Origin of the sequence: Zoogloea sp., from assembly GCF_044344315.1 — a bacterium.
Lineage (GTDB): Bacteria > Pseudomonadota > Gammaproteobacteria > Burkholderiales > Rhodocyclaceae > Zoogloea.
Window position 1 is genome coordinate 1 of sequence record NZ_JBIJDC010000014.1, and the last position, 57187, is coordinate 57187.

At 62.8% G+C, this 57187-nt stretch carries 55 protein-coding genes and 1 tRNA gene (1 of these 56 cut by a window edge); 17 read left to right on the forward strand and 39 right to left on the reverse strand.

Going from position 1 to position 57187, the window contains the following annotated elements; translation table 11 throughout:
- From ACIQ09_RS04750 to ACIQ09_RS04760, 3 genes are all read left to right on the forward strand, one after another.
- Nucleotides 1–784: Hsp70 family protein (locus ACIQ09_RS04750; RefSeq protein WP_398306727.1), on the forward strand; the 784-nt coding region annotated here is incomplete at its 5' end.
- A gap of 114 nt (nt 785–898) precedes the next feature.
- Nucleotides 899–2032, forward strand: coding sequence for a molecular chaperone DnaJ (dnaJ, locus tag ACIQ09_RS04755; RefSeq protein ID WP_398306729.1), 1134 nt, complete (start codon nt 899–901; stop codon nt 2030–2032).
- Between the two features lie 143 nt (nt 2033–2175).
- Nucleotides 2176–3330, forward strand: a complete 1155-nt coding sequence (locus tag ACIQ09_RS04760) for an ABC transporter substrate-binding protein (protein WP_398306731.1) — start codon at nt 2176–2178, stop codon at nt 3328–3330.
- A gap of 71 nt (nt 3331–3401) precedes the next feature.
- Here the strand turns inward: ACIQ09_RS04760 and cysS are convergent, their stop codons facing one another.
- The gene (gene cysS / locus ACIQ09_RS04765; protein ID WP_398306733.1) at nt 3402–4784 is read right to left on the reverse strand and encodes a cysteine--tRNA ligase; all 1383 of its coding nucleotides are present in this window, start codon (nt 4782–4784) and stop codon (nt 3402–3404) included.
- A 222-nt stretch (nt 4785–5006) separates the two neighbouring features.
- On the opposite strand from cysS, the gene ACIQ09_RS04770 reads away from it, so the two are divergent.
- Genes ACIQ09_RS04770 through ACIQ09_RS04790 form a run of 5 tightly spaced genes read left to right on the forward strand, consistent with a single transcriptional unit; the run spans nt 5007 to nt 9205 of the window.
- On the forward strand, nt 5007–6113 hold the full coding sequence (locus ACIQ09_RS04770; RefSeq protein WP_398306735.1) for a tetratricopeptide repeat protein: 1107 nt from the start codon (nt 5007–5009) through the stop codon (nt 6111–6113).
- Nucleotides 6113–7309 (forward strand): murein L,D-transpeptidase family protein, encoded by a 1197-nt coding sequence (locus ACIQ09_RS04775; RefSeq protein WP_398306737.1) that lies wholly within the window; start codon nt 6113–6115, stop codon nt 7307–7309. Before ACIQ09_RS04770 ends, ACIQ09_RS04775 begins: the two co-directional genes overlap by 1 nt.
- 38 nt (nt 7310–7347) lie before the next feature.
- On the forward strand, nt 7348–7917 hold the full coding sequence (locus tag ACIQ09_RS04780; RefSeq protein ID WP_398306739.1) for a peptidylprolyl isomerase: 570 nt from the start codon (nt 7348–7350) through the stop codon (nt 7915–7917).
- Between the two features lie 28 nt (nt 7918–7945).
- On the forward strand, nt 7946–8440 hold the full coding sequence (locus tag ACIQ09_RS04785; RefSeq protein ID WP_398306741.1) for a peptidylprolyl isomerase: 495 nt from the start codon (nt 7946–7948) through the stop codon (nt 8438–8440).
- A 27-nt stretch (nt 8441–8467) separates the two neighbouring features.
- Nucleotides 8468–9205: a UDP-2,3-diacylglucosamine diphosphatase gene (locus ACIQ09_RS04790; RefSeq protein ID WP_398306743.1), complete on the forward strand. Its 738-nt coding sequence runs from the start codon at nt 8468–8470 to the stop codon at nt 9203–9205.
- 6 nt (nt 9206–9211) lie between these two features.
- Here ACIQ09_RS04790 and ACIQ09_RS04795 read toward each other — a convergent pair whose 3' ends face one another.
- The gene (locus tag ACIQ09_RS04795) at nt 9212–10402 is read right to left on the reverse strand and encodes an O-succinylhomoserine sulfhydrylase (protein WP_398306745.1); all 1191 of its coding nucleotides are present in this window, start codon (nt 10400–10402) and stop codon (nt 9212–9214) included.
- Complete coding sequence (purF, locus tag ACIQ09_RS04800) at nt 10399–11868, reverse strand: amidophosphoribosyltransferase (protein WP_398306841.1); 1470 nt, start codon at nt 11866–11868, stop codon at nt 10399–10401. Before purF ends, ACIQ09_RS04795 begins: the two co-directional genes overlap by 4 nt.
- Here purF and ACIQ09_RS04805 point away from each other — a divergent pair.
- Nucleotides 11800–11952: a hypothetical protein gene (locus ACIQ09_RS04805; RefSeq protein ID WP_398306849.1), complete on the forward strand. Its 153-nt coding sequence runs from the start codon at nt 11800–11802 to the stop codon at nt 11950–11952. The genes purF and ACIQ09_RS04805 overlap by 69 nt on opposite strands.
- On the opposite strand, the gene ACIQ09_RS04810 is transcribed toward ACIQ09_RS04805, so the two are convergent.
- The 24 genes from ACIQ09_RS04810 to fdxA form a co-directional block, all read right to left on the reverse strand.
- Entirely contained in the window at nt 11939–12430 is a 492-nt protein-coding gene (locus tag ACIQ09_RS04810; protein ID WP_398306747.1) for a CvpA family protein, read from the reverse strand. The two genes, ACIQ09_RS04805 and ACIQ09_RS04810, sit on opposite strands and share 14 nt — an antisense overlap.
- Before the next feature lie 10 nt (nt 12431–12440).
- Nucleotides 12441–13214, reverse strand: coding sequence for an SPOR domain-containing protein (locus ACIQ09_RS04815; RefSeq protein ID WP_398306749.1), 774 nt, complete (start codon nt 13212–13214; stop codon nt 12441–12443).
- Between the two features lie 16 nt (nt 13215–13230).
- A complete protein-coding gene (gene folC, locus ACIQ09_RS04820; RefSeq protein WP_398306751.1) occupies nt 13231–14502 on the reverse strand; it encodes a bifunctional tetrahydrofolate synthase/dihydrofolate synthase in 1272 nt (423 codons plus the stop codon).
- Between the two features lies 1 nt (nt 14503).
- Entirely contained in the window at nt 14504–15379 is an 876-nt protein-coding gene (gene accD / locus ACIQ09_RS04825; protein ID WP_299884096.1) for an acetyl-CoA carboxylase, carboxyltransferase subunit beta, read from the reverse strand.
- Complete coding sequence (gene trpA, locus ACIQ09_RS04830; RefSeq protein ID WP_398306754.1) at nt 15376–16188, reverse strand: tryptophan synthase subunit alpha; 813 nt, start codon at nt 16186–16188, stop codon at nt 15376–15378. The genes accD and trpA overlap by 4 nt, the downstream gene beginning before the upstream one ends.
- A gap of 57 nt (nt 16189–16245) precedes the next feature.
- The gene (gene trpB / locus ACIQ09_RS04835; RefSeq protein ID WP_398306756.1) at nt 16246–17457 is read right to left on the reverse strand and encodes a tryptophan synthase subunit beta; all 1212 of its coding nucleotides are present in this window, start codon (nt 17455–17457) and stop codon (nt 16246–16248) included.
- Entirely contained in the window at nt 17444–18067 is a 624-nt protein-coding gene (locus ACIQ09_RS04840) for a phosphoribosylanthranilate isomerase (protein ID WP_398306843.1), read from the reverse strand. The genes trpB and ACIQ09_RS04840 overlap by 14 nt, the downstream gene beginning before the upstream one ends.
- Nucleotides 18068–18072: 5 nt before the next feature.
- Complete coding sequence (truA, locus tag ACIQ09_RS04845) at nt 18073–18870, reverse strand: tRNA pseudouridine(38-40) synthase TruA (protein WP_398306845.1); 798 nt, start codon at nt 18868–18870, stop codon at nt 18073–18075.
- The gene (locus tag ACIQ09_RS04850) at nt 18864–19466 is read right to left on the reverse strand and encodes a CbiQ family ECF transporter T component (protein WP_398306758.1); all 603 of its coding nucleotides are present in this window, start codon (nt 19464–19466) and stop codon (nt 18864–18866) included. Before ACIQ09_RS04850 ends, truA begins: the two co-directional genes overlap by 7 nt.
- A gap of 30 nt (nt 19467–19496) precedes the next feature.
- Complete coding sequence (locus ACIQ09_RS04855) at nt 19497–22430, reverse strand: FimV/HubP family polar landmark protein (protein WP_398306760.1); 2934 nt, start codon at nt 22428–22430, stop codon at nt 19497–19499.
- 133 nt (nt 22431–22563) lie between these two features.
- The gene (gene asd / locus ACIQ09_RS04860; RefSeq protein WP_398306762.1) at nt 22564–23688 is read right to left on the reverse strand and encodes an aspartate-semialdehyde dehydrogenase; all 1125 of its coding nucleotides are present in this window, start codon (nt 23686–23688) and stop codon (nt 22564–22566) included.
- 40 nt (nt 23689–23728) lie between these two features.
- Nucleotides 23729–24790 carry a 3-isopropylmalate dehydrogenase gene (gene leuB, locus ACIQ09_RS04865; RefSeq protein WP_398306764.1) on the reverse strand — a complete coding sequence of 354 codons (1062 nt, stop codon included), beginning with the start codon at nt 24788–24790 and terminating at the stop codon, nt 23729–23731.
- A gap of 51 nt (nt 24791–24841) precedes the next feature.
- A complete protein-coding gene (leuD, locus tag ACIQ09_RS04870; protein WP_398306766.1) occupies nt 24842–25480 on the reverse strand; it encodes a 3-isopropylmalate dehydratase small subunit in 639 nt (212 codons plus the stop codon).
- On the reverse strand, nt 25481–25618 hold the full coding sequence (locus ACIQ09_RS04875; protein ID WP_398306768.1) for an entericidin A/B family lipoprotein: 138 nt from the start codon (nt 25616–25618) through the stop codon (nt 25481–25483).
- A 16-nt stretch (nt 25619–25634) separates the two neighbouring features.
- Nucleotides 25635–27044, reverse strand: coding sequence for a 3-isopropylmalate dehydratase large subunit (gene leuC, locus ACIQ09_RS04880; RefSeq protein ID WP_398306770.1), 1410 nt, complete (start codon nt 27042–27044; stop codon nt 25635–25637).
- A gap of 34 nt (nt 27045–27078) precedes the next feature.
- A complete protein-coding gene (locus ACIQ09_RS04885) occupies nt 27079–27921 on the reverse strand; it encodes a M48 family metallopeptidase (RefSeq protein WP_398306772.1) in 843 nt (280 codons plus the stop codon).
- A gap of 23 nt (nt 27922–27944) precedes the next feature.
- Nucleotides 27945–29102: an MFS transporter gene (locus ACIQ09_RS04890; protein ID WP_398306774.1), complete on the reverse strand. Its 1158-nt coding sequence runs from the start codon at nt 29100–29102 to the stop codon at nt 27945–27947.
- A 74-nt stretch (nt 29103–29176) separates the two neighbouring features.
- Complete coding sequence (locus ACIQ09_RS04895; RefSeq protein ID WP_398306776.1) at nt 29177–29419, reverse strand: YdcH family protein; 243 nt, start codon at nt 29417–29419, stop codon at nt 29177–29179.
- An 85-nt stretch (nt 29420–29504) separates the two neighbouring features.
- Nucleotides 29505–30644 (reverse strand): chorismate synthase, encoded by a 1140-nt coding sequence (aroC, locus tag ACIQ09_RS04900; RefSeq protein WP_398306778.1) that lies wholly within the window; start codon nt 30642–30644, stop codon nt 29505–29507.
- A 79-nt stretch (nt 30645–30723) separates the two neighbouring features.
- Nucleotides 30724–31059 carry an acetolactate synthase small subunit gene (ilvN, locus tag ACIQ09_RS04905; protein ID WP_398306780.1) on the reverse strand — a complete coding sequence of 112 codons (336 nt, stop codon included), beginning with the start codon at nt 31057–31059 and terminating at the stop codon, nt 30724–30726.
- Nucleotides 31060–31078: 19 nt separating this feature from the next.
- Nucleotides 31079–32743 (reverse strand): acetolactate synthase large subunit, encoded by a 1665-nt coding sequence (gene ilvB, locus ACIQ09_RS04910; RefSeq protein ID WP_398306782.1) that lies wholly within the window; start codon nt 32741–32743, stop codon nt 31079–31081.
- A 283-nt stretch (nt 32744–33026) separates the two neighbouring features.
- On the reverse strand, nt 33027–34709 hold the full coding sequence (locus ACIQ09_RS04915) for a long-chain-fatty-acid--CoA ligase (protein ID WP_398306784.1): 1683 nt from the start codon (nt 34707–34709) through the stop codon (nt 33027–33029).
- Between the two features lie 223 nt (nt 34710–34932).
- Nucleotides 34933–35379 carry a CBS domain-containing protein gene (locus tag ACIQ09_RS04920; protein WP_398306786.1) on the reverse strand — a complete coding sequence of 149 codons (447 nt, stop codon included), beginning with the start codon at nt 35377–35379 and terminating at the stop codon, nt 34933–34935.
- Nucleotides 35380–35587: 208 nt separating this feature from the next.
- Nucleotides 35588–35911: a ferredoxin FdxA gene (gene fdxA / locus ACIQ09_RS04925; protein WP_398306788.1), complete on the reverse strand. Its 324-nt coding sequence runs from the start codon at nt 35909–35911 to the stop codon at nt 35588–35590.
- 338 nt (nt 35912–36249) lie between these two features.
- Here fdxA and trxA point away from each other — a divergent pair, with 338 nt between their 5' ends.
- The 3 genes from trxA (at nt 36250) to ACIQ09_RS04940 (ending at nt 38265) form a co-directional block, all read left to right on the forward strand.
- The gene (trxA, locus tag ACIQ09_RS04930) at nt 36250–36576 is read left to right on the forward strand and encodes a thioredoxin TrxA (RefSeq protein ID WP_398306790.1); all 327 of its coding nucleotides are present in this window, start codon (nt 36250–36252) and stop codon (nt 36574–36576) included.
- A gap of 176 nt (nt 36577–36752) precedes the next feature.
- Complete coding sequence (rho, locus tag ACIQ09_RS04935) at nt 36753–38012, forward strand: transcription termination factor Rho (RefSeq protein WP_398306792.1); 1260 nt, start codon at nt 36753–36755, stop codon at nt 38010–38012.
- 168 nt (nt 38013–38180) lie between these two features.
- Nucleotides 38181–38265: transfer RNA gene (locus ACIQ09_RS04940), tRNA-Leu, on the forward strand.
- 105 nt (nt 38266–38370) lie between these two features.
- Here the strand turns inward: ACIQ09_RS04940 and ACIQ09_RS04945 are convergent.
- The gene (locus ACIQ09_RS04945; RefSeq protein WP_398306794.1) at nt 38371–39804 is read right to left on the reverse strand and encodes an aldehyde dehydrogenase family protein; all 1434 of its coding nucleotides are present in this window, start codon (nt 39802–39804) and stop codon (nt 38371–38373) included.
- A 71-nt stretch (nt 39805–39875) separates the two neighbouring features.
- The gene (locus tag ACIQ09_RS04950; RefSeq protein WP_398306796.1) at nt 39876–40781 is read right to left on the reverse strand and encodes a transglycosylase SLT domain-containing protein; all 906 of its coding nucleotides are present in this window, start codon (nt 40779–40781) and stop codon (nt 39876–39878) included.
- 516 nt (nt 40782–41297) lie between these two features.
- Here ACIQ09_RS04950 and ACIQ09_RS04955 point away from each other — a divergent pair.
- The 5 genes from ACIQ09_RS04955 to ACIQ09_RS04975 all read left to right on the forward strand — a co-directional run bounded on the left by ACIQ09_RS04955 (nt 41298) and on the right by ACIQ09_RS04975 (nt 47123).
- On the forward strand, nt 41298–41654 hold the full coding sequence (locus ACIQ09_RS04955; RefSeq protein WP_398306847.1) for a response regulator: 357 nt from the start codon (nt 41298–41300) through the stop codon (nt 41652–41654).
- 84 nt (nt 41655–41738) lie between these two features.
- Nucleotides 41739–43298, forward strand: a complete 1560-nt coding sequence (locus tag ACIQ09_RS04960) for a PAS domain S-box protein (protein WP_398306799.1) — start codon at nt 41739–41741, stop codon at nt 43296–43298.
- On the forward strand, nt 43295–43927 hold the full coding sequence (locus ACIQ09_RS04965; RefSeq protein WP_398306801.1) for a response regulator: 633 nt from the start codon (nt 43295–43297) through the stop codon (nt 43925–43927). The genes ACIQ09_RS04960 and ACIQ09_RS04965 overlap by 4 nt, the downstream gene beginning before the upstream one ends.
- A 233-nt stretch (nt 43928–44160) precedes the next feature.
- Nucleotides 44161–44937: an MBL fold metallo-hydrolase gene (locus ACIQ09_RS04970; protein WP_398306803.1), complete on the forward strand. Its 777-nt coding sequence runs from the start codon at nt 44161–44163 to the stop codon at nt 44935–44937.
- Nucleotides 44934–47123, forward strand: coding sequence for a putative bifunctional diguanylate cyclase/phosphodiesterase (locus ACIQ09_RS04975; RefSeq protein WP_398306805.1), 2190 nt, complete (start codon nt 44934–44936; stop codon nt 47121–47123). The genes ACIQ09_RS04970 and ACIQ09_RS04975 overlap by 4 nt, the downstream gene beginning before the upstream one ends.
- A gap of 21 nt (nt 47124–47144) precedes the next feature.
- On the opposite strand, the gene ACIQ09_RS04980 is transcribed toward ACIQ09_RS04975, so the two are convergent.
- From ACIQ09_RS04980 to ACIQ09_RS05025, 10 genes are all read right to left on the reverse strand, one after another.
- Nucleotides 47145–48131, reverse strand: coding sequence for a DUF6976 family protein (locus ACIQ09_RS04980; protein WP_398306807.1), 987 nt, complete (start codon nt 48129–48131; stop codon nt 47145–47147).
- A complete protein-coding gene (locus tag ACIQ09_RS04985; protein ID WP_398306809.1) occupies nt 48128–48874 on the reverse strand; it encodes a hypothetical protein in 747 nt (248 codons plus the stop codon). Before ACIQ09_RS04985 ends, ACIQ09_RS04980 begins: the two co-directional genes overlap by 4 nt.
- A gap of 165 nt (nt 48875–49039) precedes the next feature.
- A complete protein-coding gene (locus ACIQ09_RS04990; RefSeq protein ID WP_398306811.1) occupies nt 49040–49513 on the reverse strand; it encodes a DUF934 domain-containing protein in 474 nt (157 codons plus the stop codon).
- Nucleotides 49510–51168 (reverse strand): nitrite/sulfite reductase, encoded by a 1659-nt coding sequence (locus ACIQ09_RS04995; protein WP_398306813.1) that lies wholly within the window; start codon nt 51166–51168, stop codon nt 49510–49512. Before ACIQ09_RS04995 ends, ACIQ09_RS04990 begins: the two co-directional genes overlap by 4 nt.
- A 24-nt stretch (nt 51169–51192) precedes the next feature.
- Entirely contained in the window at nt 51193–52551 is a 1359-nt protein-coding gene (gene ccoG / locus ACIQ09_RS05000) for a cytochrome c oxidase accessory protein CcoG (RefSeq protein WP_398306815.1), read from the reverse strand.
- Nucleotides 52552–52606: 55 nt separating this feature from the next.
- The gene (locus ACIQ09_RS05005) at nt 52607–54067 is read right to left on the reverse strand and encodes a PLP-dependent aminotransferase family protein (RefSeq protein ID WP_398306817.1); all 1461 of its coding nucleotides are present in this window, start codon (nt 54065–54067) and stop codon (nt 52607–52609) included.
- 92 nt (nt 54068–54159) lie between these two features.
- The gene (locus ACIQ09_RS05010) at nt 54160–54645 is read right to left on the reverse strand and encodes an OmpA family protein (protein ID WP_398306819.1); all 486 of its coding nucleotides are present in this window, start codon (nt 54643–54645) and stop codon (nt 54160–54162) included.
- Nucleotides 54646–54768: 123 nt separating this feature from the next.
- Nucleotides 54769–55788, reverse strand: a complete 1020-nt coding sequence (locus ACIQ09_RS05015; RefSeq protein ID WP_398306821.1) for a methyltransferase — start codon at nt 55786–55788, stop codon at nt 54769–54771.
- Entirely contained in the window at nt 55781–56386 is a 606-nt protein-coding gene (locus ACIQ09_RS05020) for a hypothetical protein (RefSeq protein WP_398306823.1), read from the reverse strand. Before ACIQ09_RS05020 ends, ACIQ09_RS05015 begins: the two co-directional genes overlap by 8 nt.
- On the reverse strand, nt 56383–57187 hold the 3' portion of the coding sequence (locus ACIQ09_RS05025; RefSeq protein ID WP_398306825.1) for a beta-ketoacyl synthase N-terminal-like domain-containing protein. The gene runs 272 nt beyond the window's last position; only the last 805 of its 1077 coding nucleotides appear in the window; its start codon lies off the right edge, out of view; the stop codon is at nt 56383–56385. The genes ACIQ09_RS05020 and ACIQ09_RS05025 overlap by 4 nt, the downstream gene beginning before the upstream one ends.

Below are 57187 nucleotides of genomic sequence, written 5' to 3' on the forward strand. Positions count from 1 at the left end.
AGGCGAAGTCAAGGACGTACTGCTGCTCGACGTGTCCCCCCTGTCCCTGGGCATCGAGACCCTGGGCGGCGTGATGACCAAGCTGATCCAGAAGAACACCACGATCCCGACCAAGGCTTCGCAGGTCTTCTCCACCGCCGACGACAACCAGAACGCAGTCACCATCCACGTGCTGCAGGGTGAGCGCGAAATGGCCTCCGGCAACAAGAGCCTGGGCCAGTTCAACCTGTCCGATATCCCGCCGGCTCCGCGCGGCATGCCGCAAATCGAAGTCACTTTCGACATCGACGCCAACGGCATCCTGCATGTGTCCGCCAAGGACAAGGCCACCGGCAAGGAAAACAAGATCACCATCAAGGCCAACTCCGGCTTGTCTGATGACGAGATCCAGCGCATGGTGCGCGACGCCGAGGCCCACGCCGAGGAGGACAAGAAGGCACACGAACTGGTTGATGCCCGCAACCAGCTCGATACTCTGGTGCACTCCGTGAAGAAGGCCCTGGCCGAGCACGGTGACAAGATCGGCGACGACAAGGCCAAGATCGAAGCGGCCATCGCCGAAGCCGAGGAAGCCATCAAGTCCGGCGACAAGGCAGCCATCGACGCCAAGAGCGAAGCCCTCGGCACCATCAGCCAGAAGCTCGGTGAGCACATCTACGCTCAGGCCCAGGCAGAAGCTGCCGGAGGCGCAGCTGGTGGCGCTGGAGCATCGGCCAGTGGCGCCAAGGCCAATGACCCGGACGTGGTGGACGCCGAATTCACCGAGGTGAAGGACAAGAAGTAAGCCCGTCTGGCTGAACAACTGATCAGCCGACCCGACAGATCCGGCCGAGCCCCTGCCGGTGCGCCTTGCACCGCTCGGCTCGGCCTTTACGCAATATAGCCAGAGCACCCAAACATGGCGAAACGGGATTTATACGAGATCCTCGGCGTCAATCGTGACGCCTCCGAGGACGAACTGAAAAAGGCCTACCGCAAGCTGGCCATGAAGCACCATCCGGACCGCAATCCGGACAACAAGGACGCTGAAGACAAGTTCAAGGAGGCCAAAGAGGCCTACGAGATCCTGACCGACGCCAACAAGCGCGCCGCCTACGACCGCTACGGCCATGCCGGCGTCGACCAATCCGTGGGCGGCGGAGGCGGTGGTGGCCAGGGCTTTGACGGCTTCGCTGACGCCTTCGGTGACATCTTCGGCGACATCTTTGGTGGCGGCGGTGGTGGCGGGCGTGGTCGCTCCAACGTCTACCGCGGAGCCGACCTGCGCTACAACCTCGAGATCACGCTTGAAGAGGCCGCACGGGGTGCCGAGAAGACCATCCGCATCCCGGCCCTGGAAGAGTGCGACACCTGTCACGGCAGCGGCGCCAAACCCGGCACTCAACCCAAGACCTGCCCCACCTGCGGTGGTGCGGGCCAGGTTCGCATCCAGCAAGGCTTCTTCTCCATCCAGCAAACCTGCCCCAAGTGTCACGGCAGTGGCCGCATCATCCCCGAGCCCTGCACATCCTGCGGTGGTGCGGGTCGAGTCAAACGCCAGAAGACTCTGGAGGTGAAAATTCCGGCGGGCATCGATGACGGCATGCGTCTGCGTCACGGTGGCCATGGCGAACCCGGCGTCAATGGCGGGCCGGCCGGCGATCTCTACGTGGAGATCCACATCAAGCAGCACCCGGTGTTCCAGCGCGATGGTGACGACCTGCATTGCGAGATGCCGATCAGCTTCACCACGGCTGCACTGGGTGGCGAGATCGAGATTCCCACCCTCGACGGTGCGGCTAACATCCGCATTCCTGCGGAGACCCAAAGTGCCAAGGTGTTCCGTCTGCGCGGCAAGGGGATTCGCAACGTGCGCAACCATGCCCCGGGCGACCTGATGGTCCACGTGATCGTCGAAACGCCGGTCAAGCTGACCGAACGCCAGAAGGAATTGCTGCGGGAGTTCGACGAGATCGCCTCAAGCAATGCAGAGCGCCACAATCCGAAAGCCAAATCCTGGATGGATAAAGTGAAGGATTTCTTCAGCGCCTAAAGCACCCCGCATTGCTGCACTGCGACACAAAAAACACTGGCCGCCGCTCCTGGAGCAGCGGCCAGTGTCTTTTACGAAACACTTTCCTTTTTAACCTATACTCGGCTCCGCCAGCATTTCCATCACATTGAGCCACACCCATCATGCTTATCCATTCCATCAAGTCGCTGATCGCCACCGTGAGCACCGGTCTGATGTTCGCCGCCGGCGGAGCAGCACACGCTGCCGATCCGGGTATCAGCGAGGGCACTATCACTCTGGGCATGTCCGCGCCCTTTTCGGGCCCCAACGGCGCCTATGGCAAGGAAATGAAAGAGGGCGCGATGGCGTACTTTGCGCAGCTGAATGCAGCGGGTGGCATCCACGGCAGAAAGGTGGAGCTCCTTGCCCTGGATGATGGTTATGAAACTGAAAAGACGGTTGCCAACACCCGCAAGCTGATCAATGAGCAGAAAATCTTTGCCTTGATGGCTTACTACGGTTCCTCACCCACTACGGAGGCCATGAAGGTCTTCTCCGAAGCACGGGTTCCGCTTATTGGCACCATCAGCGGCGCCGGCAGTCTGCGCACGCCCGTCAATCGCTACATGTTTCACCTGCGCGCCAGCTACGCCGACGAAACTGAAGCCATTGTCAATCACCTTGTCGGGCTCGGCATCACCCAGATCGCGGTGTTCTACCAAAATGATGGCTTCGGCAAATCCGGACTGGATGGCGTGGTCGCAACCCTGGCCCGCCACAAGCTAAAGCCCGTTGCCGTTGGTTCGGTCGAGCGTAATTCTCTTGATGTTGCCACCGCCGTCACACAGATCGCCAAGGGCACCCCCCAAGCAGTGATCATGGCGACGCTTTACAAGCCAACCGCAGAGTTCGTCCGCCAAATGCGCAAGGCTGGCCAGATGCCCCAGTTCTCCACCTTGTCGCCCATTGGTGCCGATCTGCTCGTCGCCGAGATGGGCGCCAAGGAAGCCCATGGAATCGGCATCTCCCAAGTCATGCCCTACCCGTGGAACGACACCACCCCGGTGGTGAAGGAATATCACAAGGCCGTTCAAGCCTATGCCAAACATGGCAACTACAGCTATTACGGCATCGAAGGCTTCCTCAATGCCAAGCTGATGGCAGAGGCGCTGAAGAAAGTGGGAAAGGACCCCACCCGTGAGAAGCTTGTCAGCACCCTGGAAAGCGGCACTTTCGACCTCGGCGGATACCGAATCGGCTACTCCCCCACCAGCCATAACGGATCACGCTTCGTCGATCTGACCGTGCTGGGCAGGGACGGACGCGTCCTGCGCTGACACAGCCAGAACTCTGAAATGAATCAGGCCACCTTCCGTGGCCTGATTCATTTCCACTACTTCAACAGCAATCAGGCACGGCGCCAGATCGTCCCTTGAGCGGTATCTTCAAGGGCAATTCCCTCGGCCAGCAATTCAGCGCGAATCCGGTCGGCCTCAGCAAAGTTCCGCGCTTTTTTGGCGGCAATCCGCGCCTCAATCCGGGCTTCGATGGATGCCGCATCATCGCCGGAACTGTCAGCGCCTCCCTGCAGGAAGGCCGTGGGATCCTGCTCAAGAAGGCCCAGCACCTTGCCCAGCGCCTTGAGCAGACCCGCCACCTCGGCGGACTGGCTCCGGTTTGCCTCGGCGGCAAGATCGAAGAGGACAGACAGCGCCTCTGCGGTATTGAAATCATCGTCCATGGCCAGCTTGAAACGAGCAGCCATGGGTGCGGACCAATCCACTGCGGGCAGCTCCACCGGCGGCACGTTGCGCAGCGCGGTGTAAAGACGAGAGAGCGCATTGCGCGCATCCACAAGGTGGGCGTCGGAATAATTGAGCGGGCTTCTGTAATGGGCGCGCAGGATGAAGAAACGCACCACCTCCGGCGCGTACTCCTTGAGTACATCACGAATGGTGAAGAAGTTGCCCAGACTCTTGGACATCTTTTCGTCGTCCACCCGGACGAACCCGTTGTGCATCCAGTAATTCACGAAAGAGCACTGGTGCGCCCCCTCGCTCTGGGCAATCTCGTTCTCATGGTGAGGAAACTGCAGGTCGGCACCACCACCATGAATGTCAAATTGCGCGCCAAGCAACTCGGAACTCATCGCCGAGCACTCGATGTGCCAACCGGGCCGGCCAGTCCCCCACGGGGAGTTCCATTTGACCTCATCGGGCTCATCTGCGCGGGCATGCTTCCACAGCACGAAATCCAGGGGATCGTGCTTGCCACCGGCCACCTCGACGCGCTCCCCCGCCCGCAACTCGTCGAGAGACTTGCCGGACAGCTTGCCGTAACCTTCAAACTTGCGCACCGCAAAGCAGACATCCTCGTTGTCCGCCTTGTAAGCAAGGCCATGCCCGACGAGTTCGCCGATCAGCTTCTGCATCGGCTCAACGTACTCGGTCGCCCGAGGCTCGTGATCAGGGCGCTGCACCCCAAGCGCGTCCGCATCTTCATGCATCGCAGCAATGAACCGGTCGGTCAGCGCACGAATGCTCTCGCCGTTCTCACCGGCGCGCTTGATGATCTTGTCGTCGATATCAGTGATATTGCGCACATAGGTGACCGTGTAGTCACTCGACCGCAGCCAGCGCACCACCATGTCGAACACCACCATCACCCGCGCATGCCCCAGATGGCAGTAGTCGTAGACCGTCATCCCGCAGACATACATGCGGACCTTACCGGGCTCAATGGGAGTGAACTGCTCTTTCTTGCGGGAAAGGGAGTTATGAATTTTCAACATGAGAGAGACCGCACTGAAACCGTAGGATTAAGGATGTGACCGTATGGCTGCGTGAGCAGATAATCCATAACAGGCCTGCAGAGCCATTCACTGGGCCCTGCATGGAAGAAACCGGGAGGCGCTCATGGTAGGCAGCGGAGCTTCTTGATAAAATGCGCAGCTGGTAATCAACCTGAAAACAACAGCCCCCGCGTGCCCGCGCGCGCCGGCGAATCATATCACATGTCAAAACGAGCCCTGGCCGCCACCCTGCTTCTCGCAAGTCTGATCTGCAGCCCTGTCCGGGCCGACCCCATCCAGGATCTGCAAGCCCTGGTCAAACAGGGACAATTCTCCCAGGCCCTTGAACGCGCAGACAGCATTCTCGCCTCCAAGCCGCGGGACGCTCAGGTCCGTTTTCTCAAGGGAGTTGTACTGTCCGAACTCAACCGCGGTGCCGAGGCCATCGTAGTGTTCCAGACGTTGACCGAGGACTACCCCGAACTCCCCGAGCCTTACAACAATCTGGCTGTGCTGTACGCTCAACAGCGCCAGTACGACAAAGCACGCAACGCCCTCGAGATGGCCATTCGCACCCATCCGAGCTATGCAACGGCCCATGAGAACCTGGGCGACATCTACGCCCGTCTGGCGAGCCAGGCTTATGACAAGGCCCTTGCGCTCGACTCCTCCAATGTCGCGGCCCAGAACAAGCTTGCCCTGATCCGGGAGATGATCAGCGTTGCCGGCAGCAAGTCCGGACGTCCGGCAGCACCGGCAGTCGCTGCGGCGCCGGCGCCCAGGCCCATGACGCCCCCCGTGGCAGTGGCACCGACTCCAGCCAAGCCTGCGCCAGCCGCGATGGCCCCTACCCCCGCGGTCATCGCCTCGGCCAAGCCAGCCGCGACCCCTGCCCCTGTTACGCCTGCGCCGACACCCGCCCCTGTCGTCAAGGAAGAGCCCAAGCCCGTCGCCAAGCGACCAGAGCCCAAGGACGAAACCCCACCCCAGGCAGCCGCCATTTCCAAGGCCATACAGAACTGGGCAGGCGCCTGGGCGCGCAAGGACGTCAAGTCCTACCTGGGCCACTACGCACGCGACTTCGATCCACCCAAGGGGCTGAACCGCAAGGCCTGGGAAGAAGAACGCACCCAGCGCCTCACCAAGCCGGGCACCATCGAAGTTGACCTGGAGAACGTCAAGGTCGTATCCGTCAATGGCGATCGCGCCACCGTCAAACTTCGTCAGCACTATCGCTCCGCGAACCTGTCCACCTCCTCCAACAAGACACTCAATCTCATCAATCAGGACGGCAAGTGGGTCATCCAGCAGGAGCGGGTCGGCGGTTGATGCACCGTTTGTGGGTCACCTTGTGCTCAGGGCTGGCTCTCGCCTTTGTTTGTATCCCTCTCGTAGCCTCTGGCTCGGGAGGCACCGGCGCGACTGCCGCCGATGCAGACGGGGCCCTGGGCGAGGTAATTCGTGCCATCGAGCAGCGCAAGACCGACGAAGCCCTCAAGAAAGTGGACGCGCTGCTGGTGCGCCACCCCAATTTTCGCCTAGCGCACCTGATCCGGGGCGATCTCCTCCTGGCCCGTACGCGCCCCCTGAGCACCTTCGGCAATTCGCCGGATGCCCCTGCCGAGAAACTCGCCGACCTGCGTGAAGAAGCCGTTGCGCGCCTCAAGGCCTACCGCAACCGCCCGCCCAGTAATTACGTCCCCCGCTACCTGCTGCAGATGGAGCCCGATCAGAAGTTCGCGATCGTGGTGGACACCCAGCGCTCCCGGCTTTACATCTACCAGAACGACAGTGGGCGCCCGCGCTTTGTGGCGGACTACTACATCGCCCATGGCAAGCTCGGTGCAGAGAAGACACGCGAAGGCGACAAACGCACGCCGGTCGGTGTTTACCATGTCACCGCCAACCTGCCGCGCCAGAAGCTTTCCGACTTCTACGGCAGCGGAGCCTTTCCGATCAATTACCCCAACGAGTGGGATCGACAGCAGGGGCGCAACGGGCACGGAATCTGGCTGCACGGCACCCCGAGCGACACGTACTCTCGACCACCCCGCGCCTCGGATGGCTGCGTAGTGCTGACCAATCAGGATCTGGATGCCCTTTCCGGCTACCTGCAAGTCGGCCTGACGCCGGTCATCATCAGCAACACCATCGAATGGCTAAGCCTTGACGACTGGGCCAGCGAGCGCAGCGCCCTGAACCGTGAGATCGAGGCCTGGCGCAAGGACTGGGAAAGCCGCGACGTTGATCGCTACCTTGCCCATTATTCCCGGTCATTCCGCAACAACGAAGGCGATTTCGCTCAGTGGTCCCAACAAAAGCGTCTGGTAGCGAAAAGCAAGAGCTGGGTCAAGGTGGACCTGAGCAAGCTCAGCGTCTTCCGTAATCCAGGGAAGGAAGACATGATAGTCGTCACCTTCGAACAGGATTACCGCAGCAACAACCTCTCCAACGTCCTGAAGAAACGCCAGTACTGGATCAAGGAAGGCGGACGCTGGAAGATCATTTATGAAGGCTTCGCCTGACCGCGAAGCGCATAGCACAGACCTCACACAGGACACCCATGAAAAAAATCCTCATCGCCGTTGCCTTGGCCGGCAACGCCCTCCTCGCCGCTGCTGCCAATCCCTTGGTCGAGCTCAAAACCAGTGCCGGCAATGTCGTGCTCGAGCTCTACCCGGAGAAAGCGCCCAAGACTGTCGCCAACTTTCTTGAATACGTGAAGAGCGGCCATTACAACGGCCTGATCTTCCATCGAGTGATCAACGGCTTCATGATCCAGGGCGGAGGCATGAACAGCGCCATGGAAGAGAAGGCGACCCGCGCCCCCGTCGAAAACGAAGGCAAGAACGGCCTCAAGAATGACGCGGGCAGCATTGCCATGGCCCGTACCCAGAACCCGCACTCCGCCACTGCCCAGTTCTTCATCAACCTTGAAGACAACCGGTCCCTCAACTACCCGTCCCCGGACGGCTGGGGCTATACCGTTTTTGGCAAGGTGACGGAAGGTATGGACGTAGTCCGCAAGATCGGCAAGGAACAGACAACCACCCGCGGTTTCCATCGGGACGTGCCGGCCACCCCGATCCTTATTGAATCGGCCCGCCAGCTGCCCGAAAAAGCTGCCAAGTAACGACCCCTCTTTCCAACAGGAGCACCCCATGGCTGTCAAACTCACCACCAACCACGGCGACATCGTTCTCGAACTGGACGCCGAAAAAGCCCCCGAGACGGTCAAGAACTTCCTGGCCTACGTCGAAGCCGGCCACTACAACAACACCGTCTTCCATCGCGTGATCAACGGCTTCATGATCCAGGGTGGCGGTTTCGAGCCCGGCATGAAGCAGAAGCCCTGCGGTGAACCCATCCAGAACGAGGCCAACAATGGCCTCAAGAACGATGTAGGCACCATTGCCATGGCCCGCACCAACGCCCCCCACTCGGCCACCGCCCAGTTCTTCATCAACATCGCCGACAACGACTTCCTCAACCACCGCTCCCCCGACATGCAGGGCTGGGGCTACTGCGTGTTCGGCAAGGTCAGCGAAGGCATGGACGTGGTCGAAAAGATCAAGGGCGTCAAGACCGGCACCAGCGGCTTCCATCAGGATGTTCCCAAGGAAGACGTGATCATCCAGAGCGCGGAAATCATCTAAGCAGATTCACAAAGGGGCGATCGGCGCATGCAAGCTCATTTCATTTCCGACCTGCATCTTACGGTCGACCGCCCCGCGCTGACTGCGGTCTTCGAGCGCTACCTCGCAGGCCGGGCCAGGGATGCCGACGTGCTCTACATCCTGGGTGATCTTTACGAATACTGGGCAGGGGACGACGATCATGACGATCCCCTGAACAGTGCTCTGGCAGCGCAACTGGCCAGGCTGGCCGACGGCGGCACCCGGATCCACTTCATGCCGGGCAACCGGGACTTCCTGATCGGCGCGGACTTCGCGCATCGGGCTCACCTGGAGATCCTACCCGAACCATCCCTGATCCACCTGGGCACGCAGGCAGTGCTGCTGTGTCATGGTGACAGCCTGTGCACGGACGATGTGGCTTACCAGGCGTTTCGTGGGCAGGTGCGCACACAGGCCTACCAGGCCCAATTTCTCAGCCAACCCCTGGCCGCCCGCAAGCAGTTCATCGCCGGCATACGCCAGAAGAGCGAAGCCGCCAAGGCAGTCAAGAGCGCCGAAATCATGGATGCCAACGAAGAGGCCATCGTTGCCCTGCTCCGCGGGCACGGGTATCCGGCCCTGGTTCATGGCCACACTCATCGGCCGGCCCAGCATCACGTAAGCGTGGATGGCCACACCTGCGAACGCTGGGTACTGGCCGACTGGCGGGAAAATGAAGGAAAGGCGAGCGGAGAAGTGCTCGTGTGGGCTGACGGGATGTTCTCCCGTCAATCCCTCGAATGAAGCCAATCAGGCGATAAGTGCCAGACCACGGGCCAGATCGGCCTTGAGGTCATCAACAGACTCCAGCCCCACCGCAATACGCAGCAGACTCTCCCGAATCCCGGAGGCCTCACGCGCTTCAGGCGAGATGCGGCCGTGGGTCGTCGATGCCGGATGGGTCAAGGTTGTCTTGGTATCCCCAAGATTGGCGGTGATCGACACGATGCGCGTCGCGTCCACTACCTTCCAGGCCTCTTCCCGCCCGCCGTTCACCTCGAAGCTGACGATCGCGCCGCCGCTGCTCTGCTGCCGGCAGGCCAGTTCATACTGGGGATGGGACGGCAAACCCGGGTAATGCACCCGGGCCACCTGCGGCTGGGCTTCAAGCCAGCTAGCCAGCTCATGGGCTGCGGCAGACTGCGCCGTCATGCGGATACGCAAGGTTTCAAGCCCCTTGAGAATTACCCACGCATTGAACGGAGAAATGCATGGCCCAGCGGTACGCAGGAACTTGAACACCTCATCCACCAGGGCCTTGCTGCCACATACCGCACCACCCAGCACCCGCCCCTGACCATCCAGGTACTTGGTAGCCGAGTGGATCACCAGATCAGCCCCCAGCTTGAGGGGCTGCTGCAGGGCCGGCGAGCAGAAGCAGTTGTCGACCGCCAGCAACACGCCCGCCTCATGGGCAATGGCGGCCACTGCCGGAATATCCACCAACTCAGTGAGCGGATTGGACGGAGACTCGACAAAGAACAAACGCGTTTTCGGCGTCACCGCAGCGCGGTAGGCATCCAGGTCGGTGGCCGGCACGAAGGTGGTTTCAATACCGAAGCGCGACAGAATGTTGCCAAAGAGCTGCTGCGTGGCACCGAACAGGCCACGGGACGCCACGATGTGATCACCGGCACTGAGCAAGGCCATCACGGTGGACATGATCGCCGCCATCCCGGATGCCGTCGCCACGCAGGCCTCGGCCCCTTCCAGGGCCGCCAGGCGCTGCTGCATCGCAGTCACGGTCGGATTGGTGAAGCGGGCGTAAACGTTCCCCTCTTCCTCCCCGGAGAAACGCGCGGCCGCCTGGGCTGCGCTATCGAAGACGAAGCTGGAAGTGAGATACAGGGCTTCGGAATGCTCGTTGAACTGACTGCGCTCGATCCCTGAGCGCACTGCGAGCGTATCGAGGTCCAGCCCTTCAGTTGAATGCTGGCTCAACTTTCGCTCCGGGACACAAGATTGAGGTCCATCTGACCGCCGCCGTCCTCATTGACCGAACTTCCCGCGGCATCATTACGCTGGGTCTCAACGCCAGTGAGATACTCTTGGGTCACATCGCCAGTCACATAGAAGCCGTCGAAACACGAGGTTTCGAAGACCGAGATGGCCGGATTGATTGCCTGAACTGCCAGCTTCAGATCATCGAGATCCTGATAGATCAGGGCATCGGCACCGATTTCGGCACAGATCTCTTCCTCAGTGCGGTCGCTCGCAATCAGTTCGCCCTTGGTCGGCATGTCGATACCGTACACGTTGGCGTAACGCACGGGGGGCGCCGCGGAGGCCATGAAGACCTTGCTCGCACCCGCATCCCGGGCCATCTGGACGATCTCGCGACTGGTCGTGCCCCGCACGATGGAATCGTCCACCAACAGAACATTCTTGCCCTTGAACTCCTGATGGATCGTGTTCAGCTTCTGGCGCACTGATTTCCGCCGGATCGCCTGGCCCGGCATGATGAAAGTACGGCCGATGTAGCGGTTCTTTACGAAGCCCTCGCGATACGGAACGTTCAACTGGTGAGCCATCTCCATGGCCGACGGGCGGCTGGAATCGGGGATGGGAATGACCACGTCCACCTTCAGGTGCGGCATCGTGGAGCGCAGCTTGCGGGCCAGAAACTCCCCCATCTTGATGCGTGCGTCGTATACCGAGATGCCGTCGATCAACGAATCAGGGCGGGCAAGATAAACGAACTCGAACATGCAAGGCGCGTGGACCGTATGGCCTGCACACTGGCGGCTGTGGAAACGACCTTCCGTATCGATGAGGATCGCCTCACCCGGCGCCACGTCGCGGACCAGCTTGAAGCCCATCACATCGAGGGCCACGCTCTCCGAGGCCACCAGCCATTCGGTGCCCTTGGGCGTATCGTTGCGTCCGATGACCAGAGGACGGATCCCATAGGGGTCGCGGAAGGCCAGCAGACCGGTACCGGAGATCATGGCCACCGTGGCGTAAGCACCGCGGCAACGGCGATGGACACCTGCAACTGCCGTGAAAACGGTCTCCTCGTCCAGACGGAAACTCTTCGCCGCGGCCTGCAGTTCGTGGGCAAGCACGTTCAGCAGCACTTCCGAATCGGAATTGGTGTTGATGTGACGCAGGTCGGAAAGAAACATCTCCCGCTTGAGCTCTTCGGAATTGGTGAGATTGCCGTTGTGGGCCAACATCAATCCGAAGGGCGAATTCACATAGAAGGGTTGCGCCTCGGCGGCAGCCGATGCCGAACCGGCGGTCGGGTAACGAACATGCGCAATACCCCAGTTGCCCGGCAGGTCGCGCATGTTACGGGTGCGGAATACATCACGAACAAGGCCTGAAGCCTTGTGCATGTGAAATTTTCCACCTTCCGCAGTGGCAATGCCAGCCGCATCCTGCCCCCGGTGCTGAAGCACCTGCAGACCGTCATAAAGAAGCTGATTGACGGGTGTCGTCGCTACTACGCCCAGAATCCCACACATTTCAAACCACCTATCGGTATCTAAGTCTATTTGCCAGAAGCTCGGGGAGCCACGGTCTGGAAGCCATCACGGCGGTTTCGAGCGGGGCCGACAACTGGGCCGCCTGCCACCACGCCTCCTTGGCAAAGCCGCCGACGCCGACGAGCAAGGCCACTGCAAAAATGATCACACCCCCACGCAACAGGCCAAAACAAGCCCCCAGGAAGCGGTCCGCAACACCCAGGCCAGCCGCGCGAATCAGTTCGCTCAACAGCCAGCGCACAAGCGCAACCACGATCAAGATGCTGACGAACACCAGCAGAAAAGCGGCGACGCCCTGGAGCAAAGGCTCCGAGACCCAGTTGGCCATGTACGGCTGAACGTCCGCCACGAAAGTCCTGGCCATCACGAAAGCCAGTATCCAGGCCCCCAGCGCCACGATCTCGGAAAGCAGGCCGCGCCAGAAACCCAGCGCAGCCGACAGCCCCAGCAGGCCCAAAAGGGCGTAATCAAGTCCGTTCAAGAGTCAGGCTTCAGGGTTTCGCCGCCACGGAGGCAGGAACGCCGAGGACCTTGCTGATCCGTGCAGCGGCCTTGTCGGCAGCAGCCTTGTTCGGAAAAGGACCGGCCCGAACACGCACCTTATCCCCGAGGACCTCCGTGTAGGAAGAATAGCCCTCAGCCTTAAGCTTGGCACGGAGTATGGAAACATTGCCCGCCTCACGGTAAGCGCCAAGCGAGACCACATGGGGGCTCTCCGGGCCACTTGCCTTGGGGGTAGTGCCCGCAAGCAGAGCCTTGGCGCGCGCAGCCTCTGCCTGAGCCTTTTCCTTTTCCCTTTCCTTCTCCCGCTCACGTTCCTTCTCCCGCTCTTTCTCCTTGAGCTTTGCGGCTTCGAGCTTGGGATCCGGCTTGGGCGGCGCTTCAGCCCGGGCCTCGGCCTTGGGTTGATCCGTCTTGCGGGGAGGCGGAATGAGTTCCTCGCCGGGCTTGAACACCGGGCTGTCCGACTCAAGCTCGGGCTTGCGACGAGCAACGTCATCCACTAAGGGAGGTGCGGTTTCCTCTGCGACTGCGCCTGCGACGGGCTGGCTCGGCGCCGGTCCCTTTCCGGTGATCACCCGGGAGGTGAAGTTACTCCCCTCCTGTCCGGGAATGCGGATCTGGACGTCCTGCAAGGGCGTGCGAGGCTCGTGATCCATCACCATCGGTAGAACGATGGCAGCAGCGAGGGCGAGCGCTGCGGATCCGACAAGGCGCCTGCGGGCGCGCTTTTTGAGGTCGACCTGGGAATCGTTGTCCGCCATCTTGCTGCTATACCAATTACGGGGCCTTCCGGGCGGCGAGCACGTCTGCCACGGTCAGGAATGAGCCAAAGACTACAATTCTATCACCCTCAGCAGCCTGCCCACGCGCCAGCGCGTAGGCCTCCTGTGGCGAGGCACACTCCGAAATGTCGCCGCCGACACCACATTCCCGGAGAATCACCGCGAGGCCTTGAGCGCCCAGGCCCCTGGGGCCTGGCAAACTGGCAACCACCCAATGATCGACACGATCCCTCAGCAAGCGGACCACCCCGGCCACATCCTTGTCGGCAAGCATCCCTATCACGGCCCAAGTTTCCGGAAAGAAACCCATGCTGGCGAGGTTCTCGTTGAGCACGCCGGCAGCCTGAGGGTTGTGGGCAACATCGAGCACTACTGTGGGACGACCTGGCAAGACCTGGAAGCGCCCGGGGAGCTCGACCAGCATGAACCCCTGCCGAACAGCCTGCATCGGGACGGGAAGAATGTCGCGTACAGCCTCACAGGCCGCCATCACCGCCGCCGCATTGAGCAACTGATTGGTGCCACGCAGTGACGGATAGGCCAGACCGCCCCGTCGGCTACCGCCAGCAGTCCAGAAAGCCCACTGATTCTGATCGCCGGAAAAACCGAAATCGCGTCCACTGACCCACAGCTTTGCGCCGATGGCTTCTGCGTGCTCAATCAGGGACGCCGGTGGCATGGGGTCACTGCAGATTGCCGGACAGCCGCTGCGGAAAATCCCGGCCTTTTCAAAACCGATCGCCTCACGGGTATCGCCAAGGTAGTCCATGTGATCCATGGCCACGCTGGTCACGATGGCACAATCGGGCTCGAACACATTGACCGCATCAAGGCGTCCGCCCAGACCTACCTCAAGGATGACAGCATCGAGCCCGGCACGAGAGAAGGCGACCCAGGCAGCCAGCGTCCCATGCTCAAAATACGTCAAGGGGATTTCGCCCCGCGCACGCTCGACATCCCCAAAGGCATCAACGAGCACGCTGTCGGAAACATCACGACCATCGATGCGAACCCGCTCGTTATAGTGCAACAAATGGGGCGAGGTATACACGCCCACCCGATATCCTGCAGCCAGCAGAACGGCCTCAAGCATGGCACAGGTGGACCCTTTTCCATTTGTGCCGCCCACCGTGAAAACCGGGCAAGTCTGGGGAAGCTGCAGGGCATCACGGACAGCGCGCACCCTGTCCAACCCGAGCTGGATGGACTGACCGTGGCGCGCCTCCAGCAGGCCTAGCCAACCATCAAGAGATTCAGGCAACTGCATATCAGGACGCAGTCGCGACGGAGGCCTGGCGGGTCAGCAGCGTGATGAGCTCCGACAGCCTGTCACGCAACTCGCGCCGATCGATGATCATGTCCAGCGCCCCCTTCTCAAGCAGGAACTCGGAACGCTGAAAGCCTGCAGGGAGAGTCTCCCGGACGGTCTGTTCGATCACACGCGGTCCGGCAAAGCCGATCAGGGCACCCGGCTCACCAATCACCAGATCCCCCATGAAAGCGAAGCTGGCCGAAACGCCACCCATGGTGGGATCTGTCAGAAGTGTGATGAAGGGCAACCGGCGCTCGGCGAGGCGGGTAATCGCCGCCGTGGTCTTGGCCATCTGCATCAGCGAAAACAGCCCTTCCTGCATCCGCGCTCCACCTGTCGCGGTCACGCAGATGAATGGCAGGCGCTGTTCAAGCGCAGCCTTGACGCCACGCACGAAACGCTCGCCAACCACCGAGCCCATCGAGCCGCCCAGAAACTCGAACTCAAAGCAGGCGACGATGACCGGTACGGTCTTGATCGCCCCCTGCACCACCACCAGCGCATCCGCTTCCCCGGTGTCTTCATTGGCGGCAGCCAGGCGATCAGGGTAACGCTTGGAGTCCTTGAACTTCAGGGGATCAACTGGGACGACCTCGGCGCCGATCTCGAAACGCCCCTCCGGATCAAGCAGAAAATCAATGCGCTGACGTGCACGGATACGCTGATGATGCCCGCACTTGGGACAGACGTTGAGGTTGCTCTCCAGATCCGATCGGTACAGCACCGCTTCGCAGGCCGGGCATTTGCTCCACAAGCCTTCCGGAATGGACTTCCGGGCAGACGGCGTCTCGCGCTTGATCTTTGGGGGCAGCAGTTTTTTCAGCCAGCTCATGCGCGCACTCCTGCTGCGTCAATGGCGTCCCGAATGCCCCGTGTGAATGCCTGCACTTTGGCAGGCGCGTCTTCACGCGTGCTGCTTTCGATCTCTTCGATGATACGGCTACCGATTACCACGGCATCGGCCAGGGCGGCAATTTTTGCCGCAGTCGCTCCGTCGCGGATGCCGAAACCGACTCCGACAGGCATGCCGACCCGTTGACGAATCGCCGGAATTCGACGGGCCACCTCATCCAGATCGAGAGTAGCTGAACCGGTAACACCCTTGAGGGAGACGTAATAGATGTAGCCGCTGCCTACCGCAGCCACGTCATCAAAGCGCTGCTCGGTGGACGTGGGCGCCAACAGGAAGACCGGATCCAGACCCGACGACTTGCAGGTTTCAGCAAAACCTCGGCACTCCTCGGGCGGATAATCCACCACCAGCACACCATCAGCACCGGCTTCAGCAGTCGCCTTGGCAAAGCGCTCGACCCCCATGGCCTCAATGGGATTGGCGTACCCCATCAGCACGATAGGTGTCTGATCGCCGGTCGCCCGGAAACTGCGGACGATATCCAGCACCTTGCGCATGCTCATGCCGGCAGCCAGGGCACGTTCGGAAGCACGCTGGATGGTAGGTCCATCCGCCATGGGGTCGGAAAACGGTACGCCGAGCTCGATAATGTCCGCACCTCCCGCCACAAGCGCCTGCATCAGCGGCAGGGTCATTTCGGGTGCGGGATCGCCAGCGGTGATGAAGGGAATGAGCGCCTTGCGCCCTTCGCTCTCCAGCCGCTTGAAAGTCTGTTGAATTCTGGACATGGATGAGTATCAATGGTCAGTGGCCCTGCCCGGACGTCCCGGCCAGGGCCACGAAAATCAGAATTGGATGCCGGACTTCTCGGCAACGGTATGCATGTCCTTGTCGCCGCGACCGGACAAATTCACCAGCAGGACCTTGTCCTTCGGGAGGGTCGGGGCGAGCTTGGCGGCATAGGCCAGCGCATGGGACGACTCCAGCGCCGGAATGATGCCCTCGAAGCGGCACAGGTTATGGAAGGCCTGGAGCGCCTCGGCATCGGTGATCCCCACGTATTCAGCACGCTGGATGTCCTTCAGCCACGCATGCTCGGGGCCCACGCCGGGGTAGTCGAGACCCGCCGAGATCGAGTGGGTCTCGATGATCTGGCCATCCTCGTCCTGCAGCAGGTAAGTACGGTTGCCGTGCAAGACACCAGGCCGGCCGGCTGACAGGGAAGCGGCATGCTGCCCCGTCTCGATACCACTGCCTGCGGCCTCTACGCCAATCAGGCGCACATCCCCATGACCAATGTAGGGATGAAAGATCCCCATCGCGTTGGAGCCCCCGCCCACACAGGCAATCACGTAATCCGGCTGACGACCGGTCATGTCGGGCATCTGCTCGATGCACTCCTTGCCGATCACTGCCTGAAAGTCCCGGACCATCATGGGGTAAGGGTGCGGGCCTGCCACCGTGCCGATGATGTAGAAGGTATCGTTGATGTTGGTAACCCAGTCACGCATGGCCTCGTTGAGAGCATCCTTGAGCGTTTTCGAACCGCTCTCAACCGGCACGACAGTCGCGCCAAGAAGCTTCATGCGATAAACGTTGGCCGCCTGACGACGAACGTCTTCCGAACCCATGTAGACCACGCACTCCATCCCGTAGCGGGCCGCCACGGTCGCGGTCGCCACGCCGTGCTGGCCTGCGCCAGTCTCGGCGATCACCCGCGGCTTGCCCATGCGACGGGCGAGCATGGCCTGACCGATGCAGTTGTTCACCTTGTGGGCGCCGGTATGGTTCAAGTCTTCACGCTTGAGATAAATCTGGGCGCCGCCGAGGAGCTCGGACCAGCGCTTTGCGTGATAGATGGGGCTGGGGCGCCCGACATAGTGCTTGAGCTCGTATTCAAACTCGGCCACGAACGCCGGATCTCGCTGCGCTTCTTCGTAGGCTTCGCGCAGTTCGGTCAATGCAGGGATCAGGGTTTCCGCGACGAAGATACCGCCGTAGGGACCAAAGTGACCGCGCGCGTCGGGAAGATCATAAGGGGCATCAGCCATGTGCATTTCGAACTCCGGCAACAAACTCGGTGATACGGGCGGCATCCTTAACTCCCTTGGCAGCTTCAACGCCGCTGGACACGTCCACCGCCCAGGGCCGGACGCGCCTCACTGCCTCGGAGACATTGCCTGCATGCAGGCCACCGGACAAGATCAAGGGCAAGGGCAACACGGAAGGAATCAGTGACCAGTCAAACGTCTCGCCACCACCACCATAGCCTTCGACAAAGGCATCGAGGAGCAATCCCTGGGCGCCCGCAAAGGAAGCTGCGTATTTTAACAGATCGAGCCCCGGCCGCATCCGTGCCGCCTTGATGTAGGGCAGACCGTGACCGAGACAATCCGGTTCCGTCTCGTCGCCATGGAACTGCAACAATTGCAAAGGCACGAGATCCCGAACCTGAGCGACCTCCTCCCGGGACGGATTCACGAACAGGCCGACCGCGGTGACAAAGGGCGGCAGCAGACGTGCAAGCTCCGCCGCTCTTGCTGGACTTACATAACGCGGGCTTGGGGGGTAGAAGACGAAGCCGATGGCGTCCGCTCCGGCATTCACGGCCGCGAGAACATCATCCTCTCGGGTCAGGCCGCAGATCTTGATTCGGGTGCGATGCACGGCGATCACGGAATAAGGAGTTGCGGAGGCGCGATGATACGCCCGCCACCGGGTAGCGGCCACCGCTGCGGATACTCCACACCACAAAGATAGAGACCGTCAGGCGCAAACGTCGGCGCCGCCAGACTACGCTTGCGGGCCGCCAGCAACTCCGCCATCCATGCCACCGGACGCCGCCCCTTGCCGACATGCACCAGGGACCCCACAAGATTGCGAATCATGTGATGAAGGAATGCATTGGCGTGAAAATCGAACACCACCACATCACCCCAGCGCTTCACCGAAACTGAGTGCATGGCGCGTACCGGAGATTTTGCCTGGCACTGAGCTGCCCGAAATGAGGTGAAGTCGTGCTCACCGATAAGGCACTGCGCCGCTTCGTTCATGGCCCCATCATCCAAAGGCCCATGCGTCCAGCCGACGCGGCCTTCAAGCATTCCGGGCCTAACTCGTCGATTCAGCAGCACATAGCGATAGCGCCGGGACTCGGCACTGAAGCGGGCATGAAACTCGTCATCCACTAGCACAGCCCACAAGACGCCGACACTCGCAGGAGCGTGACTGTTGACGCCGCGCACCCAAGCTTCGAGCGGACGTTCCACCGTCGTATCGAAGTGGGCAACCTGCGTCGTAGCGTGCACACCGGTATCTGTCCGGCCAGCGCAGACAAGCTTGATGGGCTCCTGGGCAATGATTGCCAGGGCTCCCTCGAGCGCATCCTGAACAGTTCTCCCGTGAGGCTGGGTTTGCCAGCCTTCGAATGCATTGCCTGCGTACTCAACCCCAATTGCCACCCTCACCAGAACACCCCTCCCACCCCCAACAGCACGACTACGCCAATGACCATCCAGTCCTGCCACTGCAAGGCGGCATGCCGCAGTGCAACCCCTCCCTCTTCAAGGCCCACATCCTCGGCAAGCAGGCTTTTCCAGCCACCTGCGGGCGACTTTTCAACGTAGCGAAAGACCAACAGCAGGCGCACCGCCAGTCGCTCGGAGGACATGCCGAGCAGGGAAAGGGGACGGGACAGAATCAGCATTCCCGATACCAGCGCAGCCTCATCCGTGTACTCGAGCAGAAGTGCAGCCAGCATCACAACAGCGAGCAATCTCAGGCCCTGGGCCACGGCAAGTCGCAGGCCCTCGATACTTGGGCTGGCCGGCCCCAGCCCCGGCAAGGCAAGCTCACCCGGGGTGAAGAAGGCGAAAAGCACCAGTGACACCAAGAGCAGATATCGGATTCTACGGACCAGCAACCGCGAGCGTCGGGCGGCAAAGGCCAAGGCCATGACCCCAATGAAAAGCCCGAAACCCCACAGTAAAGGGCCTCGGGCCAATTGCACCAGCACGACCAATCCAGCCCAGGCAGTCAGGCGGGTGGCCGGATGAAACGAAGACATCTTTCGTTGCGGATACCTTCCTCGAAGAAATCAGGAGAGACGCGCCAGGATGGCCTGCGCTTCGTCCTTCTGACGACCGGTCCCCTCGCGCAGCACCTCTTCAACCAACTCCCGCGCGCCGTCCTTATCACCCATTTCTTCATAGGCCCGAGCGAGTTCCAGCTTCGTCGCAACCTCTTGCTGCAGGTCTAGATCAAGAGGCGGCTCCGTGGGCGGCCCAGGATCAGGCATCTCAATCCGTGTGGAAGTCGGCGTATTGAGCTCAAGATCAATATCACTCAGGTTGGCAGCCGACGATGGGAAAGACCTCGCAGGAGATGGGCTTGCATCTGACTTTTCGTCCAGTTCGAAATCAAAATCGAGCAGACTGCTGTCGAAGCTCGTTTTCTCCAGATCGACCGTGGCCGTATCCAGAGGCAACCTGAGTGCATCATCGGAAAGGGTGGCGGTCAAATCGACATCTACCGTGGCATCTGCCCCTGGAGACACCTGCCTTTCCCCAAACTCGGAACTGATCTCGAAATCGAGGTCGCTGGGATCGGGAAGGCTGAAATCCTCGGAAACCCGTTGAGGGCGCGTCGAGGTCTCCTCGAACCTGCGCGCCAGCGCATCGCCGGCAACCAGCGTCGCCCCTGCAGTGGCGGGTACGGCGGAGGTGTCCATGTCGAGCCCAAGATCGAAATCGAGCCCACCACTAAGCCCCCCACCTGCCTGAGAGGCCGCAACTGTGGATGTTGACGCATGAGTATCCGCAGCGAGATCGAGATCGAAATCGAGAACCGAGGTATCGGGAATGTTCGGAGTCAGCGTAGTAGCAGGTGTCGGCGAAGCCGCCCGTTCAATATCCTCCAGGCTGGCGTACTGATTGAGCTCACCCGGCAATGCCCAAGTGTCCTTCAGCTGCGAAGGCGACTCAAGGGGATCATCGGAAGCCGTTGGCGTCGCGATGAAATCCGCTTGACCAGGTATGGGCTCTCGCGCCCCTGGGCGCGACTGCCCGGCCTGAACAAAGCCAGTTTCCCCGGCAGCAATCGCAGCCGTCGCAAGGGCAGACGCAGCGACCGGCCTGACCGGCGGCGCTATCGGGGCTGAGCCGGGCGCGGGAATACGATAAAGCGGGCTATCCGGATCGAACTTTCTACCAAGCGAAGCCGCTTTCTCCCAATCCGGACCATTGCCCCCCGTCAAGGAATAGAGCTCGGTGGCCGTCGTCTCGAACTGCTTCAGGTTTTTCCGCTGAGCGTAGATCTCGAGCAGCTTGAGATGAACACCTGTACGGCCTGGATCAGTCTTGAGAGCGTCGAGGAGAATCTCCTCCGCCTGGGCATCACGCCCGTAAGCCATATAGACATCGGCCTCAGCCACGGGGTCGACACCTTCATCCGTATCGATCGATGACAAGCCAGACTGGCTGAAATCGGTCTGAATCTGGCTTGTACTACCCGTATCGACACTTTGACCGCCCGCACTGCCAAACACCGAATTCGCACCATCGCCAAACTCGGAGAGTGCAGGAGTCGTCGTGGGCGCCCCTCCCACGTTTCGGCGCTGATAGATCTTGTAGCCACCCCAGCCAAGCAACAAGGCCAGGATGCCGCCGCCGCCAAGCAGCAAGGACATGTCTTCCGGGGCAGTAGCTTGCGCCAGCGGCGCTTTAGGAGGCTCAGGTGGGACAGGCTTGGACTCGGGCTGCGGTACCGGCTTGGCTTCGGCAATCGGCTCGGGCGCCTTGGGCGCCTCCGCAGCGGTAGCGGGAGCCGGCGGCGGCACCTCAGCGACGGGCGGAGGGACAACCGGTGCATCGACCCGGGGCGCGTCAGACTGAGCCTGCGCCATGCCCTGACTCTTCAGCTCCACCAGACGCTGCAGCTCCTTGATACTTTTCTCCAGCTCGGCCAGACGGGTGTTGGCCTCGCGCAGCGCCTTATCCCTGGAAACGAGATCTTCTTCAAGAGCCTGCAAACGGGCAACTGATTTTTCTCCACCCGGTGCAGAGCCCGACTTGAGACCTTCGTCACTCTTCGAAACCTTCAACTGGTCCGTAGCCCCTGCTGCGGCTGGAGCCCGGTCTTCCACCTTGGCACCGATCCGGCCACTACTCCCCTGCTGAACCGGCGCCTCCTTGGCAGGCATGCCGGCTGCCTGCTCCGCGAGCTTCTGCCGGTAACGACCAAAATCGGAAGAGTGGGCAACGACCTGCTGCTTTGACCCATCGCCGGCGAGCTGGCGGGCGCTATCTGCATCAGGGATGCGAAGAATCTTGCCGGCCTGCAAGCGGTTCATGTTGTCCGCATCAAAAGCCGACCGATTACCCTGGAACAGGGCCAAGAGCATCTGCTCCATCGACACACCTTCAGGGCGGGTCTCAGCAGCAATACGATTCAGGGTATCGCCGGGCTGCACCATATACGTACGCCCCGCTCCAGCAGCAGGAGCAGCGGCAGGACGGGCAACCCGGGCCACAGGCTGGCGCCTGGGCTGAGCAGCATAAGCACCGCCAGAAACCCCAGGTCGCATTTCAGGGGACGCTACGGGCGCTGCCGCACGTGCGGAGCCCAGATCCGGTGGATCAAGCAGGAACGTGTATTCACGGATCAAGCGACCGGCAGACCAGTTCAGTTCAACCAGCATATCCACGAACGGCTCGTTGATCGGACGATCGCTCGTCACCCTAACCACTGCTCCGCCTCCCCGCCGCTCAATGGACATGCGCAAACCGCTGACCGACGGCGCGAAATCAATGCCGGCCTGCCGAAATGCTTCAGCAGAGGCCAACCTTGCTGTCATGTTCTGAAGTTCTTCAAGCGTGGCGGATATGTCCACTTCGGCGCGAAGAGGCTGTCCAAGGCCGCTGAGAACAGTGATGCGTCCGAGGCCAGCGGCATTTGCGCCCAGAGACAGGGCGCCGATGGATGCCGCGATCAGGGTGCGTTTGAGCCGGCTTTTCACGAGGTTCTTATGCACGAAGGCTTGTCGTCGAAATCGAGTTGCTGATGAACATAACATCATGGGTTTGGTGAGGCAAGTTCAAGCCATGTTTGAAGTTGCCTCACACCCGCCACCATAGAAAAAAAGCGGCCGAGGCCGCCTTTTTGGATCAGTCCTCGAGAAGGACTCGCAACATGCGGCGCAGAGGCTCCGCAGCCCCCCACAGAAGTTGGTCACCCACGGTGAAGGCTGACAGATACTCACCACCCATGGCGAGCTTGCGCAGGCGGCCAACGGGAACCGTCAGCGTGCCGGTGACGGCCGTCGGGGTCAGGTCGCGCATGGTGACGTCGCGCTGATTGGGGACAACCTTGACCCAGTCGTTGGCGGTGGCAAGCATGCCCTCGATTTCGTCGATCGGGATGTCCTTGCGCAGCTTCAGGGTCAGTGCCTGGCTGTGACAGCGCATGGCGCCGATACGCACGCACAGGCCGTCAATGGGCACTGCCGGCGAACCGAAGCCTTCACCGCGGCCCAGGATCTTGTTGGTTTCGACACCGCCCTTCCACTCTTCCTTCGACTGACCATTACCCAGATCCTTGTCGATCCAGGGGATCAGGGAGCCCGCCAGGGGCACGCCAAAGTTGGACGCCGGGAAGGCATCGTCACGCATGGTGCCGGCGACTTCGCGATCGATGTCGAGAATCGCGGAAGCGGGATCGTCCAGCAATTCCTTGACGGAGCGGTTGAGCTCGCCCATCTGGGACAGCAGTTCGCGCATGTTCTGGGCACCGGCACCGGACGCAGCCTGGTAGGTCATGGAGGTCGCCCACTCAACCAGGTCACGCTGGAACAGGCCACCCAGGGCCATCAGCATCAGGGACACGGTGCAGTTGCCGCCGATCCAGTCACGGCCGCCCTTGGCGAGGGAGTCCTTGATGACGTTGAGGTTGACCGGATCAAGGATGATCACAGCCTTGGGGTCCATCCGCAGGGAGGAGGCAGCGTCGATCCAGTGACCATTCCAGCCGGCAGCGCGCAGCTTGGGGTACACCTCGTTGGTGTAATCACCACCCTGGCAAGTGATGACGATGTCCATCGACTTGAGCTCATCGATGTCCTTGGCATCCTTCAGGGCAGGCGCTTCCTTGCCGAAGTTGGGTGCCTTGCCCCCCGGGTTGGAGGTGGTGAAGAACACCGGCTCGATCAGTGCAAAGTCGTTCTCTTCGCGCATGCGCTGCATCAGCACGGAACCAACCATGCCACGCCAGCCAACCAGACCTACTCTCTTCATTTTGATCCCCGATCAGACTTGATGTGTTTTTATTGAATGCTTACAGCGCAGCGATAACCGCGTCGCCCATTTCCCTGGTGCCAACACGGCGGGTGCCGGCTTCGTAGATGTCACCGGTACGATAGCCCGCAGCCAGGACTTTCTTGACGGCGTTCTCGATGCGCACGGCGGGCGCCTCAAGATTGAAGGTATAGCGCAGCATCATCGCCGCCGACAGGATGGTGGCCAGCGGGTTGGCCACGCCCTTGCCGGCAATGTCGGGCGCAGAACCATGACTGGGCTCGTAGAGGCCCTTGTTGTTGGCGTCCAGCGATGCAGACGGCAGCATGCCGATGGACCCCGTCAGCATGGAAGCTTCGTCGGAAAGGATGTCACCGAACATGTTTCCGGTCACCATCACATCAAACTGCTTCGGTGCACGCACCAGCTGCATGGCAGCGTTATCCACCAGCATGTGGGACAACTCGACATCCGGGTAGTCGGCCGACAGTTCGATCATCACGTCACGCCACAACTGAGTGCACTCGAGAACGTTCATTTTGTCTACCGAGCACAGTTTCTTGCCGCGCTTGCGGGCCGCCTCGAAGGCAACCTTGCCGATACGGCGGATCTCGGACTCGGCGTACACCATGGTGTTGAAGCCGACACGCTCACCGCCCTCCTCGCGAATACCGCGAGGCTGACCAAAGTAGATGTCGCCGGTCAGCTCGCGGACGATCAGGATGTCCAGACCTGCGACCACTTCCGGCTTCAGGGTAGAGGCGTTGGCCAGCTCGGGGTAAAGGATGGCAGGGCGCAGATTGGCAAACAGGTTCAGTTCCTTGCGGATGGCCAGCAGGCCACGCTCGGGACGCTGCTCGCGGGGCAGGTCGTCCCACTGCGGGCCACCGACGGCGCCGAGCAGGATCGCATCTGCAGCCTTGGCAAGCTTGCTGGTGGCTTCCGGATAGGGGGTGCCCGTAGCATCTACGGCACAGCCGCCGATCAAGGCGGTTTCAGCTTCAAAGTTGAAACCGTCGCCGCGCAGGGCGTCGAGCACGCGCAGGGCCTGCTCCATGATTTCGGGGCCGATGCCGTCTCCCGGCAGAACGCAGATCTTCATTATGTCTTTCTGTTTTGGTTGGATGACGCCAGCCCTCGGGCTGGCAGGCAATCAGGCAAACAGCCAGGGCTGCTCTATGCGACGACGGGCCTCGAACTCACGGATCCTGTCGGCGTGGCGCAGGGTCAGACCGATGTCGTCCCAGCCATTTAGCAGGCATTCGCGACGGAAGGCGTCAACGTTGAACGGGATCACCTTGCCGTCAGGACGCGTGATGGTCAGAGTTTCGAGATCCACGTTCAGACGGTAGCCGCTTGCACCAAGACACTGGGCGAACAGGGCATCGACCTCGGCAGCATCAAGCTTGATCGGCAGCAGGCCGTTCTTGAAGCAGTTGTTGAAGAAGATGTCGGCAAAGCTCGGCCCGATTATGACGCGGAAGCCGAAGTCCTCGAGGGCCCAGGGCGCGTGCTCCCGGGAGCTGCCGCAACCAAAGTTGTCCCGGGTCAGCAGGATCTGGGCACCCTGATAACGCGCCTGGTTGAGCACGAAATCGGGGTTCCGGGGACGACCGGAGTTGTCCTGGCCTGGTTGCCCCACGTCCAGATAACGCCATTCATCGAAAAGGTTGGGGCCGAAGCCGCTGCGCTTGATCGACTTGAGGAACTGCTTGGGGATGATCGCGTCGGTGTCGACGTTGGCGCGATCCATCGGCGCCACCAGACCATCGAGTTTACGGAAGGGATTCATTTACTTGGCTACCTTCTGGATGGCTTCGCCACCCTTTTCAATATCCTTGCCCAGCCCCTGGACGGTGTTGCAACCCGTCAGGGTCAGCAACACAAACACACCGGCCATGGCCGTCAATCTATGCAGTTGAGTACGCATGCGAGCAACCTTCAGCTCAGGCGAGCTCGCGCACATCGGCAAACCGGCCGGCGATCGCCGCAGCGGCAGCCATGGCCGGACTGACCAGGTGCGTGCGTCCACCAGCGCCCTGACGCCCTTCGAAGTTGCGATTCGATGTGGACGCACAACGCTCACCCGGCTCGAGCCGGTCGGCGTTCATGGCAAGACACATGGAGCAACCCGGCTCACGCCACTCGAAGCCCGCAGCGATGAAGATCTTGTCGAGGCCTTCCGCCTCGGCCTGGCGTTTGACCAGACCGGAGCCCGGCACCACCAGGGCCAGTTTGACGTTGTCGGCCTTGTGACGCCCGCGGGCCACAAAGGCCGCGGCACGCAGATCCTCGATACGCGAGTTGGTACAGGAGCCGATGAAGACCTTGTCGATGGTGATCGCATTGATCGGCGTACGCGGGCTGAGGCCCATGTACTGGAGCGCCCGCTCCATGCCTTCACGCTTGACAGGGTCCTTCTCAAGGGCCGGGTCGGGCACGCTGCCGTCAATGGCAGCAACCATCTCGGGGGACGTCCCCCAGGTGACCTGGGGCTTGATTGCGGCGGCATCGAGCTCGACCACTGCATCAAAGACGGCGCCGTCATCGGAATGCAGGGTGCGCCAGTAGGCGACAGCCCGGTCCCACTGGTCGCCACTGGGCGAGAAGGGACGACCCTTTAGATAGGCCACGGTCTGGTCATCCACGGCAACCAGGCCAGCACGGGCGCCTGCCTCGATGGCCATGTTGCAGATCGTCATGCGCCCTTCCATGGACAGGCTGCGAATCGCACTGCCACCGAACTCGATGGCGTAGCCCGTGCCGCCGGCCGTGCCGATGCGGCCGATGATGGCAAGTACCACGTCCTTTGCCGTCACGCCGGCGCCCAGCTGCCCATCGACCCGCACCAGCATGGTCTTCGACTTCTTCTGCAGCAGGCACTGGGTGGCCATCACGTGCTCGACCTCGGAGGTACCGATGCCGTGGGCCAGACAGGCGAAAGCGCCATGGGTGGAGGTATGGGAGTCACCGCAGACCACGGTCATGCCCGGCAGGGTGGCGCCGTTCTCGGGCCCGATGACGTGCACGATGCCCTGCCGCTCATCCTTGAACGGGAAGTAGGCCAGGGCGCCGACTTCGCGGATGTTGCTGTCGAGGGTTTCCACCTGCTGACGGGAAACCGGATCCTGGATACCCATTTCCCAGTGATCGGTAGGCGTATTGTGGTCTGCCGTCGCAACGATGGAATCGACACGCCAAGGCTTGCGGCCAGCCAGCTTCAGGCCTTCGAAGGCTTGCGGACTGGTGACTTCGTGAACGAGATGACGGTCAATGTAGATCAGCGCAGTGCCATCATCTTCGACGTGCACCACGTGGCTCGACCACAGTTTTTCGTAAAGCGTTTGCGCTTGCATGGGCGAAGGACTGGTAGGGGCGGAAAAACCTTAATTATTTCACAGGCTTCGTGTGCTGAGTAGCTTGCTCGTAGAGCGGCATCACACGGGCTGCGTACTGGGCGAGATCCTGCTGCCGGCTCTCGCTGGAAGGGTGAGTGGACAGCCATTGCGGCGGCTGCCCGCTGTTGGCCTTGCCCATCTTCTGCCACAGGGTGATCGCGGCGCGCGGGTCATACCCTCCTCGGGCCGCCAGTTCAACGCCGATGCGGTCGGCCTCGATCTCGTGCTCGCGGCTGTTGGGCAGCTCGAAGGTCACCTTGGCAACGGATCCGATCAGATCCGTGCCCACCTGCCCGACCCCCAGCGCCGCACCGAGCACACTCACCCCGATGTTGGTCACCATCGCCTGGGACGCCCGCTCGCGGGCGTGCTCCCTGAGGGCGTGGGCGATCTCGTGCCCCATGATCGCGGCGATCTCATCATCGCTTAACTGAAGCTTCTCGATAATTCCGGAGTAGAACGCAATCTTTCCGCCGGCCATGCACCAGGCATTGAGCTCGGGCGAGGTGAGGACATTCACCTCCCAGCGCCACTGGGGGGCATCCGGACGGAAGGCGCCGGTAGTGGGGATCAGCCGGCTTGCCACGGCGCGCACCCGTGCCACCTGCTCCTTGTCCCGGTTCAGGGCATTCTTCTGCCCTGCCTGCTGGAGAATCTTCTGGTAACTCTGGGATGAGGCCTTGTCCATCTCACCGGACGACACCATCATCATCTGCTTGCGCTCGATACCTACCGCCCCGGTATGGGTGGTGTTCACCGTCTGGCAGGCACTGACAACAGCCGTTGCCATGATCACCGGGGCCATGCCCCGCATCCAGCTGAATCCTGAGCTCATATCTCTTTCCGATTGCACACACTTCAACGGGCGCCCGCCTGGGCAGGCCCCTCATCCTTCCACCATCCCAGCAAGACCAGCAAGCCCACAAGGGCAAACAGCGAGCCCAGCGAGTAGGTCCATTCAGGACCAACGGACTCCCAAGTGTAGCCGCTGACAAGCCCGCCGATCATGCCCCCGGCTCCAAAGGAGATGCTCCCGTACAAGGCCTGCCCCCGGGCCTGATGCTGGGCGCCAAACCAGTGGTTCACCGCAGCCACCGCGGCCGCATGGTAGGCGCCGAAGGTTGCGCCGTGGAGAACCTGGGCAAACACGAGCACGGCCACCGACTCCGCCCCCCAGCCGATCAGGACGAAACGCAGCACGGCGGCGGCAAAGCTGAAGATCAGCAGGCCCCGCAGGGAGAAGGCCTTGAGAAGCTGGGGCATTCCCATGAACACGGCAATCTCCGCCACGACGCCGAGGGTCCACATCCAGCCGACCAGCGACTTGCTATACCCATGGGCAACCAGATGCAGCGAGTAGAAGACGTAGAGGGCGCCATGGGCAGCCGACATGAAGAAGCACGCCGCCAGCAAGCCGCCCACCTCGGGTCGGCGGAGAATCTCGGCCAGCGCCACCGGCCGCTGCGGCGCGACGGGCCTGCCCGCTTCAGGAATCAGCATGGCACACACAAAGATGCCACCGAGCAAGGCCAAGGTGATCCAGAGCAAGGCCCTCACCGGCAAGCCGTCCAGCAGATAGCCCAGGGCGAGAACAGCGATCACGAAACCCACCGATCCCCACACGCGGATGTTGCCGTAGCGGCTGGCCTGACCACTCAGATGGGCAAAGGTCAGCGTCTCCACCAGCGGCAGCGCAGCGCTCCAGAAGAAAGAGAGAAAGGCCATACTCAGAAACAAGCCAATATATGCGTCCGTCACCAGAAAGCCGGCAAAGCCGATCACCGACAGAAATGCCGACAGACGCACGATGGGTGTCCGGACGCCCAGCCGATCGGCCAGCCAGCCCCACAGGGTCGGCGCCAGCATGCGCATCACCGACATCAGAGACATCAGCAGGGCAATCTGCGCAGCGGAGCTGCCTATGGACTGCAGATACAGGCCGAAATAGGGTGAAAAGGCGCCAATGAAAGCGAAGTAGAAGAAGTAATAGCCGGACAGGCGCCAATAGGGAATCATCGGCGCGATTCTACCCGGCTCATGAAAAAGAGCGCCCGAAAGCGCTCTTCTCATTGCAGACGTCCGTCGGAAAATCAGTTGACGGCCGCGCCCTTCAGCATTTCGTAAAGCTCATCCTTGAGCTTGAGCCGGCGTTTCTTGAGGTCTTCAAGCTCAAAGTCGGTAGCGGTCTCGGCATGAACCTCCACGCGGACTACGTGCCGATTGACATCGTGATACTCATCGAAAAGCCGTGCAAAGTGCCCGTTGGACATCTTCAAGGCGTGAATCTGCTCGCGATACTCAGGAAGTTCGTGGTTCAGATCGTGTTGCTCCATGCAGTCATCTCCCGCGTTGTCATTGGATTTCGAAAGTTCGTGAATCCACTCTACGCCGCTACAGCACGGGAAAAGTTGACTGCGATCAACTCCTGGACCGGGGTGAAGGCACCGCCTGCAGCCCTTGCGGAGCCAGACCTGCAATTTTTGGTGTCGTGCACACCACATCGGCGTTCTGGGCTCGATGCCGCAGGGCGTGATCCATCAGCACGATGGCCAGCATGGACTCGGCGATCGGAGTTGCGCGAATGCCCACACAGGGGTCGTGCCGGCCATGGGTATTGACCACCACCGGCTCACCAGCATTGTCGATGGACTGCCGGTCTAGACGCGTGCTCGACGTGGGCTTGATGGCCATGCTCACCACCACATCCTGCCCGGTGGAGATACCGCCAAGCACTCCGCCCGCCTGGTTCGACAGGAAGCCCTCGGGGCTCATCTCGTCGGAGTGCTGGGTACCCAGCTGGGAAACACTGGCAAAGCCTGCGCCAATCTCCACCCCCTTCACCGCATTGATGCTCATCATGGCATGGGCGATGTCGGCGTCGAGGCGGTCGTAGACCGGCTCACCCCAGCCCACCGGCACGCCAGTGGCAACAACATTGATGCGCGCACCCACCGAGTCGCCGGACTTGCGCAGATCGTCCATGTAGCGCTCGAGTTGGGGCACGATCGCCTGATTCGGAGCAAAGAAGGCGTTACCGTCCACCTCATCCCAGGAGACGAAGGGAATCTCAACCGGCCCCAACTGGGCCATGTAGCCACGGATCACGATGCCATAGCGCTCCTGCAGCCACTTGCGGGCGATGGCACCGGCCGCAACACGCACGGCCGTCTCCCGGGCAGACGAGCGACCACCACCGCGATAGTCGCGAATACCGTACTTCTGCCAGTAGCCGTAATCGGCGTGACCAGGGCGGAAGCTCTCGGCGATGTTGCCGTAATCCTTGGAGCGCTGGTCCTGGTTACGGATCAGCAGGGCAATCGGGGTACCCGTGGTGACGCCCTCGAAAACACCGGACAGGATTTCCACCGCATCGGGCTCACGGCGCTGGGTGACGTGGCGGGATGTGCCGGGCTTGCGCCGGTCGAGTTCCGCCTGGATGTCGGCCTCGCTGATGGCCAGGCCCGGCGGACAGCCGTCCACCACGCAACCGATGGCAGGGCCATGGGACTCGCCGAAGGAAGTGACGCAGAAAAGCGTGCCGAGCGTATTACCGGACATGGGGAACTCGCGAAAACGGGATGGGAGGAGAATCTAGCACGCCGCCGGCACAGGTCCGGCGGCGGAAACAGCAGACAGCTTACTGGAAGAACTCGTCAAGCCGGCCGTAGACCGGGTGCTCGCCGGCATGCTGACGCACGTAGAGCACATCCTCAAGCTTCTCGACCTGCTTGATCATCTTGTCGAGCCGCTCGTCTTCAAAGATCAGCAGCCAGATACGACTGGTCTCGGCGTTGCCGACGGGCATGCACAGAATGCCCTCCACGTTGAAGGCCCGGCGGGCAAAAAGGCCGCAGATGTGACTCATCACGCCGGGGTGGTTGGCCACCCCGAGCTCCAGCACGACCTTGTGAAAACCGCCGTGCTCGGGGACATCGGGGATGTATTCGGAAAGGTTGGTGTTCTGTTCGGACATCGTATTCTCTCCTCGGGGCTCAGCCGATCATCTCGGAGTTGGCGGCGCCCGGCGGCACCATCGGGTAAACGAATTCGTTCGGGTCGATCGTGGCGTGGATCAGGCAGGGGCCCGGGGTGTTGAGCGCCTCCGCAAGGGTGGCCCGGGGATTCGGCGCCGGATCGAGATCCACCGCACGCATGCCGAAGCCATCGGCGATCTTCAGGAAGTCAGTGGGACGCTCGTAGCGCGACGCCATGATGCGCTTGCCGTAGAAGAGGTTCTGCTGCTGATGCACCAGGCCGAGGGACTGGTTGTTGAACAGCACGATCTTCACATTGACGTTTTCCTGGGCGGCGGTGGCCATCTCCTGGATGTTCATCTTCAGGCTGCCGTCACCGGAGAAGCACACCACGGTGCGATCCGGTGCGGCCAGCGCAGCACCGATCGCGGCCGGGAAGCCGAAGCCCATGGTGCCGAGACCGCCGGAGTTGAGCCACTGGCGCGAGCGGCGGAAGGGATAGGCCTGGGCCACCCACATCTGATGCTGGCCGACGTCGCTGGTGATGATGGCGTTGTCGTCGAGACAGTTGGCCACGGCATGGATCAGACCGTAAGGCGAGCGCGGATTGTCGATGCCCGGCATGGCCAGCGGGAAGCGGCCCTTGAGGCTCTCCACATGGGACAGCCAGCGCTTGCGCAGCTGAGGCTTGACACGCGGCAACAGCTCGGACAGCACCTGCCCCACGTCGCCGGCGATGGCCACATGGGCGTTCTTGACCTTGTGCAGCTCGGATCGGTCGATATCGACGTGGATGATCTTGGCGTTCGGGCAGAACTCGGCGGTCTTGCCGATGGCGCGGTCGTCGAAACGGGCGCCCACACAGATCAGCAGGTCGGCCTCTTCCAGCACGTAGTTGGTGTAACGGGCACCGTGCATGCCCAGCATGCCCAGGGACAGGGGATGGTCCATGGGCATGGCGCCAAGCGCCATCAGGGTCATGGTGGTCGGCAGGGAGGCCTGCTCGGCCAGGGTCACGGCCATATGGGCTGCGCCCGAATGGATCACACCGCCACCCAGGTAAAGCACGGGGCGCTCGGCGGCCTCGATCATCTTCGCGGCTTCTTCAATCGCGGCGATGTCGAAGCTCGGTGCCGCATCAGGAACCACCACATCGGGGTATTCCTCGAAGCTCACCATCTGGTTCTGCACATCCTTCGGCACGTCGATCAGCACCGGCCCGGGGCGATCGGACATGGCAATGCGGAAGGCAGCCGGAACGGCGGTCAGCAGCTCCTTGGCCGAACGGACCAGGAAGTTGTGCTTGGTGATGGGGATGGTCAGGCCATAGGTGTCGACTTCCTGGAAGGCGTCGGTGCCGATCATCGACAGGGGCACCTGGCCGGTCAGCGCGATCATCGGGATGGAGTCGAGCTTGGCATCGGCGATGGCAGTGATCAGATTGGTGGCACCCGGACCGCTGGAGGCCAGGCACACCTCGGGGCGGCCCGAGACACGTGCCATACCCTGGGCAATGAAGCCCGCACCTTGTTCATGGCGGCAAAGGACGTGGTGGATCTGCTCGCTCTTGGACAGGGCGTCATACATCGGCAGGGCTGCACCGCCGGGCACGCCGGCAATGGTGCTGATTCCCTGCCGTTCGAGCAGCTTCACGATCAGGTCTGCTCCAGTCATTTGCATCATCGATTTCTCCTTGGGGCTTGGAAGCCGAAACGCTTTCCGGGCCTGGGGTGCAACAAAAAGACAAAACCCCCGCCGGTTGCGCGCCGGCGGGGGTCTGAAATTCTCTATCGACTACCTGGGGACCCTTACGACGCGCGCTCACCTACGCTTACTACGCGTACTACAGCAACGACGTCGACAGGCAGGGCGAATGCGAAAAGGGTCATGGGGTCATCTACAAGACTAGCTTCGGATTATTCGCACAACAGCCCGAAAACACAAGCGCTATTTTCCCTGACATCGCTCAAACATGCTCCGCAGCGTGCTGCGTGTCACGCAACACCCGACGCAGGATCTTGCCCACATTGCTCTTCGGCAACTCATCACGAAACTCGACGAAACGCGGCACCTTGTAGCCCGTCAGCCCTGACCGGCAATGCGCGATGAGGGCCTCGGCAGTCAGGGCGGGGTCCTTGCGCACCACGAAGATCTTCACCGCCTCACCCGAATGCTCGTCGGGCACACCCAGCGCCGCCACTTCCATCACGCCCGGGTGAGTCGCCACCACATCCTCCACCTCGTTCGGATAGACGTTGAAGCCCGACACCAGGATCATGTCCTTCTTCCGATCGACAATGCGCACAAAGCCGGCGTCGTCGATGGTCGCCACATCCCCGGTGCGCAGATAGCCGTCATGGGTGAAAGCCCGCGCCGTATCCTCCGGGCGGTTGTAGTAGCCCTTCATGACCTGGGGCCCTTTCACGCACAACTCTCCAGGAATCCCCATGGAAACCTCGTACCCGTCATCGTCGCGCAGACTGATATCGGTGGAAGAGATGGGCAGACCGATGGAGTGATTGAACTCCGGCAGATCAAGCGGGTTGATGCATACGGCAGGCGATGTCTCGGTGAGGCCATACGCCTCTGCCAGCGGCTTGCCGGTCACCTTCTTCCAGCGATCCGCAACGGCCTGCTGGACGGCCATACCGCCGCCAAGGGCAACCCTGAGGGTACTGAAATCGAGCTTCTCGAACGCCGGGTTGTTGAGCAGCGCGTTGAACAGGGTGTTCACGCCGGTAATCACCGTAAACGGATACTTGCCCAGTTCTGCGACAAAGGCCGGGATGTCTCGTGGATTGGTGATCAGCACATTGCTGGCACCGATCTTGAAGAAAGTGAGGCAGTTCGCGGTGAGCGAAAAGATGTGATAAAGCGGCAGGGCGGTGATGATCACCTCCTCCCCTTCCCTCACGCAGGGGCTGATCCAGGCATGGGCCTGCTGCAGGTTGGCCACGATGTTGCCGTGGGTCAGCATCGCCCCCTTGGCAACGCCGGTTGTTCCCCCGGTGTACTGGAGGTAGGCAAGATCATCGTGGTTCATGGCCACCGGCATCAGCCCGTGGGCGGCACCGCGACCCAGGGCATCGCGAAAGCCCACGTACCCCGGCAGGTTCCAGGCCGGCACCATCTTCTTCACATGGCGCACCACCAGGTTAACCAGCAGGGATTTCGGAAAGCCGAGCATGTCTCCCAGCCCGGTGACGACCACGTGACGCACCGATGTGCGGGCCATCACCTCCTCAAGGGTATGAGCGAAGTTCTCCATGATCACGATCGCCTCGCAACCCGCATCCCGAAGCTGATGCTCAAGCTCCCGGGCGGTGTACAGCGGATTCACATTGACCACAGTGAAACCCGCGCGCAACACCGCGAACATGGCGATAGGGTACTGCAGGCAGTTGGGCATCATCAGTGCCACCCTGGCACCTTTGGCCAGTTTCAACTCACCCTGGAGATAGCCTGCAAACTGCCTTGAAAGGGCGTCGAGCTCGGCATAGGTGATTGATTTGCCCATATTTATATAGGCAGTGTGCCCCGCAAACCTCGCGACACTCTTGTCAAACAGATCACCCAGGGATGCAAACTGGTTCGTGTCTATCTCTGCCGGGACACCAGGGGGATAGCTTTCAAGCCATATCTTCTTCATGCTTCTGTCTCCTTTGTAGTTGGTTCAAGGCCTGGCCAGCCAAAACCCCATCGCACGCGACAGGATCAGACCGGGGACCCGCCCTCCCCAGGCGGCCCGACACCGAAACGGTGTCGGCTTCCAACATACTTTTCGACTGGCGTTCGAGCGCCTTTTTTTCAGGGCATCCGCCCCCTTAGCGGAATACCCTGCTTGCTACCGTAAAACCTTGAACCGATACCGATCAGGCCTGATCCTCCGCAGGCCAGTTGCGGATGTAATTCTTGAGCATGCGATTCTCGAAGCTCTGCTCTTCCAGCACAGCCTTTGCCACGTCATGGAAGGACACGACCCCCATCAACACGGTGTCTTCCATGACCGGCAGGTAGCGCTGATGGTGTTCGACCATCTGGCGGCGCAACTCGTCCATTTCCATGTTCGGGGCCGCAACCACGGGATCCTTAAGCATGGCATCGACCACCGACAGGGTCTGCCACTGGGCGCCCGCCTTCTGGGTTGCCACCAGCACCTCGCGGAAAGTCAGCAAACCGGCCATGCGCCCCTTGTCAAAAACCACGAGGGACCCGACATCCTGCTCCGTCATCACCGCAACCGCCTCGGCAAGCGTCTTGTTGGAGGCAACGGTAAACAGCACTTTGCCCTTGATTGCGAGAATTTCACTGACCAGCATTTTGTTTTCCTTTTCGAGGCGCGTATCCGCCGGAATCTGTACCGCCCACGATGGTATTCGATTGCAGGCGAGGGCGCAAAGCCCCGGAAAATCAGGATTTACCCTACAACTGCCCGTCAGATCCGCATTTCTCCGGCAGAAACACCCTGAAGGTCAATTGCCAGGCCTGCTGCCCCCCCGGAAACGACGGAGCTCAGGCAACCCAGGCTCAGCGCTCGAGATACTGGAGCTTGTCCGCCACGCCGCGCCAGTCGTCGGCATCGGCGGGGGGCTCCTTGCGTTCGACGATGGGCACCCACTTGGCTGCCAGCTCAGCATTCAGTGCAATGAAAGCCTGCTGGGCCGCAGGAACGTCGTCTTCGGCAAAAATCGCCTCGGCCGGGCATTCGGCCACACACAGGGTGCAATCGATGCACTCATCAGGGTCGATCACCAGGAAATTGGGTCCCTCGCGAAAGCAGTCGACCGGACAAACATCCACACAGTCGGTGTATTTGCAGCGGATGCAGTTTTCAGTAACGACGTAAGTCATCGGGCGCGCTCCTGTTGGTTTAATTGCCGCCGCCCGCCCGGGCAACGACAAAGCAGATGATGGTATCGAGGGGCCGCAATATACCCCATCGGGCAGGCCCGAGAGGACACGGAGCACCATGTCCCCAAAAGCGAGACAGCCCCTGTCCAGAATTGTTCCAAGTGTGCCACCGTTACCACATGTCAAGATCACGGGCGAGAAAAGCGCTTTTCTTGCCCGTGATTATTCGCTAGCATCCCGCTATCTTTTGTCTTGTTGCCCGAGTTGCGGGGTTCCGGCCATCCGGAACATGCTCCCCACCCGCGGCGACATCTTAAAATCCCCTGATGCGAGGAATCATGAGCGAACATATCCATTACGTCACCGATGCGAACTTCGAAGCGGAGGTTCTGCAGTCCACCAGCCCCGTGCTGGTAGATTACTGGGCTGAGTGGTGTGGTCCGTGCAAGATGATTGCACCCATCCTCGACGAAATCTCGAAGGAGTACAGCGGCAAGCTCAAGGTTGCCAAGCTCAACATCGATGAAAACCAGGAAACGCCCGCCAAATATGGCATTCGTGGCATTCCGACCCTGATGCTGTTCAAGGGCGGCAACATCGAGGCTACCAAGGTCGGCGCACTGTCCAAGTCGCAACTGGCGGCCTTCATTGACAGCCACCTCTGATCGGCATAATCTTCTTCAGATAGCCATTATTTAGCGGCGCCCTCGGGGCAAACCAACCGGCAAGCCCGGCGCCGCTACACAGTGCGGGCAGATCTGCTGCCGTACTTGCTGTAATCCTGCTGTTCCCACACCCCTCCCTTACCCGTCCCAATCTCTCTCCCCCACCGCTGCCTGCCATGCACCTCTCGGAGCTCAAGTCTCTCCACGTCGGCCAATTGCTCGAAATGGCCATTGCCAACGACATCGAAGGCGCCAACCGCCTGCGCAAGCAGGAACTGGTCTTTGCGCTGCTCAAGAACCGCGCCAAGAAAGGCGAACCGATCTACGGTGATGGCGTCATGGAGGTTCTGCCGGATGGCTTCGGCTTCCTGCGCTCCCCCGACACGTCCTACCTCGCGGGCACCGACGACATCTACGTATCGCCCAGCCAGATCCGCAGGTTCAACCTGCATACCGGCGATACGGTAGAGGGAGAGATCCGGACCCCCAAGGATGGCGAACGCTACTTTGCCCTCGTTAAAGTCGACAAGGTCAACTTCGAGCCGCCTGAAGCCTCGAAGCACAAGATTCTGTTCGAAAACCTCACCCCGCTCCACCCCAACCAGTGCCTCAAGCTGGAACGGGATATCCGGGCCGAGGAAAACATCACCTCCCGCGTGGTGGACATGATTTCCCCCATCGGCAAGGGTCAACGCGGCCTGCTGGTGGCCCCGCCGAAGAGCGGCAAAACGGTGATGCTGCAGCACATCGCCCACTCGATCACCTCGAATCACCCCGATGTGGTGGTGATCGTGTTGCTGATCGATGAACGCCCTGAAGAAGTAACGGAAATGCAGCGCTCGGTGAAGGGCGAGGTTGTGGCCTCCACCTTCGACGAACCTGCCATCCGCCACGTTCAGGTTGCTGAAATGGTCATCGAGAAGGCCAAGCGCCTGGTCGAACACAAGCGCGACGTGGTCATCCTCCTTGACTCCCTGACCCGCCTGGCCCGCGCCTACAACACCGTGGTGCCGGCCTCCGGCAAGGTGCTGACCGGTGGTGTTGATGCCAACGCCCTGCAAAAGCCGAAGCGCTTCTTCGGCGCCGCCCGGAACATCGAGGAAGGCGGCTCCCTGACCATCATCGCCACCGCCCTGATCGACACCGGTAGCCGCATGGATGACGTGATCTACGAAGAGTTCAAGGGCACGGGCAACATGGAAATCCACCTGGACCGGCGCATGGCGGAGAAGCGGGTCTATCCCGCCATCAACGTCAACCGTTCGGGTACCCGTCGCGAAGAGCTCCTGCTCAAGGCCGACGTGCTGCAAAAGGTGTGGGTGCTGCGCAAGTTGCTGTACGGCATGGATGACATCGATGCGATGGAGTTCCTGCTCGACAAGATCAAGGCGACCAAGAACAACGGAGAGTTCTTCGACGCCATGCGCCGCGGGTAAAACCGTCGGCTCAGGCTGTCGCCCCGCCCGGGCGGCACACCGTGGTTTCCCCCCGCAGTGCAGCCCGGGCGGTTTCGTTTACCACGACGAGCGCCTCCTGCGCGGAAGCCACCTGCACAAAAGGCTGGCCCTGGGGACGGGCTGCCATTACAATGCGCGCCGCTGGATGCGGGGTTGGCGGAATTGGTAGACGCACTGGATTTAGGTTCCAGCGCCGCAAGGCGTGAGGGTTCGAGTCCCTTGCCCCGCACCACCAGCGCACCATGAACACCCGTCTCGACGCCCCCGAAAGCTGCCCTTCCCGGGCCGAGCAGCAGACCTGACGAGTCGCGTCGGCCTGCGCCCGCAGCAGCTCCCTTCAGTCCTCGCCGTACCCCAGGATCGCTTTCACCTCGAGGAACTCCTCGACCCCAAAAGCGCCCCACTCCCGCCCCAGACCCGACTGCTTGTAGCCGCCGAAAGGCCCCGCCAGATCAATGGGCGCGCCGTTGAGATGCACGTTGCCGGTACGCAGGCGACGGGCCACCGAGCGTGCCCGCGCCAGGTCTGACGAGGACACGTAGCCAGACAGGCCATATACCGTGTCATTGGCAATGCGGATGGCGTCTTCCTCATCCTTGTAGGTAAGGATGGACAGCACCGGGCCGAAGATCTCCTCCCGGGAGATGGTCATGTCCGGCGTCACGCCACTGAAGATCGTCGGTCGGGTGAAGAAGCCCCGCTCCACCCCGTCCGGTCGTCCGGGGCCACCAGTCACGCACTTTGCCCCTTCCGCAATCCCCGTCGCAATCAGCGCCTGGACCCGTTCGAACTGGGCCCGGTTGGCCAGCGGCCCCATTGTCGTGCTGTCTGCAGCCGGATCGCCCACCACAACCCGGGCCAGCGTTGCGGCGGCGATCTCCTCCACCTCGGAGAGACGCGACTCGGGCACCAGCATGCGCGACGGCGCATTGCAGTTCTGGCCGCTGTTGGTCATCAGGGTGAGCACTCCCTGCTTCACCGCGCGCGGAAAATCCGCATCGTCGAGCAGGATGTTGGCGGACTTGCCGCCCAGTTCCAGAGCAACCTTCTTGATGGTATCCGCGGCGCTCTTCATGACCAGCTTGCCCGCCCGGGTGGAGCCGGTGAAGGAAACCATATCCACGTCCGGATGGGCGCACAGGGGCGCACCGACACCGGGGCCATCGCCATTGACGAGATTGAACACGCCCGCCGGCACCCCGGCCTCGTCAAGGATCTCGGCCAGAATGATTGCCGACAGGGGCGCCAGCTCGGACGGTTTGAGCACCATGGTGCAGCCGGCAGCCAGGGCCGGCGCCACCTTGCAGGCCATCTGGTTGGCCGGCCAGTTCCACGGCGTGATCAGCGCGCACACGCCGATGGGCTCACGCAGGATGCGCGTGGCACCACGACTGTGCTCGAAGGAGAAATCCGCCAGCGCCGCGGCCGCAGCCTTGAAGTGGGCCAGGCCGGAGCCCGACTGGGCGCTGCCGGCCAGATGCTTGAACGGCGCCCCCATTTCAGCGGATATGGCCCGGGCCATGTCCTCGTAACGCGCCTTGTAGGCAGTGCAGATGCGCTGGAGCAGCGCCAGACGCGCTTCCCGGGTGCTGGCGGAAAAGGCCGGAAAGGCGGCCCGTGCAGCCGCCACGGCACGCGCCACGTCGTCCGGACCGCCCAGGGCGATGGTGCCGACGGCGGCCTCGGTAGCTGGGTTGATCACATCCAGCCGGGCTGTGCTGGTCGGCTCGACCCACTGGCCGCCGATGTAGAACTGATGATGGTGGGGCATGCTCTCCGTCCTCTGTTGTTATGGAAACGGAGAGAAAGTACAGGAAACAGGCAGGTGGAGTGAAGCGCCACTCAGCCCCGCATGGTTTCGGGGTGCCGCGGTGCCCGGTAGAAGGCCAGCACCCGGCGCACGTATTCCTGGGTCTCGGCAAAGGGCGGAACCCCCTTGTAGCGGGCCACATTGCCCTCACCCGCGTTGTAGGCCGCAGCGGCCAGGGCCACATCGCCCTTAAAGTGCTGGAGCAGCCAGCGCAGATAGGCGAGGCCACCCCGGATGTTCTGCTCCGGGTCGAGGGCATCACGGACGCCGAAGCGCTCGGCAGTATCGGGGATCAGCTGCATGAGGCCGAGGGCATTCTTGGGGGAGCGCGCCGACGCGTCGAAATTGGATTCAGTACGCACGATGGCCAGGGCCAGACGCGGATCCACGCTGAAGCGCGGCGCCAGCTTCTGGACCATCTGGGCATGACGACGCTTGTCAGCCGGAAGCGCCCGGACAAAACGGTCCACCACGTCGTGGGGCACCGCTTCACCGCTGTCCACCGCCAAGAGCACCTCTGGCGCCTTGCCGGTGATGAGACAGTCGGGCAGTTTCTCTGCCGCAGCCAGGGGGCTCACCAGGCCCTGGGCCTTCTCGTGACCACGCTGGGCGGCAATGGAGAGTAAGGTCGTACCCACCTGGCTATCGCGGGCCACCCCCTGCCCCAGCAGGTACAGGCGCCCCAGGCGGTACTGGCCTTCGACACTGCCATCCCGCGCCGCGGCACAGTTGTGGGCAGCCGCCAGACCGGGCTGGCGGCCAGCTTCAGCGCGATAGCCACTCTCCAGCAGGCGCGCCAGGGCCGGCGGCTCGTCGCTCCACTCGGGCGCCTCCGACGGGCCGGCATCCCGCCCCACCGCCTGAACACCCGTCGCCAGCAAGGCCAACAGGGTGACAAGGACGAGGCGGCAATGACGGGGCAAGCGGGAAGCGATCATGGAGTACCGGGCAACATGGAATCAGAGCCCGCATCATGCCCGCACCCATGCTGCACAGCCGTGACGCACTCGCCCTTCACGGCCCGAAACCCACGCTGAACAAGGACTTCGAGGGAATAACGCGATCAAATTCACATTTAGCCCGGAACATCGACTGCCCGCGCCCATGCTGCCGGCAGGAACGGCATCCTGCTCGGGGCTCATCAACGCCCTCCGCGATCACGTGACCATGTTGGCCACCAAGAAGGACCTGGAGACAAAGATCGCCGAGCGCACCCGCCACCTACGCCAGTTGGCCTCCGACGCCACCACACCGGGCTCATGGGCGGTACAGCCGGTACATTCCGCATCTCGGACGCTGGGAACACCCATTGGCTGACGGTCTGGCTGCGCATCGCCGAACCCCTTGCCACCGTGGTCACGGAACCGAAGTCCGGCGCCCTTCCCACCGACGCAGACGCAGACGCAGACGCAGAGACATGACTGCATCAAGGGCACGCAGGCAAGCATGTACTCATCGTTGAAGACGATCTGATCAAGCAGGAGGTGTCACTGGATCTGCTGGGCGCCGTAAGGTTGGTGCCCGAGCTGACAAACAACGGCGTAGAGGCGCTGGACATGGCCCGCACCAGACGCTTCGACCTCATCCTCATGGACGTACAGATGCCCCTGATGGATAGCCTTGAAGCCACCCGCCAGATCCGGCGGAAATCCCTCAACCAGCACACCCCCATCCTGGCCCTGAGTGCCAATACCTTCGACGACGACCGCAAGAATTGCACCGCCGCCGGCATGGATGCCTTTCTTCCCAAACCCGTGGATCCGGACACTTTCTATGCCACGCAGCTGGCCCGGCTGACGGGCAGGCGCTGAAGAGCCCCCTCGCAGGGGTCCGATGTTTTTCCCGGAACTGCGGACAAGGCTATAGTGCCGGGCGCACTTCCAATCCCGCCCCGTATGGATGCACTGTCAACTCTCTCTTTCTCCACCCCCCTGACCGTCAGCTTGCTGCTCGCGGCCCTCGTCGCCAGCGCCATCGCGCCCATCTCCACCATCGCCAGGCTGCGCCGCGCCCGCGAGGAGATGCGGATCAGCAAGGAGTTCTTCCAGAGCACCTTCGACTCCGCCGCCGTGGGCATGGCCGTGGCCGATCACAGCGGGCGATACATCAAGGTCAACCGGGCCATGTGCAACTTCGTGGGCTACTCCGAGGCCGAGTTGCTGCAGATGTCCTACCACCAGATCACCCACCCGGACGATCTGGCCGAGAACGTCAGCGCCCGGAATCGCCTCCTGAGTGGTGAGCTGCCCACCTTCCAGCAGGAGAAGCGCTACGTGCGCAAGGACGGGCGGGTGGTATGGGCGCTGATGGTCGTCTCCCAGGTTCTCGACCAGCACGGCAAAGTGGCCTACTCGGTAGGCCAGATGCTCGACATCGACACCCAGAAGCAGATCGAACAGGACCTCCGCGCCAGCCGTGCCAGCCTGGCCCACGCCCAGCGCATCGCCCGCATCGGAGACTGGGAATGGGACACCGGCAGCGGCGCGCTGAAGTGGTCCGAAGAGACCACCCACCTGTTCGGCGCGCCCCCCGCCAAAGCGCCGCACACCCACGAAGCACTGATTGCCCGCCTCCATCCCGACGACCAGCCGGGCGTACACCAGACTTTCAAAGACGCCTTGCAGCGCAGCCAGCCCTTCTCGATGGACAGCCGCATGCTGTGCGCCGACGGCAGCGAGCGCTTCGTCTATCTGCAGGGCGAGCCCATCCCTGGCGGCCTCACCAGCCCGGGCATGCGCGGAACCCTGCAAGACATCACCGAACGCAAGCGCACCGAGCTGGCCCTGATCGAATCACGGCGGCAACTGCGCGAGCTGTCCAGCCACCAGAAGACCCTCATAGAGGAAGAGCGCAAGCGCATCGCCCGGGAGGTTCACGATGAACTCGGCCAGCGCCTGACCGCCCTGAAGATGGAGATATCCCTGTTGCGTCTGGGCTTCGGCAACAACCCGGAGCTGTTCCACATCGCAGAGGAGATGCGCACCCTCGCTGATAGCACCATCGCCGTGGTCCGCCAGATTGCCAGCAACCTGCGCCCGGCGGCCCTGGATCTGGGCCTGGTGGCAGCCATCGAATGGCTTGCCGAAGATTTGCAGCTCCGTTCGGAGATCCGCTGCGAGCTGGAGATCGGCAGCGAGGAGATCCTCATGGACGAGCTGCCCGCCACTGTCGCCTTCCGGGTAGTCCAGGAGTCCCTCACCAATGTGGCCCGCCATTCCGGCGCCAGTGCAGTACGCATCGCGCTATCCGAGGCCGGCGGGCAACTGCACCTTTGCATCCACGACAACGGCAAGGGTTTCGACCCAGCCGCCGCCGCCCCTCGGGAAGGCTTCGGGCTGCTGGGCATGCGTGAGCGTGTCCTGGCCCTGAACGGCAGCCTGCGGGTGGACAGCGCCCCGGGTCACGGCACCACGGTGTCCATCGACATCCCGCTGCCCGCAACCGAGCAGCCATGATCCGCGTCCTCATCGCCGACGACCACGCCATCGTCCGCACCGGCCTGAAGCAGATCATCGCCACCACCCTCGACATCGTGGTGGTCAGCGAAGCCAGCCGTGGCGACGAGATCCCGGACCGCCTGCAGGACTGTGCCGTCGATCTGCTCCTCCTCGACATGGCCATGCCCGGTCTGGCCGGCATCGAACTCATCCGCAGCTTGGGCCGGCAGCACAGTGGCCTGCCAATCCTGATCCTGTCCATGCACAACGAGGAGCAGATCGTGGCGCGGGCGCTCAAGGCTGGTGCCCGTGGCTATGTGACCAAGGGCAGCGAACCGGAGGTACTTCTCGACGGCATCAGGCGAGTAGCAGGCGGCGGAATTTTCATCGACCCGGCTCTGACCCCTGACCAGGCCTTCGAACTGGGCACCACCTGGGCGCCCCCCGACGATGCCCTCTCCGAGCGGGAGCGCCAGGTGCTCGAGGGCATCGCTGCCGGCGAGGCCCTGGGCGACATTGCCGACCGCCTCCACCTCAGTCCGAAAACCGTCAGCACGCACAAGATGCGCCTGATGGACAAGCTGCGCATCGACAACAACGCTGACCTCATCCGATACGCCATTCACCACGGAATCGGAAAGTCCTGACCCTGTCGAGCCAAGTCGGCCGGTGAATTCAGGAAAACCTGACATACGCCCTAATCGGAAATTGTTATTTTGTTCGATGGGCCGGACTGTCCGGTTTCCGGTGAACGAGGGCTTCTCCGAGCCCCCTCCCCGACCTTGTCAAGGCTCTCCTCGACACGTCCGGGAAAATGAGAACCTTGGTCGCCGTGAAAATGACTCACTGAAGTCAAAGAGATTCATCGAAGGAAAGTCGTATGCGCAACATCACCCTGTTCAGCTCGGAACATCACAAGTTCATCCTGCTGAATGAAAGCGAGCCAGGCGAAGAAGACGGCATCCGCTCCAACCAGTACCTCGTTGCCCACGGCGAGCACGGCGTCCTGCTCGACCCGGGCGGCTTCGGCGTGATGCCGCGGGTACTGTCCGAACTGCTCCGCTACATCGGCCCGGACAGCCTGAAGGCCATCATGCTGTCCCATCAGGACCCGGACATTGTTGGCGGTATCGCCACCTGGCTCGAGCTCAGCAACGCGCCCGTCTACGTGTCACGCATCTGGCTGCGCTTCCTGCCCCACTACGGCCTCAGCTCCATGGAGCGTTTCGTCGGCGTACCCGACGAAGGCATGTGCTGCGAGGTGGCGCCGGGTTTCACCCTGGACCTGATCCCCGCCCACTTCCTTCACTCCGAAGGCCAGATCAACGTCTACGATCCGGTGTCGCGCATCCTGTTCACCGGCGACATCGGCGCCGCGATGATGCCGGTCGGAACGGACGATCCCTTTGTGGACGACTTCGCCGCCCACCTGCCCTACATCGAAGGCTTCCACCGCCGCTACATGGCCTCCAACCGCGCCGCCCGGCTGTGGGTCGAGGCCGTGTCGGCCCTGGACATCCAGATGATCGCACCCCAGCACGGCCCGGTGTACCGCGGTGCGGCCGTGCCGGCCTTCCTTGAATGGTTCCGCGAGCTGGAGTGCGGTGTCGACCTGATGGTCGCGGCCGGCCGCTTCCGGGAGGGTGAGCCTTCATGAAGCCAGCCCCCCTGCGGGTGCCCGACGGTCACGAGGAAATGCGCCAGCGTGTGCTGGAAAGTTTTGCCGGTCTCTTCGAAAGCCAGACTCGTACCCGACGCTTCGCGTCCAGCATCACCGAACTGACCCGCGACACCCACGACGAGCTGCTCAGCGGCCTACGCGACTCTATCCAGCGCATCGCCAGCCTGGACATCGCCCCCGACACCCGCAGCCACATCGTCTCCGGCCTCGAACGGGCGGTTGCCCGCTGCGAACGCCTCGACAAGACCCTCGACGTGCTGGTGGATGAACGTCGCCGGCAATGGCGCAAGAACGCCTCCGACCTCCAGCACGTGATGCTTGAGTTCAACCGCACCTCCCACAACCTGGCCGGCACGCTGATCGAGAAGGACCTGCTGGAGCGCCAGAGTCAGGTTCTGGAAACCATCGTCCTGTCCCACGAGAAGGTCACCCAGTGGAAGGCCTTCGTCCAGGAAGTGCTGCTGGGCTTCCACGCCTTCTTTCCCTTCGACGTGTTCTTCATCGCCTTCGCCGAGGAGAACGTGCTGTCCCTGTATATCTACTACATGGGCAGCTTTCCCGATGACGTGCGCTCCGCCGCCCGCAGCAAGCTGGCCCGGGACATGGTGGCCCACCTGCGGCTGCCCGCCGACGTGCCCCTCGACATCGAGGAGTTCCAGGTGGCCCGCGACCCGAACCGCCCGGTGCGCGAGATCGACAACATCCGCATGATCACCGTACCGGTGCCCGACATCGAGGCCTCCAACCTGGCCGGGCTGCTGGGCATTGCCTATGCCTCCCTGGAAGACCTGACGCCCCAGGAGAGCAGCGTCATCCACTCCATCCTCGCCGTCATGGTGATGGTGGTGGGCTCCAGCAAGGCCCTCAACCGCACCCTCTCCGAGCTGGAGTATTACTCGACCCACGACCCCCTTACCGGACTGCATAACCGCCGCTACTTCAACGAGATCCTCGGTTACGAGGTCGGGCGCTCCGAACGTCACCAGCACGAGTTCTCCATCCTTATGCTCGACCTGGACGACTTCAAGGACGTTAACGACACCTACGGCCACCCCTGCGGCGACCGGGTCCTGCAGCAGGTTGCCGACCGGATGAAGCAATCCATGCGCAATGGCGACCTGGCCACCCGCATTGGCGGTGACGAGTTCGCCATCATCCTCGTCGAAACGGGGGTCGAGGGCGCCCTGACCGTAGCCGAGAAGCTGCGTACCGAACTGCGCCAGATGACCTTCATCGGCGACGACGGCAAGGACTTCCACATCACCACCTCCATCGGCGTGGTCACCTACCCCGGCGACGCCCACAGCATCTCGGACCTGATGGCCGGGGTGGACCTGGGCCTCTACCGAGCCAAGGAGCTAGGCAAGGACGGCATTGGCACCCTCGAATCGGTGGGCGACCGGGTCAAGGCCAGCCGCATGACCCGTGACTACGCCGAGAAGCTGCGCGCGTCCCTGCGTGACGGGCGCGTCGTGCCTTACTACCAGAGCATCTTCAACTGCAAGACCGGCGAGCCCTTTGCCTACGAAACCCTGGCGCGCATCATCGAACCCGATGGGCGCACCCTGTCGGCCGGCGCCTTCATCGAGACCATCGAAAAGTACGGCCTCGGCCGCGACCTGGACCGAACCATCATCACCCAGGCCCTGCACGCCGCCCGGGCCCGCCTCGACGCCAACAAACCGCCCTTCCGCCTGTTCATCAACCTGTCGGCCCAGGAAATCCAGGGACGCGGCATCCTCGGCTATGCCGAGCAGCTGTGCACCGAGCTCGGCATACCGCCCAGCGTCATCGTTTTCGAGATCCTCGAACGGGACGCCATCGGCGACATGACCCACATGCGCAAGTTTCTCAGCGACCTGCGCAAGAAAGGCTTCCTGTTTGCCCTCGACGATTTCGGCAGCGGCTACAACTCCTTCCACTACCTGCGCGAGCTGAGCTTCGACTACGTGAAGATCGACGGCGCCTTCGTGAAGAACATCGTCCGCTCCAAGATCGACCGCACCCTGGTGCACAACCTCACCCGCCTGTGCCAGGAGCTGGGCATCCTCACCATCGCCGAATTCGTCGAATCCGAGGACATCCTGCAAGCCCTGCGCAGCATGGGCGTGGATTACGCCCAGGGTTTCCACCTGGGCATTCCCGCCTCGGCCATGCCCTAGCCGCCGGGGGCGGCCGGGGGTTCACAGTTCCTCGATCTCCAGGAAGACCTGGGTCTGGTTGAGGAGCAGGTAGGCGATCTCGCCAAAGGTCATCGGCCCGCCCGGGGCGGCACCGCGCCGCCCCTCCAGCCCACAGTAAAGGTAGTTGAGGATACAGTTGCACGACCATAGGGCCGCTTCACCGCCCGCCTCGGCCTCGGGGTCGGCGCTGAAGTCCACCGGCGCGGCCAGGCGATAGGCCACGTCTTCGAACACCGGCGCATAGAAATCCACCCGCCCGGCAACCCGATCCACGCCCTTGATCGAGACGTTCACCGAAGCCCCGCCGTAGTCCGCCACCAGGGGCAGGCGCAGATCGGCCTGACACGCCTCCAGGTAGGCCGCCAGGGTGGTGTCCACCCCATCCACCGTACACCGGCCGGCCGAGAAGCCCGTGTCCGGAAAACGCAGCACTGCGCCCTCCCCCTGGCGCATGACGTTGGCGATGTGCACGTGGGCATAGCGGTCGGGCGGCAGGGGCACATGCATCACGACTGCCCGCTCCGCATCAAAGTCCAGCCCGGGGCCGCTGACCACCAGCGGCGCCACCCGGCCGAGGTCGTCCAGGTGACAGCCCGCCACCCACCCCGCCACCGGCTTGATGAACATGTCCTCGAAGCCCGGCGCCTTGCGGGCATACAGGGAATGAACCGCCGAGAAGGCTGGAATGATGATCAGGCTGAAGCCATTCATCGGGCCATCGGCACACACATGGTCGATGCTGGTGATGTCGTAGCTGCGGATCTCCGGCCTGCCGGCATCCACCGGAACGCGGGTGACAAAGAGCCGGTCACGGCTCACCTGCCCCCCGTCGCTGCCCATGAAGTAGGGAATCGTGCCCCCCATCCAGTTGCCGGCGGGCAGGCTGCGCAGCAAGGCCTCGTCGCCGGCGATCATCAGAAAGTGGCCGGCCTCGATCAGGGCCGCGGCATCGTCCAGCCCCATCAGGCCGTTCTCGAGGGCGCTCATGCGGCCTCCGGCAGCAGCTGGCGCAGCTCGTGGACCAGCATGCGTTCGTTCTTCACAAAATAGCGGTGCAGATCGCGCAGCTTCATCCGGCGTACTTCCTCATCGGCTATCAAGGCCACCTGGCTGCGGGTGCGGGACAGCAGCAGCTGCAGACCAAGCACCCGCACATCCAGCGCAAGGGTTCCATCCATGAGGCGCTGCCACACCGGGTCATCCAGGTCCGGCACCCGGCTGGAGATAGGGGCAGCGGGTGGTGCCACGGGTGGCGCGGCACCGTCGGGGATCACCACGGAGGCTGGCTGGGCTTCGGTGGATGTCACCGCATGACGACCATGGTCGAGGGCGTAGCGATAACGCCACACCTCGGCCACCGGCAGATCGAGAATGGCGCAGACGCCATTCATGCTCACGCCCTCGTTGAGCAGAGACAGGATCTGTCGGTCGAGGGCCCGGGTGAAGGGCATGCCTGCCTCGCCAGCCCAGGGATGACGCGGCATCTCGCTGCCGGTCGGCACCCGCACATGCACCTGGACCCGCCAGCCGCCGAAGCCGGTATGCCGCCAGGACGCTTCGGCACCCCCTTGCGCCACTCGCTGGCGGCCCAGGCCGAACCAGCTGCGCGGCGCCTCCACGCCTATCCACACGGCCATGCAGCGGTTGAATTCGTCCGCCCGGCAGGCCTGGACGACCCAAGGCTCCTGCACCTGCAGCAACTGCTTCCACAACGTCAGCCCATCCACCATGCTCACCTCCTTCGGGAAACGCTCCCGGCATGGGGAGCGCGACCCGAAAGAGGCGCAAGGGCCGTGCCACCCCGCTCAGTTCAGCCCTGCCCGTCGATGCGGCAATGCACCATGTCCAGACTGTAAACAGGTGTCACATCACGTCCCGCGGGGGGCTGCTGCAAATCAGGGCACGACGGGTCCGGGCCATGGCGAGCGCAGCCCACCGGTCAGCGCAGCGAGAGCCGCAGCCGGCGGCTGGTCGGCGCGTAGGCGGAAGCTGTCGAATCCGCACTGGGCCATCAGCGCGAGCTGGTCCACCAGCACATCACCGACCGCCCGCAACTCGCCGGTGTAGCCGTGGCGGCGGCGCAGCAGATGGGCCACGGAATAACCCCGGCCGTCGGTGAACACCGGAAAGTGGATGGCAACCAGCGGGATGCCAGCCAGCCAGGGCACCAATGCCTCGGGTGCGTCATCCGGGCCCAGCCACACGCTGGCGCGGAGTGGGTCAAGGCGGGCCCGGTGGGCGGACCACACCGCCAGCGGCAGCACCAGGTGCTCGCCGGCCTCCAGCCGTTCAACGACCCGGGGTACGTCTCCTTCGATCCATTGCCAATGATCGTCAGCCACTTTGCCGTGGCGGATCAGCGTGCTCATGCCGCCCCTCCATAGACACGCGCCTTGAAGGCGTCCAGCCCGACCCGTTCGAGCGCGTCGATGAAGGGCTCCCCCTCGTGACGCACGCCGACGTACACCTCGAGCAGATCCGCGATCACGTCCGGGATCTGCCCTGCGGCAAAGGACGGGCCAATCACCCGGCCCAGCGCCGCCTGGCTGCCTTCCCGCCCGCCCAGGGTCACCTGGTACCACTCCTCGTTGTTCTTATCCACACCGAGAATGCCGATGTGACCGATGTGGTGGTGACCGCAGGCATTCACGCAGCCCGACATGTTGAGCTCCAGTGGGCCCAGGTCGAACAGGTAGTCCAGATCGTCGAAGCGCTGCTGGATGGCCGCCGCTACCGGGATGGAGCGGGCATTGGCCAGGGAGCAGAAGTCGCCCCCGGGGCAGCACACCAGATCGGTGAGCAACCCGATGTTGGGCGTCGCCATGCCGAGGGCGCGGGCGCCTTCCCACAGGGCCGGCAAATCCCGGCGGGCCACGTGGGGCAGCACCAGGTTCTGCTCGTGGCTGACGCAGATCTCGCCAGCACTGAAGCGCTCCGCCAGCTCGGCGACCCCGTCCATCTGCTCGGCGGTGGCGTCGCCGGGGGGCACGCCAGTTTTCTTCAGGGACAGGGTCACGACCGCGTAGCCCGGCTCCCGGTGAGCCGAGACATTGCGCTCGACCCAGCGGGCAAAGGCGCGGCTGCCGGCCAGCGCAGCGAGGTAGCCCGGATCGTCGGCAGCGGCAGGCGCGTAGTCGTGCCGGGCGAAGAAGGCCTCCATCTCCCGGAAGGTCGCGTCGCTGATGCAGCCCGGGCCGCCCCGGGTCCACGCCCATTCGTCCTCCACCTCCCGGGTGAAGCCTTCCAGGGTGAGGTCCTTCACCAGGATCTTGATGCGCGCCTTGTACTTGTTGTCGCGCCGGCCATGGCGGTTATAAACCCGCAGGATGGCCTCGAAATAGTTGAGCAGCTCTTCCCGGGGCAGGAAATCGCGCATGGAGCGCCCCACCATCGGCGTGCGCCCGAGCCCGCCGCCGACGAAGATCTCGAAGCCGATGCGGCCATCATCGGCCACCCGGGCAAGGGCGCCAATGTCGTGAAAGCGCACCGCGGCCCGGTCTTCCGCCCCACCGGCAAAAGCGATCTTGAACTTGCGCGGCAGGAACAGGAACTCCGGCGCCAGGGTGGACCACTGGCGCACGATCTCGCAGTAGGGCCGCGGATCGAAAAGCTCATCCGCCGCCACGCCGGCAAAGGGGTCGGTGGTGATGTTGCGGATGCAGTTGCCCGAGGTCTGGATGGCGTGCATCTGCACGGTGGCCAGCTCGGCCAGGATGTCCGGCGCCTCCTCCAGGCGCACCCAGTTGAACTGGATGTTGCTACGGGTGGTGAAGTGGCCATAGCCCCGGTCGAAGCGGCGGGCGATGTCGGCGAGCTTGCGCAGCTGGTAGGCTGCCAGGGTGCCGTAGGGAATCGCCACCCGCAGCATGGGTGCATGGCGCTGCACATAAAGGCCGTTCTGCAGGCGCAGGGGGCGGAACTCATCCTCCCCTAGGCGCCCGTCCAGAAAGCGGGTCATCTGGTCACGAAACTGGGCAACGCGGTCTTCCACCAGACGCTGGTCGGCTTGCTTGTATCGGTACATGGTGATCTCGGCAGTTCAGGTGGATCAGGGAAGAACGAAGGTGCTCTTCTCGGTGACCCGGGTTGACGGGTCGTCGGCGGCGCGCACCTGGAAGGTGATCGGCCGGGCGCCGGACGGGCCGCCGTCGGCCGGTGCCGCCACCGTGACCTGCACGGCGCGGATGCTGCCGGCCTCGCCGGCGAAGCGCCGGGTGCCGACCAGCTCGATGCCCGGCAGGCCGCTGACCTCCACCTCGAAGTCCCGTGGCGTCTCGGCCAGATTGGCCAGCTTGAGGGTGTAGGCGTTCTCGATGCGGCCATCGGTGGCCTCCCGGGCCAGGCTGCCCCGGTCGCGCAGCACGTCCACCAGCAGCAGCGAGCGCTGGGTCGCTGTCCAGGCACCGAGGGCAACAAAAACGCCGATCAAGCCGCCATACACGGCCAGGCGGGGGCGCCCGCCCCGCCGCGGCATCCCCGCCAGCTCCTGTTCCGAGGCAAAGCGGATCAGGCCCAGAGGCTTGGCCACGCGGGTCATCACCTCGTCGCAGGCATCCACGCACAGGCCGCAGTTGATGCACTGGTACTGGAGTCCGTCGCGGATGTCGATGCCGGTGGGGCACACCTGCACGCAGATGCCGCAGTCGATGCAGTCGCCACGGCCCTTGCCCTTGCGGGGTTCGCCGCGGGTGGCGTCGTAGCTCACGGTGCGGGTGGTGGCGTCAAACATCACCCCCTGGAAGCGGGAGTAAGGGCACATGTGCTGGCACACCGCCTCCCGGGCAAACCCGGCCTGGAGGTAGGTGAACAGCGCGTAGAACAGCACCCAGAAGCCCTCCCAGGGCCCTACGTTCCAGCCCGCCAGGGCCGGCAGCAGCTCGCGGATGGGCGTGAAGTAGCCGACGAAGGTGATGCCCGTCCACCCGGCAAAGAGCAGCCACAGGCCATGCTTGGCCGCCTTCAGGCCCAGCTTGCGCGGCCCCAGGGGTGCCTGATCGAGGCGCAGGCGGGCCAGGTGATCGCCCTCCACGCGGGTCTCGATCCACATGAAGATGGAGGTATAGACCGTCTGCGGGCAGGCGAACCCGCAGAACAGCCGCCCCGCCAGCGCTGTGACCAGAAACAGGCCGGTGGCCGCCAGGATCAGGGCGATGGCCAGCAGCAGGGCGTCCTGGGGCCACAGCACCAGGCCGAAGAGGTGGAACTTCTCGTGGGGGATATCGAACCACAGGGCCTGGCGTCCATCCCACTGGAGCCAGCAGGCTCCATAGAAAATGATCTGGGTGAACCACACCATGCTCCAGCGGAGCGTGTTGAAACGACCACTCACCTCGCGGGCGTGGATCTTCCCCTTCTTGCGGTACAACTCGAGTCTGGCTTCGCGGACCTTGCTGACAGGCTTGTTCATTCGGGTATTCCTCCTGGAGCAGGAGTAGATCACCCGGACGAAAATAGAAACAGATTCAGCCCGCTTTGTTTTCGATAGGAACAGATAAACCGCTTGCGGACGCGCGCGCCTGCTCGCTGACCCAGCGCCCCAGACTGGCTACGGCATCCCGGCCCCGGGCATCGAAGGGGTGGCCGAAATTGAGCCGGATGCAGTGACCGAACTCCCGCTTGGCCGAGAAGATCGGCCCCGGAGCAAGGCTGATGCCCTGGGCCAGAGCCTGGCGGTGCAGCGCCAGGGCGTCCACCTGGCGGGGCAGCTCGACCCACAGAAAGTAGCCGCCCCCCGGGCGGGCCAGGCGTGTGCCCGGAGGGAAGTACGCTTCCACCGCTTCGACCAGCGCCGCCTCGTGGGCCGCCAGGGTGCGCCGCAGGTGGCGCAGGTGGTTCTCATAACCGCCCTGCTTCAGGTAGTCGGCCAGGGCGATCTGCACCGGCACCGTGGTGGCCAGGCTGGTGGACAGCTTCTGGCGCTGGATCAAGCCTGCATAGCGCCCCGCCGCCACCCAGCCAATGCGGTAGCCGGGTGCCAAGCACTTGGAGAAGGACGACACGTGCATCACCCGCCCATTGGGGTCCACGGCCTTGCTGCACAAGGGCGCGTCGGCCCCGAAGTACAGCTCGGCATACACGTCGTCTTCGATCAGCGGCACATCGTGGCGGTCGAGGAGCTCGATCAGCGCCCGCCTGCGCGCATCCGGTACATGGCTGCCGGTGGGGTTGGCGAAGTTGAGCATGAACAGGCAGACCTTGACCGGATGGTGGCGCAGGGCGTCCTCCAGGGCCGCAAGGTTGACGCCCTCCCGGGGGTGGCTCGGAATCTCGATGACCTTCAGGCCGAGGCGCTCGCTGGCCTGCAGGCCCGCATAGAAGGTCGGCGACTCGATGGCGATGAGATCGCCCGGGCGGGTGACGGCCTGCAGGCACAGATTGAGGCCCTCCATCGCCCCCGAGGTGATGACGATCTCCTGGGGCGACACGCGAGCCCCCTGGGCCAGGTAGCGCAGGGACAGCTGGCGGCGCAGCTCGTCGTTGCCCGGTGGCAGATCGGCGATGGTGGACATGGGGTCCAGATGCCGTGCCGCCGCAGCCAGAAAGCGCCCCAGCTTGTCCAGGGGAAACAGCCGCGGGCTCGGGAAGCTGGAGCCCAGCGGCACCACGGCCGGGTCCTTGACGCTGTCGAGGATCTCAAAGATGAAGTCACTGACATCCAGGGCCGTGGAATGGCCCACCGGGCGGCTCATCTCCGGCTCGGGCAGGCGCTGCCCCAGTCGGGCGCGGACGAAATAGCCGGACTTGGGCCGAGCCTCAATCAGGCCCCGGCTCTCCAGCAGGTGATAGGCCTGGGTGACCGTCACCGGGGCAATGCCATGGATACGGCAGCTCTGGCGCACCGAAGGCAGGCGGTCACCGGGGCGCAGCACGCCCTCGGCAATCAGCCGGGCGGTGTCGTCGGCAAGGGTCTGGTAAAGACTCATGGGGGGCGATGGTAGCAGCCCATGCCGCGGGGCCGCCCCAAAAAGAAAAGGCCGGGAAGCCCCGGCCTTTCTGGCAGTGCGCGGTGTTCCGCTTACTGCACGCGCACTTCGACGCGACGGGCCTCGGCGGCATCGGTGCCACCCAGGGTCACGGCGGGCTTGCGCATGGCCACCTTGTCGGCCGGCACGCCGGCAGCAATCAGGGCGTCCTTGAGGGCCACGGCACGGGCCTTGGCCACTTCGGCGTTGATGGCGGCGCCACCGGTTTCGTCGTGGTAGCCGGAGATCAGCACAATCTTGCTGGAATCTTCCTGCAGCTTGGCGATGACCTTGGCCACTTCGTCAGCCGCATTGGCGGGCAAGTCGGCCTTGCCGGAATCGAAGTAGAGCTTGACCAGGGCCTCGCCGACTTCGGCGATTTCCGGTACTTCTGCAACCGCGGCAACCGGAGCAGCCTTGGCAGCGTTGGTCTGGCCGGTAACGTAAACAGTCAGGCCGATCACCAGGCCGATTACCAGGGCGATGATGCCGAACAGAATGCCCAGTACGAGGTTCTGGTTGTCGTCGTCTTCTTGCATCGGAAAATTCCTTTCTAGGTCAAGGTTGAAATCAAACCTTGCGAGTATACCGGCTTAATCGGGCGTACTTCGAAGGATGCGAAAAGGAAAGGTTAAAAAGCTATTCCAGCACACTGGTGCCGCCTATTGCTTGATGCCCACCACCATGGTTTCTGCCCCAGTCAATCTTTCCCGGTGGAGCGCATGAAAACCGGCATCCTTCATCCACCCCATGCAGTCAGCCGCAGAGTAGTCGAAACCGCCCCTGGTCTCTATCAGCATGGTCAGGCTCATCAACAGTCCCTGTAGATTGCTCTCCCGCGCATCGTCGATCATGGCTTCATAGACGATCAAGGCCCCTCCCGGCGGCAACGCGGCATGCGCCTTGGCGATCAGGAATCGCTTTTCCTCCAGATTCCAGTCATGGAGGATGTGCCCCATCATGATCACCTGGGCGGACGGGATGGGATCACGGAAAAAATCCCCGGCGATGAAATCGACACGCTCTGCAACGCCAAGATGCGCCACATGCTCGCGGAAAATGGCACCTACCGTTGGCAGGTCAAATCCGATACCACGCAGATGCGGATGTGCAATGGCCACCTGAACGGCAAGATCGCCCTGGGCAGTTCCAAGATCGACGAAACCTGTGTAGTCACCCCACGGAAATTTCCTGGCGATGGCCCGATTGGCGCTCCGCGAAAGAGCGGTCATGGCGGTCAGGAACTGGCGGTGCCGGACGGGATCTGCCGCGAGGGCGGAGAACAGGGTTTCGCCACCGCTCTTCAGCTCATTCTGTGGATCACCGGTCTTAAGGGCGTCCGTCAGGTCGGCCCAGTATCGATACAGACGCGCATTGACCATATCGAGCAGGGCTGCGATGCAGGCCTCACTCTGCCGATCAAGATAGCGGGCGGCCGGTGGCGTATTGATATAGACACCGTCCCTGCGTTCCAGGACGCCCAGGGCCACCAGGGCGTCCAGAAAGTCCCGGCTGGCGCGGGGATGCAGGCCCAGGCGCTGCTCCAGATCAACGGCGCTTCCGGGCTGACGGGCCAGGGCAGTGAACACGTCCAGCTCCACGGCGCTGAGCAGGGTCTTGGCCGCACTGAAGCCCGTACCAATGCTGAGAATGTATTCGGGACTGATGAAGTCGTCAGTCATGAGCGGTCTCCGGAGTTGAACGAGCCAGGTGCAACTGCGCACTCGACGAGGCCAGATGGGTCACGACCGGATCGGCCAGCGCGTCGAAAACGCCGCTGACCAGAGTCGGCGCCGGGCCGGGCTCGGGCAGCAGGCGCAGCCACAGGCTGCGGCCCGGTCCGTCCTCGTCCACCCAGCCGGCCAGCAGGCCCGCCGGCCCCGCTTCGACACAGGCCAATTGAAGCGCCAGGGCTGGCGCACGGCAGGAAAGGCAGCGGCCCTCTCCGTGCCAGTCCAGGTAGCGGGCCAGGGCCGGCAGCACCTGACCCGGCTGGCTGGTGAGAAAGCCGATGGGCAGGGGCAACCCGCTCTGAGCTTCGGCCAGGGCCGCCCGCAGGGCAATGTCCGGACCGTGCAGGGTGGACACGCTGAGCAGGGCGTCGTCGGGCAGCCGGGTTTCACCGGCACTGTCCAGGCAACTGAGGGCACCGTAGAGCGCCAGCTCGACCCACGCCCCTACCCGCCGCGGGCGCTCGCCCAGGCGGCTGGCGAGGCGCTGGCGCCAGTCGGCGGGAGGCGGGTCTTCGAAATAACGGCCGGCGATACGCCAGATCCTCATGTCGAGCTCCCGTTGCAGTCTTCGAGCACCAGGGCGGCATGGCCGCCGCCAAAGCCGAGGATCTGGGCGAGGATAAAGCGCAGCCGCGGCGGGAAACGGGGCGCGAGGGCCACCTCCAGGTCGGGATCGGGCAAACAGGCCGGCGGAGCGGGCCACAGCCCGGCGTCGATACAGGCCGTCAGCAGGGCCAGTTCAGCCGCGCCCGCGGCGCCCAGGGTGTGTCCGATGCTGGCCTTGAGGGTGCTCAGCGCAGGCAACGGGGAAAAAACGGTCTTGATCCCGGCAATCTCTTCCGCGTCGTTGTGGGGGCTACCGGCGGCCTGGAGCTTGATCAGATCCACATCGGCCGCGGCAATGCCGCTGTCGTACAAGGCCGCACGCACCATGCGCTCAACCGTTTGGCGGGAAGCTCCGGCCGGATTGCTGCCATCGACCCGATTCGCCCCACCGCGCAGCCGCCAGCGGGCCGCACCGCGCCCAAGGTAGACCGCCGCCACAGCCTCGCCAAGCACCAATCCAGAGCGATCTGCCGCCAGCGGGCGGGGCGCCACGGGATCGAGGAGCTGCAGCGCGCCAAAGCCGGCGCAGCTGAAGCGGTTGGTCAGCTCCAGCCCCAATACCAGGGCCGAATCGGCCTCCCCTGCGCCGATCAGGCGATGGGCGCTTAGGAGGGCCACGAGCGACGAGGTGCACGCGGTGGAGACCCAGAACACCGGCCCCCGCCAGTCCAGCCATTCCGCCACATCTTCGGCGAAGCGCTGGCAATCGGGCAGGAAGGGCGAGCCTTGTTCAAGCGCCCCG

Bases quoted from the DNA above. Each gene is read 5' to 3' on its own strand.
- ACIQ09_RS04965 (WP_398306801.1), top strand. From the start codon at position 43,295: ATGATCCGCGTCCTCATCGCCGACGACCACGCCATCGTCCGCACCGGC.
- fdxA (WP_398306788.1), bottom strand. From the start codon at position 35,911: ATGACTTACGTCGTTACTGAAAACTGCATCCGCTGCAAATACACCGAC.
- ACIQ09_RS04960 (WP_398306799.1), top strand. From the start codon at position 41,739: ATGGATGCACTGTCAACTCTCTCTTTCTCCACCCCCCTGACCGTCAGC.
- ACIQ09_RS04895 (WP_398306776.1), bottom strand. From the start codon at position 29,419: ATGGAGCAACACGATCTGAACCACGAACTTCCTGAGTATCGCGAGCAG.
- ACIQ09_RS04915 (WP_398306784.1), bottom strand. From the start codon at position 34,709: ATGAAGAAGATATGGCTTGAAAGCTATCCCCCTGGTGTCCCGGCAGAG.
- ilvN (WP_398306780.1), bottom strand. From the start codon at position 31,059: ATGTCCGAACAGAACACCAACCTTTCCGAATACATCCCCGATGTCCCC.
- ACIQ09_RS04770 (WP_398306735.1), top strand. From the start codon at position 5,007: ATGTCAAAACGAGCCCTGGCCGCCACCCTGCTTCTCGCAAGTCTGATC.
- aroC (WP_398306778.1), bottom strand. From the start codon at position 30,644: ATGTCCGGTAATACGCTCGGCACGCTTTTCTGCGTCACTTCCTTCGGC.
- ilvB (WP_398306782.1), bottom strand. From the start codon at position 32,743: ATGATGCAAATGACTGGAGCAGACCTGATCGTGAAGCTGCTCGAACGG.
- ACIQ09_RS04885 (WP_398306772.1), bottom strand. From the start codon at position 27,921: ATGAGCTCAGGATTCAGCTGGATGCGGGGCATGGCCCCGGTGATCATG.
- ACIQ09_RS04760 (WP_398306731.1), top strand. From the start codon at position 2,176: ATGCTTATCCATTCCATCAAGTCGCTGATCGCCACCGTGAGCACCGGT.
- trpB (WP_398306756.1), bottom strand. From the start codon at position 17,457: ATGCACATGGCTGATGCCCCTTATGATCTTCCCGACGCGCGCGGTCAC.
- ACIQ09_RS05015 (WP_398306821.1), bottom strand. From the start codon at position 55,788: ATGACTGACGACTTCATCAGTCCCGAATACATTCTCAGCATTGGTACG.
- ACIQ09_RS04815 (WP_398306749.1), bottom strand. From the start codon at position 13,214: ATGGCGGACAACGATTCCCAGGTCGACCTCAAAAAGCGCGCCCGCAGG.
- ACIQ09_RS04970 (WP_398306803.1), top strand. From the start codon at position 44,161: ATGCGCAACATCACCCTGTTCAGCTCGGAACATCACAAGTTCATCCTG.
- accD (WP_299884096.1), bottom strand. From the start codon at position 15,379: ATGAGCTGGCTGAAAAAACTGCTGCCCCCAAAGATCAAGCGCGAGACG.
- ccoG (WP_398306815.1), bottom strand. From the start codon at position 52,551: ATGAACAAGCCTGTCAGCAAGGTCCGCGAAGCCAGACTCGAGTTGTAC.
- ACIQ09_RS05005 (WP_398306817.1), bottom strand. From the start codon at position 54,067: ATGAGTCTTTACCAGACCCTTGCCGACGACACCGCCCGGCTGATTGCC.
- ACIQ09_RS04985 (WP_398306809.1), bottom strand. From the start codon at position 48,874: ATGGTGGATGGGCTGACGTTGTGGAAGCAGTTGCTGCAGGTGCAGGAG.
- rho (WP_398306792.1), top strand. From the start codon at position 36,753: ATGCACCTCTCGGAGCTCAAGTCTCTCCACGTCGGCCAATTGCTCGAA.
- trpA (WP_398306754.1), bottom strand. From the start codon at position 16,188: ATGTCCAGAATTCAACAGACTTTCAAGCGGCTGGAGAGCGAAGGGCGC.
- ACIQ09_RS04775 (WP_398306737.1), top strand. From the start codon at position 6,113: ATGCACCGTTTGTGGGTCACCTTGTGCTCAGGGCTGGCTCTCGCCTTT.
- ACIQ09_RS04980 (WP_398306807.1), bottom strand. From the start codon at position 48,131: ATGAGCGCCCTCGAGAACGGCCTGATGGGGCTGGACGATGCCGCGGCC.
- dnaJ (WP_398306729.1), top strand. From the start codon at position 899: ATGGCGAAACGGGATTTATACGAGATCCTCGGCGTCAATCGTGACGCC.
- cysS (WP_398306733.1), bottom strand. From the start codon at position 4,784: ATGTTGAAAATTCATAACTCCCTTTCCCGCAAGAAAGAGCAGTTCACT.
- ACIQ09_RS04790 (WP_398306743.1), top strand. From the start codon at position 8,468: ATGCAAGCTCATTTCATTTCCGACCTGCATCTTACGGTCGACCGCCCC.
- ACIQ09_RS04785 (WP_398306741.1), top strand. From the start codon at position 7,946: ATGGCTGTCAAACTCACCACCAACCACGGCGACATCGTTCTCGAACTG.
- leuB (WP_398306764.1), bottom strand. From the start codon at position 24,790: ATGAAGATCTGCGTTCTGCCGGGAGACGGCATCGGCCCCGAAATCATG.
- asd (WP_398306762.1), bottom strand. From the start codon at position 23,688: ATGAAGAGAGTAGGTCTGGTTGGCTGGCGTGGCATGGTTGGTTCCGTG.
- ACIQ09_RS04850 (WP_398306758.1), bottom strand. From the start codon at position 19,466: ATGTCTTCGTTTCATCCGGCCACCCGCCTGACTGCCTGGGCTGGATTG.
- ACIQ09_RS04975 (WP_398306805.1), top strand. From the start codon at position 44,934: ATGAAGCCAGCCCCCCTGCGGGTGCCCGACGGTCACGAGGAAATGCGC.
- folC (WP_398306751.1), bottom strand. From the start codon at position 14,502: ATGCAGTTGCCTGAATCTCTTGATGGTTGGCTAGGCCTGCTGGAGGCG.
- ACIQ09_RS04945 (WP_398306794.1), bottom strand. From the start codon at position 39,804: ATGCCCCACCATCATCAGTTCTACATCGGCGGCCAGTGGGTCGAGCCG.
- ACIQ09_RS04875 (WP_398306768.1), bottom strand. From the start codon at position 25,618: ATGCGTACTCAACTGCATAGATTGACGGCCATGGCCGGTGTGTTTGTG.
- ACIQ09_RS04990 (WP_398306811.1), bottom strand. From the start codon at position 49,513: ATGAGCACGCTGATCCGCCACGGCAAAGTGGCTGACGATCATTGGCAA.
- ACIQ09_RS05020 (WP_398306823.1), bottom strand. From the start codon at position 56,386: ATGAGGATCTGGCGTATCGCCGGCCGTTATTTCGAAGACCCGCCTCCC.
- ACIQ09_RS04920 (WP_398306786.1), bottom strand. From the start codon at position 35,379: ATGCTGGTCAGTGAAATTCTCGCAATCAAGGGCAAAGTGCTGTTTACC.
- trxA (WP_398306790.1), top strand. From the start codon at position 36,250: ATGAGCGAACATATCCATTACGTCACCGATGCGAACTTCGAAGCGGAG.
- leuC (WP_398306770.1), bottom strand. From the start codon at position 27,044: ATGCAAGCGCAAACGCTTTACGAAAAACTGTGGTCGAGCCACGTGGTG.
- ACIQ09_RS04950 (WP_398306796.1), bottom strand. From the start codon at position 40,781: ATGATCGCTTCCCGCTTGCCCCGTCATTGCCGCCTCGTCCTTGTCACC.
- ACIQ09_RS05010 (WP_398306819.1), bottom strand. From the start codon at position 54,645: ATGCAAGAAGACGACGACAACCAGAACCTCGTACTGGGCATTCTGTTC.
- leuD (WP_398306766.1), bottom strand. From the start codon at position 25,480: ATGAATCCCTTCCGTAAACTCGATGGTCTGGTGGCGCCGATGGATCGC.
- ACIQ09_RS04890 (WP_398306774.1), bottom strand. From the start codon at position 29,102: ATGATTCCCTATTGGCGCCTGTCCGGCTATTACTTCTTCTACTTCGCT.
- ACIQ09_RS04780 (WP_398306739.1), top strand. From the start codon at position 7,348: ATGAAAAAAATCCTCATCGCCGTTGCCTTGGCCGGCAACGCCCTCCTC.
- ACIQ09_RS04995 (WP_398306813.1), bottom strand. From the start codon at position 51,168: ATGTACCGATACAAGCAAGCCGACCAGCGTCTGGTGGAAGACCGCGTT.